The following is a 55,858-nucleotide window of genomic DNA, read 5'->3' on the forward strand; positions in this document are numbered from 1 at the left end:
TCGGATACCGGAGGAATCGCGAGCGAGCATTTCCGTAAAGGGCCGGTGAGCTGGATAAATAGGGCAATGCACACAAGATCCTATTAAGTCTGGCATGGTGGGTGTCCCGCGCCTCGCCTCCGGAGAGTGAGCTGGAGAGGAGATCCCCAATGGTGTTGCTCGGACTGCTCATGGCCGCGGCGGCCGTCACCGTGGCGGTGGGCGTCGTGGCGGCCAACGAAGGAACGGCCACCCTGACCGCCTTCGGCGAGACCGTCCCCTTCGTGAACAACCAATGGCAGGTCTTCCTCGCCGGCGCCGCCGTCGCGGTGGTCTTCATGGTCGGCGTGATGTTCCTCTTCATGGGCGTCGGCCGCAGCCTCCGCAACCGGCGCGACCTGCGTTACCTCCGCGAGGAGCACGAGGAGTCGCTGACCACCCTGGAGATGGAGAAGCGCCGCCTCCAGCGCGAGCTCGCCCGCGCCCGCGGCGGCGACCCCGGGTCGCCCTCGGCGCCCGGCGCTCCCGCGCCTTCCGGGCCTCCCGTGGACGGCCGTCCCGTCGCGGGCCCGGCCGCGCGGGCGGCCCACCGCGCCGGCGGGCCCATGGTGGGCTCCTCCGCCGCCTCGTCCTTCTTCGACAGGACGGACTGACGCGCCGGCGTCCGCCCGAGGACCGAGCCGGTGGTCCCCGGAGATGACCGGGACGGCGCCGAAAATCCCCGCGCGGGCTGATGGTTCCCGCGCCTTCTCCGGGCAGGATCGTTGACGTGCGGATACTCATCAAGGTAGTGATCACGGCCGTCGCGCTGTGGGTCGCGACCGTGCTGGTCGCCGGGGTGGACGTCGAGGGGGACACCCTCGGCCGCCGGGCGCTCACGCTGGTCGGGGTCGCGGTGATCTTCGGCCTGGTGAACGCGATCATCAAGCCCATCGTCAAGACCCTCGGCTGCGCCCTCTACGTGCTGACCCTCGGCCTGTTCGGGCTCGTGGTCAACGCGCTGCTGCTGCTCCTCACCGGCTACGTGGCGGGTGAGCTCGACCTGCCGTTCACCGTCGACGGCTTCTGGCCCGCGTTCCTCGGCGCGATCGTCGTCGGCGTGGTCGGCTGGCTGCTCGACCTGCTGGTCAAGGACGACTAGCGGCCGCGAACGGCGACCGCGCCAGCCGGTCCGCGCCCGCGTGCCCCTCGTACTCGGGGTGCGCGGGCGGTGCCTCGTCCGCGCCGCCGCCCAGCAGGACCCAGCGCCGGGCCCGGACGGCGCCGACCAGGAAGTCCGCCTCGTTCAACGCCCCGGCCCCCGCCACCACGAGCGTGTCGAACTCCGCGTCCGCCCTGGTGGCGCCCACGGTGAACGGCGTGCCGCAGACCAGCGCCGCCGTGCGCAGCAGGACGTCGCCGGTGTCGTCGCTCGGGACCTCACCGGTCGGGCCGGACACCGGGAAGCCGTCCTCGGCACGGTTCAGCTGGGACGTGAGCCGCTCGATCCGGGCCATGGCGGACCGCTGACGTGTCGCGAGCACCTCCGGGTCGACCGGTCCGCCGCCGCAGATCTCCTCCACGTTCGCCCGGGAGCGGGCCTCCGCCGCCGTGGCCGCCTCGAACTCGCTGGACCGGACCGACAGCTCCTCCTCGGCCTCGCCGCGGCGCCGCGCCAGCAGCGCCTCGGTCTCCGCGACCCTGGCCACGGCCGCCTCCGTCTCGGCCCTCGCATGATCGTGCGCGGCCCTCGCGGTCTCGTACTCGCGCCGGGCGACGGCCAGCCGTCCCTCGATCTCCTGGGCGATCCGCTGCGCGTTCGCGGCCAGCGCGCTCGCCTGCGTGGCCCGGTCGACGGCCTCGGCGGCGCGCTGTGCCTTCTCCTGGTGGTCGGCGGTCGCGGCCGTCCGCTCCTTGGCCAGCCGGGACAGTTCCGCGGCGAGCTGCCGCTGCGCCTCCTGCGCCGCCGTCAGCCGTGCGGCGCCCTCGTGCAGGAACGCCTCAAGCTGCGTGCGGTACGTCTGCGCGCGCTCGGCGGCGTCCTTCGCCTGCGCCGCCCGCTTCGCCGCCTCGTCCGCCTCCCGCGTCAGCGCCTTCACCTCCGCCCGCAGGTCCTTCAGCTCGGGCGGCGGCGGCGCGACGTGCAGCCGCTGGCTCAGCGACCGCTTGCGCCGACGCGCCGACAGCGCGGACTCGGCCGCGGCCAGCCGGTAGTAGCGGGTGTGCCCTTCGGCGTCCGCCGCCGCCGACTCGGCCGCCAGCCGCTCGGCCGACTCGATGGCACCCGGCAGGTCGTCGCGGGCCCGTGCCAGGTCCACGGTCAGCGTCTCTTCTTCCTGCTGCGCCGCCTGAAGCTCCGTCCGCGCCTGCGCGTTGCGCTCCTCCAGCGCGTTGCAGCGAGCCAAGGTGGCCTCGGCGGTACGGGTGAGCCTGCCGGCCTCCTCCGCCTTGGTGTCGGCCTCCATCTGGAGCCGCTGCGCCTCGGCGCGGGGCCCCTCCAGCTCGGCCACGACCTCGGCCTGCGCCGCCTCCAGCCGTTCGGCCTCGGCGGCGGTCCGCACCACCTCCTGCTCGGCCGCCTCGACCGCGGCGCGCATCTCCTCGATCCGCGCCGCCAACCCGGCCAGCTCCGCGTCCAATTCCTGGCGGCGCCGTTCCCTGGCGGCCTTGAGCGATTCCAGCAGCGCCTGATCGCGCGGCCACTGCTCCAGCCACATCAGCGCGCGTTGCAGCTTCCGCGCCTCGTCGGCCCAGGAGTTCGGCCACGCCTCCCCCAGCGGACGGGCCACCACCGAAAGGACACGTGCCTCCGGCGCCCGATCGTCCTTGATCTCGGCGGGCGCCGGTTGCGGGACCTCCTGTGGTCGTGTCACCTCCACCGGGGTCACGGGCCTGAACTCGACCGTGCGGTTGGCCCCGTCGTCCCTCAGCGGCGCTTCGGCCGGCCGCGCGGTGGCCTCCGGCGCGGGCGGCGGTTCCGGGACGGGCGGCGGCTCCTCCGCGGCCGTGGCCACCAGCACGGTGAGCACGCCGTCCCCGGCCGCCCGCGCGATCTCCTCGGCGCGCGCCTCGGTGGGCGCCAGCACCAGGGTCCGCTCGCCCTCGCGCAGGGCCTCCTGGACGGCCTCGCCGACCGGCAGGCCCCGGGTCACGTCCTGGGCTTCGGCGGCCACCAGCAGGCGGGCCAGCTCCTCCGCGTCTCCCGCGATCTGACCGTCCCGCATGGCGCGCAACGCGGCGAGCTGCCCGCTCCACCCGAGGACCTTCGTGTCCTTCTCCCTGAGGCGCCGCTCCAGCCCCTCGTAGACCTCGATCAGGGTCTCGCACGCCTCCGACGCCAGCTCTCGCACGGACGGCTCGTCGGCCTCCGGCTCGTCCGGCTTCTCCGGCGGGTCCGGCTCGTCGGGGGCGTCCGCCACCATCTCCTCGACCTCGGTGGTCACCTCATCGGGGAGCGGCACCGTCCCACCGCTGGGACCAGTGGTGGCGTCGTCGGGGACCGGAAGGGGCGAGGTCGCGTCGTCCGAGGCCGTGACCGACGCGGCGGCCGGCTCCTCGGTGGCCGAAGCCGGGACGCCGGGAACGGGCAGCGCCTCAGTGGGGGAGTCGGCGGTGGTCTCCTGGGACGACGGCTCGCCGGCGTCGTCCAGGAGATCGTGCTTCCGGCTGTCCGGTTCTGGTGGGTGCTCCACGCCTCATCCCGTTCCGTCGCTTCGGAGCCCTATTCTTCTCCGCTTCCGCCCCGCTTTAACGTCTCACACCCGATGACCGGCAACGACCGCGTGGGGGGACGATCAGGCGGTGCCCGGCGTGCCCGTCCACTTAGTGCGGGTTGGTGGCGAGCAGCTCGGCGAGCAGATCGTCGAGGGTCACGATGCCCGCCAGCGCGCCCTGGGCGTCGTTCACCACGGCGAGCTGCGCGCGGTCGCGCCGGAGCCCGGCGACCGCGTCGAGGACGGTGGTCCCCTCGGTGAGGACGGGCGCCGGGTGGGCGAGCTCGGCCGCGCGCCGTTCCCCGTCGGGTTCGGTGACGGCCGCGCGAACGTGCACGATCCCCGCGACGCCGCCGCCGGAGTCGCGGACCACGATCCGGCTGTGACCGCTCTCGGTGGCGATCCGCCGCACCTCGGCCGCGGTCGCGTCGGCGCCGATCGTGGTCACCGCGGTCACCGGGACGACCAGGTGGCCGACCGTCGCCTCCCGGGCGGCGATGGTGCGCCGCAGCAGCTCGTGGTCGTGCCGGCCGATCAGGCCGAGCCTGCGGGACTCGCCGAGCAGGTGGCGCAGCCGCTGCGGGTCGGTGTGGTCGTCCAGCTCGTCCTTGGGCGTGATCCGGATGAGCCGCAGCAGCCCGTTGGTGATGCCGTTGAGCGCGGCGAGCACCGGGCGCGACACCTTGGCGAACGCCCGGAACGGCAGGGCGAGGATCAGCGCGGACCGCTCCGGGTAGGCGATCGCCCACGACTTGGGCGCCATCTCCCCGATGACCATGTGCAGGAAGGTCACCACGGCGAGCGCGACGCCCAGCGCGACGGCCTTGGAGCCGGCCTCGGGCACGCCGAGCGCGTGCAGCGGCGGTTCCAGGACGTGCTCGAACGCGGGCTCGGTGACGATGGCCAGGCCCAGCGAGCACATGGTGATGCCGAACTGCGCCCCGGCGAGCATCAGCGACAGCTCGCGGGTGCCCGCCAGCGCCGCCGCGGCGGGACGGCTGCCCCGGGCCGCCGCGCGTTCGAGCTGCGGGCGGTTGGCGCCGACCAGCGCGAACTCGGCGGCCACGAAGAAGCCGTTGCCGATCAGCAGCAGCACCGTGACCAGCAGCGTGGTGATCAGGCGGGCTCACCTCCCGCGGCGGGGACGAGGTCGACCGTGCGCAGCCGCACCTCGTCGGGGACGCGGCGGCGCACGGTGACGACCTCCAGCACGACGCCCGTGCCGTCGTCCAGGCCGATCGAGAGCCGGTCGCCGGGTGAGGGCAGCCGCCGCAGCCGGGCCATGACCAGGCCGCCGAGGGTGTCGTAGGCGTCGCCCTCGGGCAGGTCCAGGCCGGTCAGCCGGCCCACCTCGTCGATGCGCATGCCGGCGTCCACGACCCAGGAGCCGTCGGCGGCGGCGGTCGGGGCCGCCTCGGCGGCGTCGGTCTCGTCGGTGATCTCGCCGACCAGCTCCTCGGCGATGTCCTCGAAGGTGAGGATGCCGGCGAGGCCGCCGTACTCGTCGACGACGCAGGCGAACTCCTCGCCGGTCTCGCGCATCTGCTCGATCACCCCGTACAGGGGCTGGCTGCCCGCCACCAGCAGGGGCTTGCGCGCGATGCGGCGGATCTGGGTACGCGAGGACAGCGTGTCGTCGGCCACCTCGCGGGCGCCCGCGACGCCGACGACGTCGTCCACGTCCTGCCCGTACACCGGGTAGCTGGTGTGGCCGGTCTCGGCGATCAGCTCGACCAGCTCGGCGACGGTGGCGTCGCCCGGCAGCGCGCGGACCTCGGGACGCGGCACCATCACCTCGTCCGCGGTCCGGTCGCCGAACGACAGGGCGCGCTCCAGCACGCCCGACAGGTCGGCGGGCAGCAGCCCGGCGCTGTAGGAGCGGCCGATGATCTCGCCCAGCTCCTCCAGGGTGGCGCCGCTGTGCGTGGTCTCCACCGGTTCGACGCCGACGGCGCGCAGCAGCCGTTCGGCGGCCCGGTCGAACAGCCGGATGATCGGGCCGAACACCGCCAGGTACACCAGCGTGGACGCGGACAGCGCGCGGGCGATCGACTCGGCGCGGGCCAGCGCCAGGTTCTTGGGGAACAGCTCGCCCAGCAGCATCTGGATCAGCGTGGCGAGCGCGAACCCGGTGCCCAGCGCGATCGCGCCGGTGGCGCCGGGCGGCGCGCCCGCGGCCCGCAGCAGCGGCTCGATCAGCTCGGCGAGCGCGGGTTTGGCGATGAAGCCGACCACCAGGGTGGTCATGGTGATGCCGAGCTGGGCGCCCGACAGCATGAACGAGAGCCGGCCGACGACCTTCAGGGCCCGCCGCGCGGCGGCGTCCCCCTGCTCGGCCCGCTGGGTGAGGCGCGCCCTGTCGGCGGCCACGAACGCGAATTCCTGGGCCACGAAGTAGCCGGTCGCCGCGGTCAGCACGATCACGGCGAGGATCCCGAGGACGGCGGTCAGCACGACCCACCGCCGGGTCTATGACTGGGGTCCGACACCGCGGACTCTCAACTCCTCTCACCTCGACAGTAGGAGCAACGTCACCTCATACCAGGTGGTTCCCGGTTGACAACCCGTCGCGGGGTGATGATCGCCTCATCCCGCGCCGGCGGCGGCCGGAACCGGTCTCGCGATCACCGGTACCCCGGTTCCGGGTGATCATGGGACCGCCGGTCACGCGGCCCGTCTCGGGCGGTTGTGCCGGATAGTGTCACCGATCACACTGAAGAGGGAGTGCGCGCCGGAAGCTGGGGTCGCGGGGCGCCGATGGAGGCGGGCCCCGGACCGGCGGGCCCGGCGTCGGGGATCGCAGTGAACGAGAGCGGGGCCGTCCGCGGAGCGGGCGGCGGACCGGCGGGATGGACGTGAGCGAGAGCGGGGCGGGCGCGACCGCGCCGATGAGCCGTGAGGGGATCGACCACGCGCTGCGCGCCCTGCGCGAGGAGAAGGAACGGATCTCCTCGGCGCTGCTGGACCTGGAGGACCACGAGGGCACCCGGCTGCTGAAGGGCGCCCGGCTGGCGGGCGAGACCTGGCGCAGGTGGGAGGACGCCAAGACGGAGATCGCCTACGTCTGGCGGCTGTACGACGCCTACCAGCGGACGCTGGGCGCGGCGGCGGAGCTGCGCGAACGGCATCCCAGGCCCGGCTCGGCGGTGCTGGTGGAGCTGACCGGGCTGCTGGCGGGCGCGTCGGTCGAGGTGCCGGACGGTGAGATCCCGCTCGCGCGCAGGACGCTGCTGGGCGAGACCCGGGAGCGGATCACGCTGGACGAGGCCGTGTCCCGGATGTCGGATGGGTACGCGCGCGCGGCCGAGGTGATCGGGGCCGCGGACGCGGCGTGGACGGCGCTGCTGGTCCCGCTGGAGGACATCGAGGGGACCTGGCGCGACACGGCGCGGCTGGCGCAGGGGCTGGACGGTTCGCGCCATCCCGAGCTGGACCGGCTCGGCCGCGAGCTGAGCGCGCTGGGGATCGTGGCCCGCACCGACCCGCTGTCGCTGGTGGGCGGCGACGGCCGTCCCGACACCTCCCGCCTCGACCGGATACGGGACTCGCTGGAGGCGTTGCGCGCGTCGCTGGCCGAGGCGGCGCGGCTGCGGGACGGGTACGAGCAGCGGCTGGCGGCCGTCCAGGCGTCCATCGACGACGTGGAGGCGGCGGAGCGGCGTGCCCGGGAGGCGCGCACCACGGCGGAGCTGAAGATCGTGTCGGCGGGGCTGCCGGAGCCGCCGTCGCAGGGCGGCGGGCTGCGGCACCGGCTGGCGGGCCTGGAGGAGCTGCGCCGCGGCGGGCGCTGGGCCGAGCTGGCGGCACGGGTGGCCGAGCTCGACCGCGCGACCGGCGCGGCGCTGGCACAGGCCGAGGACAACCTGAGGCTCAGCACCGGACTGCTGGACCGGCGCGGGGAGCTGCGCGGCCGTCTGGAGGCGTACAAGGCCAAGGCGGCGCGCCTGGGCCTCGCCGAGGACGAACGGCTCACCGAGCTGTACCAGCAGGCGCGCGACCTGCTGTGGACCGCTCCCTGCGACCTGCGCCGCGCCACGGCCGCCGTGGCCGCGTACCAGCGTGCCATCAGGGACCGCCGGGACGAGCCCCGCTCCGGCGGCTCCGGCGGGGAACGGGACGAGAGCGAGACGGGGGCGGGCCGGTGAGCGCGGCGGCGATGGTGGAGCCGTGCGGCCAGCCCGGCTGCTCGGGGAACGTTCAGGCGGACGGCTTCTGTGACGTGTGCGGCATGGCCCCGCCCGCCGCCGCTGCCGCCGCCCCTCCGGCCTCCGCCCCTCCGGCGGGTGGACCGGATCAGCCGCGGTTGCCCGGGTCGGCGCCGCCCGAGGCGGGGTCGGTGTCGCCGACGACCCCGTCCTCGATCCCGCCGTCCCCCGGGTCGGCGGGCTTTGGGTCGGCGGGCTCTGGGTCGCGCAGCTCGTCCGGGCGTACGGCCACGCGCGGGACGATGGGCGGCGGCACCGGGTCGAGCGCGTCGGCGCGGCGCGGCATGCTCGGCGCCGGCTGGGTCGAGGTGCCGCCCGTCCCGTACCGCGACCCCGCTTCGGCGATCATGGAGAAGCCGGAGGTGCCGGAGAAGCGGCGGTTCTGCAGCCGCTGCGGCGAACCCGTCGGGCGGTCGCGGGACGGGCGTCCCGGCCGGACCGAGGGCTTCTGCCGCGCCTGCGGCCACCCGTTCTCGTTCACCCCCAAGCTGCGGCCCGGCGAGCTGATCGGCGGCCAGTACGAGGTGCTGGGCTGCCTGGCGCACGGCGGCCTGGGCTGGATCTACCTGGCCCGCGACCACAACGTGAGCGGCCGCTGGGTGGTGCTCAAGGGGCTGCTGGACACCGGCGACGCCGACTCGCTGGCCGCCGCGACCGCCGAGCGCGCGTTCCTGGCCGAGGTCGAGCACCCCAACATCGTCAAGATCTACAACTTCGTCCGGCACGGCGACTCCGGCTACATCGTCATGGAGTACGTCGGCGGCCGGTCGCTCAAGGACATCCTGCTGGCCCGCCGCCGCGAGCTGGGCGAGCACGCCTCGCTGCCGCTCGGCCAGGTGATCGCCTACGGTCTTGAGGTGCTGCGCGCCCTCGGCTACCTGCACGGCGTGGGGCTGCTGTACTGCGACTTCAAGCCCGACAACGCGATCCAGTCGGAGGAGCAGCTCAAGCTGATCGACCTGGGCGGGGTACGGCGCGCGTTCGACGTCAACAGCCCGATCTTCGGGACGCCCGGCTACCAGGCGCCGGAGATCGCCGACGCCGGTCCCTCGGTGTCCTCCGACCTGTACACGGTGGGCCGGGCGCTGGCCGTGCTGAGCTTCCCGTTCCGCGGGTACACCGGCCGCCACCTGCGTAGCCTGCCGCCCCGGGACGAGGTGCCGCTGCTGGTGCGGCACGAGTCGTACTACCGGCTGCTGCGCCGCGCCACGCACATGGACCCGGCCCGCAGGTTCCAGAGCGCGGCGGAGATGGCCGAGCAGCTCACCGGCGTGCTGCGCGAGGTGCTGTCGGCCGACGACGGGCTGCCGAGGTCCGCGCCGTCCACGCTGTTCGGGCCGGAGCAGCACACCGCGGGCACGGAGATCACCAGCCTGCCGCAGATGCGGGGCACCCGTGGCGCCGGGGGCTCGCCGAACGGGGCGCAGGCCCCCGTGCTGGCGCCGCTCGCGCCCGTCGCCGCCGCGGCGGCGCTGCCCACCCCGCTGGTGGAGAGCGGTGATCCGGCGGCGGGCTTCCTCGCCGGGCTCACCGGCCGCGATCCGCACGAGCTGGCCGCCGCGCTCGCCGCCGCCCCCATGCCGTCCCTGGAGGTGTCCCTGGCGCTGGCCCGCGTGCGGATCGAGCTGGGCGCGCTGGACGAGGCGGGCCGTCTTCTGGACGACATCGCGGCGCGGCACCCCGACGACTGGCGCGCCGACTGGTACCGGGGCGCCGCCGCGCTGGCCGGGCGCCGCTTCGCCGACGCCATCGCGATCTTCGACGATCTGTACGATCTGATGCCGGGGGAGACGGCGCCGAAGCTGGCCCTGGCGTTCTGCCACGAGTGCGCGGGCGACACCGTGCAGGCCGCCCGCTACTACGAGACCGTCTGGCGGACCGATCCCACGTACGTGAGCGCCGCGTTCGGCTTGGCCCGGGTACGGCTGGCCGTGCGCGACCGCAAGGGCGCTCTGGAGGCGCTCGACTCCGTTCCCCGTATCTCAAGCAACTACATCAACGCGCAGCTCGCCTGCGTGGTCGCGACCGTGCGGGGACGCAGCCCCGGGGAGCTGACCGCCGCCGCCTTGACCGAGGCGGGCCGCCGCCTGGAGAACCTGCGCCTCGACACCGAGCGCTACAACTCCTTCGCCGCCGAAGTGCTGGAGGCGGGTCTGGCCTGGATCCGCGCGTCCAGCCGTCCGCTGGTGCCCGGCCCGCGGCACCCGGGGGAGGAGCTGCTGGGCACGCCCCTCACCGAACCGGCGCTGCGGCGCAGGCTGGAGGAGATCTACCGGCTGCTGGCCAAGCTCGCCGACGGCTACGACGCCCGCCACGACCTGGTGCGGCGGGCCAACGCGGTCCGGCCGAGGACGCTGTTCTGAGGATGGACGGGTGCTGACGATGGGCGGGTGCTGACGATGGACCGCGCGGGCACCGGTCCCGGCGGTGACGCCGAACCCGCCGGCGAGGGGATCGCCACGTCCTGCCCCGCCTGCGGCGAGCCCCTCGACCCGTCCGACCGGTTCTGCGAGGCGTGCGGGAGGTCGCGGGCGGGGCCGCGCGCCGTCATCGAGATCCCCGAGATCCGTCCCGAGGCGGTTCTGGAGACCTCGTCCCGCCGGGTGCGCCCCGCGCCGCCCGCCGAGTGCGCGGACTGCGGCGCCACCGGCATCGACCGGGACGGCTACTGCGAGCAATGCGGGCTGCGCCAGCCCACCGGCAACGAGCACGTCGAGATCGAGCTGGCGGGGCCCGCGCGGGACGGCCCGGTCCGCGCCGCCGGGGTGAGCGACCTGGGCCGTCGCCGCAGCCGCAACGAGGACGCCCTGGCCATGGCGGCGCTTCCCCGTACCGTGTGCGCGGTGGTGTGCGACGGCGTCGCGTCCGCCCCCGGATCGGACCAGGCCGCGCAGGTCGCCGCCGACACCGGCACGGTCGGGCTCGCCGACCTGCTGGTCGCCGGGTACGACGCCGTGGCGGCCACGCGCGGGGCGATCCAGCGCGCGGGCGGTGCCGTCGCCGAACTCTCCGACACCCGCCACAACCCGCCCGCCTGCACCTACGTGTCGGCCGTCGTGTCCCAGGAGTCCGTCACGGTCGGCTGGGTGGGCGACAGCCGCGCCTACTGGATCGGCGCGCCCGCCGGGAACAACGGGCACGGCGGGTCGGCGCTGCTGACCCGGGACGACTCGTGGGCCGACCTGATGATCGCGCGGCGGGCGATGTCCGAGGAGGCGGCGCGCTCCGATCCCCGGGCGCACCTGCTGACCGGCTGGCTGGGAGCGGACGCCGAGACGTCCGCCCCCCACACCGTGACGTTCCGTCCGCGCGGCCCCGGCATGGTGGTCATCTGCAGCGACGGGCTCTGGAACCACCTGCCCGAGCCGTCCGAGCTCGAATCCGCGCTGCGCGAGACGTGCCTCGCGGAGAACGGGCTGCTCGCCGCGGCGCGCGGGCTCGTCCAGGCGGCCCTGGACGCCGGCGGGCACGACAACGTGACGGTCGTGCTGATCCCGTTCCCGCCCCTCTCCCCCACGTCCGGCCCGGCCTCCGCTCTTCCCTCCGAACGGGCGTCACCCGCTCCCGCTCCCACCCCTGTCCCGTGTCCCCCATCTCCGGACCCGCCGTTCCCGCCCCCGCCGGGTCCGGACGGAGCCTCCAGGGAGCCCTCTCATGAGTAGCGACCTTCCTGAGTTCAGCATCCGTGTCGACCAGAACCCCTACCTCCCGGCGGGCGGCCGGGAGATGCACGCCATCATCGGCATCGAGGCCAGGGGCGCGCCGGGCCGCACGGCCGGGGAAGGGGCCGCCGCGCCCGAGGCGTCCACCGCCGAGGCCGCGGAGATCATCATCATCGACTCCTCCGGGTCGATGTCGTACTCGGGGAAGATGGCGGCGGCCAAGCGGGCCGCCAAGGCGGCGGTGAACGTGCTGCGGGACGGCGTCCACTTCGCGGTGGTCGCCGGCGCCAACCAGCCGCGCATGATCTACCCGCAGGGGCAGCGGCTGGTCCGGGTGGACGCCAGGACGCGGCGGGCGGCGCTGAGCGCGCTGTCCACGCTGGACGCGGCGGGCGGCACCGCCATCGGGTCGTGGCTGCGGCTCGCCGGGCGGCTGTTCGCCGACCACAGCGGCGCCGTGCGGCACGCGATCCTGCTCACCGACGGCAAGAACCAGCACGAGAGCGACGCCGAGCTGGACGCGGCGCTGGCGGCCTGCTCGGGGGTGTTCGTCTGCGACGCGCGGGGCGTCGGCACCGACTGGAACGTGGCCGAGCTGCGCAAGATCTCCTCGGCGCTGCTCGGCTCGTTCCTGGACGTCCCCGACCCGGCGGACCTGGAGGCCGACTTCCGGGAGATGACCGCGGCGGCGATGGGCAAGCGGGTGGCGGACGTCGTGCTGCGCGTGTGGACGCCGCGGGACGCGAAGCTGAGGTTCCTCAAGCAGATGGTGCCGACCGTCGAGGACCTGACCGGGAGGCGCTCCGGCACCGGCCAGATCGGGGACTACCCCGTCGGGGCCTGGGGCGACGAGGAGCGCGAGTACCACCTGTGCGTCGAGGTGCCCGCCGGGGACATCGGGCGGCAGATGCGGGCCGCCTGGGTCAAGGTGATCGCGCCCGGCTCCGCCGACACGGCGGAGCGGGAGCTGGCCATGGGCAACGTCCTGGCCGAATGGACCGACGACGAGGCCAAGTCCACCCGGATCAACACCAGGGTGGCGCACCACACGGGCCAGTCGGAGCTGGCCGAGGCGATCCAGGAGGGCCTGGAGGCGCGCCGCTCGGGCGACGAGGAACGGGCCACCGCCCGGCTCGGCCGCGCCGTCGCGCTGGCGGGGCAGGTCGGCAACGCGCAGATCGCCGAGCTGCTGGACCGGGTCGTGGAGTACGACCACGAGACCGGGACGCACCGGCTGAGGAAGGACGTGTCGAAGGCCGACGAGATGTCGCTGGACACGCGGTCCGTCCGTACCGTGCGGACGGCCCAGCGCGCCGGCACGGCGGCGGGCACGGGCGGCGCCACGGCGGACGAAGGGCATCCGGGGACCCGCGCCACGCGTCCCACCCAGCAACGGGAACCACGGGACCAGCAGGGTGAGGGGTGAGGGCATGCCGATCTGTCCGAGCGGGCATACGTCCTCGTCCGCGGACTTCTGCGACGTCTGCGGCGACCTGATCCCCGGTGCGCCCCGCCACACCTTCGAGGAGGAGCCCTCGGGCGGGCGTGCCGCGCAGGAGGAGACCTGCCCGCTGTGCGGGACACCGCGCTCCGGGCGGTTCTGCGAGGTGGACGCCTACGACTTCGAGACCCGCGCGGTCCGTAACGTCGCGATCTCCCAGATGACCGCCGAGATGTACCCGGAGCCGCCGTCCGTCCTGCCCGAGGAGCGGTCGGTGCCCGTTCCGCCGGAACGCGGGGACGTGAGCTGGTCGGTGGCGATCAACGCCGACCGCGCCTACTACGACTCGGTGATCGCGCTGGGCGGCCCGGACGCGGCGTCGATCGCGTTCCCCCCGTACTGCCCGGAACGGTGGATCGCGCTGGCGGGAGAGCAGGTCAGGATCGGGCGCCGGAGCAGGTCACGTGGCATCGACCCCGAGATCGACCTGAGCGAGCCGCCGGAGGACCCGGGCGTCTCGCACCTGCACGCCGTCCTCCTCGCCCAGCCGGACGGGACGTGGGCGCTGGTGGACCCCGGCTCCATGAACGGCACCACGCTGAACGGCGGCACCAAGCCGCTGGACGTCAACGTGCCCGTGCCGGTCGGCGACGGCGACCGCATCCACGTGGGCGCCTGGACGACCATCACGCTCCGCCTCCACCAGGGCGTACCGGAGGGTCGGCCGGGAGGTGCGGAATCATGAGCGGACCGCGGACCACGGTGACCCCTTCGCCGCCCGCCCCGGCTCCCGCGCCCGAGCCCGCGCCGCCGTCCCCGCCCGCGCCGGTGCCGGTTGGGGGCGCGCCCGCCCGGTCCGGTGGCCGCCTGGCGACGTTCGTCCGGGGCCGCTGGCTGAAGACCGTTCCGGGACGGATCAGGCTGTACGCGGCGGCGGCCCTCGCCGCGACGGCGCTGCTGCTGCTCGCCCTCACCATGACCATCGGGATGGCGCGCGACGGCGTGCAGACCATCGGGCACGACGCCGGTCCGCAGGTCGTGGCCACCGGCGAGCTGTTCTTCGCGCTCAGCGACATGGACGCGCAGGTCGCCGACGTGCTGCTGATCGGCCGCGAGAGCGACCTGGGCATCGGCAAGGACGAGTCGCTGCGGCTCTACGACCAGCGCCGCAGGGAGGCGGGCCAGGCGCTGGTGGACGCGTCCCAGCTCGCCGGCCAGGACGCCGACCGGCAGCGGACGGTGCGCGAGACCATGGAGGCGCTGGGCCGGTACGAGCGGATGGTGGGCCGCGCCCTGGTGCTGAGCGAGCAGGCCGCGTACGCCCCGGGCGAGCCGCCGTCCGGAGTCGTCGCCGCCTACCGGCAGGCCACCGACCTGATGCGGATGGAACTGCTGCCCAGGGCCTACAACCTGACCCTCGACAGCGGCGCCACCGTCCGGCAGGGGTACGAGGACCGGCGGCAGGCGGTCCTGTCGGGGCGCGTCTGGGTGCTGCTGGCCGGCGCGCTGCTGGCCGGCGTGCTGCTGGCCGCGCAGATCTCCCTGGCCCGCGGCTTCCGCCGTACCGTCAACCCGGCGCTGGCGCTGGCGACGCTGGTCACGCTGCTGCTGGCGGGGGCGGGCGTCGCGGTGCTGACGGCGCAGGCGGGCCATATCCGCACGGCCAAGGAGGACGGCTTCGACTCGATGCTGACCCTGTCCCGGGCCCGCGCGATCAGCCACAGCGCGTTCGCGGACGAGAGCCGCTACCTGCTCGACCCGCAGCGCGCCGACACCTACGAGCAGACCTACCTCGACAAGGCGCTCTCCGTCCTCTACATCGACCCCGGCGACCGCCCGCTCAACCTGGAGACCTACTACCGGCTGGTCGGCCAGAAGCTGGCGTCCTATGAGCCGGGCGGCGACAGGGTGGACTTCCTGGGGTTCTTCGGGGACGAGGCGAGGAAGGCCGGCACGCCGCAGGAAGGCCGCCCGCTCGGCCGCACGCTGCGCGCCTACGGGCAGGTGCTCAACAACGACCGGCTGATGCGGGAGCGGGCCGGGCGCGGCGACCGCGCGGGCGCGATCCGCCTGCGGATGGGACGTGGCCCCGACGGCTCGATCAACCTGTTCGAGGAGTACGACCGGGCGCTGGTGGCGCAGACCGGGGCGCACCGCGCCGAGTTCGACCGGTCCATCGCGTCCGCGGACGACGGGCTGCGCGGCTGGACGGCGCTGCCCCCGGCCGCGGCGCTGGTCATCGCCGTGCTGGTGCTGGCGGGGGTGCGGCCCCGGCTGGCGGAGTTCCGCTGACGGAGGAGGACGGAGGAGCACACGATGCGCATCCCCAGAGGACGCGTTCGCGCGGGCGCCGCCGTGTTCACCGCGGTGGCCGCCGTCGCCGCGGCGGCGGGTTGCGGGATCGGCGGAGGCGAGGCCGGGTCGGTCGCCGCCAAGCGGTCCCTGGTGATCGGGGTCAAGGCCGACCAGCCCGGTCTCGGGCTGCGCTCGGGCGGCACCTACACGGGGTTCGACGTGGACGTCGCGGTCTACATCGCCGGGCGGCTCGGCGTCCCCAGGAGCCGGATCACCTTCCGCGCCACGCCGTCGTCCATCCGCGAGAAGTCGCTGCGGGACGGCGATGTCGACATGATCGTCGCCACCTACTCCATCACCGCCAAGCGCAAGACGCAGGTGACCTTCGCCGGGCCGTACTACGTCCCGCACCAGGACACGCTGGTCCGGGCGGACGACACCACCATCCGCAACGTGCGCGACCTGGCGGGCAAGCGGCTGTGCGAGGTCACCGGGTCCAACTCCTGGCGCCGGGTGATCGAGGAACGGAAGATCGCGGCGACCCCGGTGCGGTCGCCCACCTACAGCCGGTGCATGGACATGCTGGCGGCCGGGCGGATCGACGCGGTGTCCACCGACGACCTGATCCTCGCCGGGTTCGCCGCCGACCGCCCCGTGAAGATCATCAACGCCCCGTTCACCGACGAGAAGTACGGGGTGGGCCTGCGCAAGGGCGACCTGGACGGCTGCGAGGCGGTCAACCGCGCCATCACGCAGATGTACCAGTCCGGCCATGCCGCCACGTTGCTGAACAAGTGGTTCCGGCGGTCCGGGCTCAAGCTGGCCACCAGCGTCCCCCAGTTCGAGGGCTGCTCCTGAGCCGCCTTCCGGCCGGGTGCGGGCCTCCCGATAGGGTGCGGGCTCGGGAGGGCCTTCTCAGGTGCGGTCCTCTCAGGGGGCGGTCTTGGAGGGGAGCGCGTTGATGGCCTCGCGCAGCGTGTCGTAGATGGGGATGAACTCGTCGACCGCGGTGATCCGGAAGACCCGGCGCACCCGGGGCGGGACCGCGACCAGCGCGATGGCGGTGCCCTGCTCGATCGCCCGCTTGTTGGCGTTCACCAGCGCGTTCAGCCCGGTGGAGTCGCAGAAGGATACCTCCCGCATGTCGATGACCACGGGACCGCCCGACTCCAGCGCCTCGTTCAGGGCCGCCTCGAAGCGCTCGCGGGACACCACGTCGATCTCGCCGCGCGCCCGGACCACCGCGCACCGGTCCTGGCGCAGCAGCGATGCGTCGAAGTCCATGGGCAACCTCCCGTCCCGAGCATGAGCACCCGCGACCCCGGCCCTGTGCCGCCCCAGGATCGCGCACTCCTGCCCGCAATCCAAGTCCGCGGGCGAAGGCGCGTGGCCGCCCTCCACCTCTCCGACGTTAACCGATCTTCGTGGCGGCGCGCGCACAGGACCCCCGGAATCCGGCCCGCAATGCTACCGACGGGAAACCTACTTTTGGGTAAGAAATGGCGTCCGATTGGATCGATGGTCCAATGTCGGTGTGTTGCGACCGGAGTGTTCCGATGCGGGTAGATCCCTCTGGATGGCCGTGCTGACCTGCGGAAACGCCATTCCGTTCGGGGGTTGCGCCGGGAAAGTGCGATGGTGGCGGCGTTGCGGTGGGACGCAAGGGTTACAGTGGCGTTGGCAAATTCTGGAGGCCGGGTGTTCTACACATTCATGCTACGGGTCGTCGCCCCGATCCTGCGGGCGCTATTCCGGCCGAGGGTCGAGGGCCTGGAGAACGTTCCCCGCTACGGGCCCCTGATCGTGGCCAGCAACCACCTGTCGTTCATCGACAGCTTCATCATCCCCCTGTCCCTCCCGCGCCCCGTCACCTACATCGCCAAGGCCGACTACTTCGAGGGCAAGGGCCTCAAGGGGTGGTTCGTCCGCTGGTTCCTCACCACCCTCGGCCACGTCCCCATCAAGCGCGGCGCGCAGCGGGCCGCGATGGGCGCGTTGCAGCAGGGCTTGGAGATCCTCGACAACAGCGGCGCCTTCGCCATCTACCCCGAGGGGACCCGGTCCCCCGACGGCCGCCTCTACCGGGGACGCACCGGCGTGGGCTGGCTGGTGCTGGCGTCCGGCGCCCGCGTGCTGCCGGTCGCCGTGGAGGGCACGGACAAGATCCAGCCGCTCGGCGCGTCCGTGCCGCGCGTGCTCGGCCCCCGTCCCACCGTGCGGATCGCCCCGCCGATGGACTTCGGCCACTACCGCGACCTGCCGCCCGCCAAGGCCCGCCGCGCCATCACCGACGAGATCATCGAGACGATCCAGAAGCTGTCCGGCCAGGAGTACGCGGGCACCTACAACGAGCGCGCCGACGCCGACACCCGCTCCGACGGGTGATCGGGGCGCGCGGCGTCCTGACCGCGCAGGTCAAAAGGTGTGTGAAAGTGTGTCGTCCGGCGTGTCGCCGAGGCCGCCCGCCGTAGGGTCACCTGCCATGGCGCACAGGCTCACATCCCACAGGCTCCGTTCCTGGACGTCGCTGGCGCTGGCGGTGGTGGCGGCGACGTCCACGGCGGCGGCGTGCGGCGGCGGCGGTGGCGAGGACGAGGGCGATGGCGGCGGCGCCGGGCAGCCCAAACCCGCCGGACGTGCCGCGCTCGCCGGCACCGCCTACACCTCCGACCAGCTCGAACAGGCGCTGCTCACCGAGGCCCCCGGCTACCGGCGCAACGGCGAGCCCGACTCGGGCGAGTACGGGGCGCTCAAGGCCGTCCAGAACTTCAACCAGCTCCAGCGCCAGGTCACCATCGACAAGCCCGCGTGCGGCAACTACGGCTCGACCCGTCCCGGCGGGCCGCCGGTGGACAAGACGTCGCCCGCGGCGATCATCTCGTTCACCAAGGGGAACGGGCAGAGCGTCACCGAGACCCTGATGTCGATGTCCGACGACGCCGCCGGCAAGCACGTCAACTCCCGCGTCCCGGACGGCTGCGAGACGTTCCGGACCAAGGTCGGCGGCCAGTGGGCCGACCACCGGGTGGTGCAGCCGCCACCGGGCCGGATCGGCGAGGGCTCCCGTACGGTCGGCATCACCACCTCCAGTGGGGGCTCCACCTTGAAGTCCTGGTACGTGGTGCTGCGCGGGCGCCGCTACGTCGCCACGATCAGCCTGATCGGCCCCAGGGCCACCCGTGCCGAGGCCGAGCAACTGGCCCGGCAGGCCGACGCTCAGGCGCGCCGCATCCTGCCCTGAGCGATCACCACTCGCGGGCGGTCGGGTGGACCGAGTAACGTTCCCCTACCGAATGACCGACCGTGAGCGAGCGGGGGAACCCTTGATCGGCAAGGAGGGCCGGGTGACCGGCAAGATCGGCCCAGGGCTGGTCGGGGAGGTCATGATCCCTGTCCGCGGCGGTGTGGAGGCGTTCTACGCCCATCCGGTGAACCCGCGCGAGGAGTTCAGCCCCGGCACCATCGTGGTGGTGGTCGAGTACCACCCGCCCCGTACCGTCTACGTGGCCCAGGCGCTGGGCTGACTACGGGCATCGGCCGGAACCGGCCGATGCCCGTATCGTTTGCTTCTGAACCAAGCGACCGTTTCTCGCGTCTCAGAGAGACCGATTCCCGCTTTTGGACGTGAGGGAGGGCTGCATGCCCGTTGTCATGGTCGTGGTCGCCGCCGTAGTCGGCCTGGTGGTGCTGATCATTCTGTTCAAGATGGTGTGGCGGGTGGCCGAGCCCAACGAGGCCCTGATCATCTCCGGTCTCGGCGCACGCTCCAAGCCGATCGACGGGGTCGACAGCCTCGGCTTCAAGATCGTCACCGGTAAGGGCACGCTCGTGCTGCCGGGCTTCCAGACCGCCCGCCGGCTGCGGCTGGACAGCCGCGCCGCCAACCTCGAAGTCAACTGCGTCACCCAGCAGGGGATCCCCGTCCACGTCCGGGGCGTGGTGATCTACAAGGTGGGCGACGACTTCCGTTCCATCGCCAACGCCGCCCGCCGCTTCCTGGAGCAGCAGAAGTCCATGGACGGCGCCATCCACGAGCTGTTCACCGGCCACCTGCGCTCCATCATCGGCAACCTCACCGTCGAGGACCTGATCCTCAACCGGGAGCGGCTGACCAGCGAGACCCGTGGCTCGGCCGCCGACGAGATGAGCAAGCTGGGCCTGATCGTCGACTCGCTGCAGATCCAGGGCATCGAGGACGACACCGGCTACATCAACAACCTGGGCCGCCCGCACGCCGCCCGGGTCGCCGCCGCCGCCCGTATCGCCGAGGCGGAGCGCGACCAGGAGGCCACGCAGCGCGAGCAGGAGACCGAGCGCCAGAAGGCCGAGGTCGTCCGCGACACCGAGATCAAGAAGGCCGAGTACGCCGGTCAGGTCAAGCAGGCCGAGCAGCAGGCCCGCCAGGAGGTCATCCTGCGCGAGACCCGCAACGCCGAGCTGGAGGCCGAGCGCACCGAGAAGCAGCTGGAGAGCCAGGTCCGCAAGCCCGCCGACGCCAAGGCGTACGAGCAGATCAAGCTGGCCGAGGCCGAGCGTGAGGAGCGCATCGCCTACGCCCAGGCCGCGGCCACCGAGGTGCAGCTCAAGGCGCAGCGCGAGTCCGAGGCCATCCGGCTGATCGGTGAGGCCGAGGCCGAGGCCACCCGCCGCAAGGGCCTGGCCGAGGCCGAGGCGATCAAGGCCCGCGCCCAGGCGCTGGCCGAGAACCAGGAGGCCGTCATCGCCCAGCAGCTCGCCGAGAACTGGCCGCAGATCGTCGAGGCCGGCGCCGGTGTCTTCGGCAACGTCGACAACATGGTCGTCCTCAACGGCGCCCAGGGCATGGAGGAGATGCTCGCCAAGGCCCTCACCCTGGGCGGCACGGGCCTTGGGCTGGCCCGCACCCTCCTCAACAACCTGAACGGCACCCAGGCCCAGGCCACCAACGGCGCCGTCCCCGCGGTCCCCGCCGCGACCCCTACCGCCACCCCCGACAACGACTGACCCCAACACCCGGATGCCCCGGGCCTGGCGGAAGCCGGGCCCGGGGCATTGCGATCTACGCGCCTCGGCACATCCCCATCACCTCCGAGGTCGGCCCGAAGTGGACGGTGCTCCCAATAGTCTGGAGACATGTCCGTGCCACGGCTCGCCGTCACCGTTGATCTCGTCGTGCTCACGGTGCGGGAGCAGCGGTTGTGCGCGCTGATGTGGCGGCGGGACCGCGCTCCGTACGACGGGTGCTGGTCGTTGCCCGGCGGGTTCATCCAGCTCGACGAGGATCTGCCCGCCGCCGCGGCGAGGCTCATGGCGGAACGGGCGGGGCTGGCGGACGTCCGGATCCACCTGGAGCAGCTCGCCACGTACGGGTATCCCGACCGCGATCCGCGCCAGCGGGTGGTGAGCGTGGCCTACCTGGGGCTGGCGCCCGATCTGCCGGCGTCCAGCCGCGCGCAGGTGCTGTGGACGGCGGTGGACGATCTGAAGTGGCGGGACCGGGCCGCCTTCGATCACCGCCGGATCCTGTGCGACGGCGTGGAACGGGCCAGGGCCAAGCTGGAGTACACCTCGCTGGCCGCCGCGTTCTGCCCGCCCGAGTTCACGGTGGCGGAGCTGCGGCGGGTGTACGAGATCGTGTGGGGCACCGGGCTGGATCCGCGGAATTTCCATCGGAAGGTCACGGGAGCGGACCGGTTCCTGATTCCGACGGGACGGACCACGACCCGGGACGGCGGGCGGCCCGCGCAGCTGTACAGGCGTGGCGACGCCGAGCAATTGCGCCCGCCGATGCTGCGGCCGCGTCCCTGACCTGGTCAGGCCAGGTGACATGGCATCGCGCCGGGATTGCTAGCGTGGGGCCTATGGATGGTGATTTGTCGGAGGAACTCGGCTTTCTGGTCCGCGATATCGGAGATGCCGGAATCGCGGAAATGGCCGGTTCTCCGGCGCTGGCCGCGGCGGTCGACCAGCATGCGGCGGCGGTCCGCGATCTGCTCGTCGGCCCAGGCGGATCCCATCCGGGTCCGGACGCCCTCATGAAGTACCTGCACGACTTCGCCGAGGCCGCGTTCCGGCGGGGCTGGTGGCCCGGTGACGCGCGCGACTGGGAGTTCGTGCGCATCGTCACCGTGTGCTGGATGATGCGCCACGGCGCCGCGCCGCCGTCCCAGAACGGGTCGTAGGCTGGGCGGACGCGCTTCATGCCCTGTGCCTGTAAGACCGAGGAGGACAACGGTGTCCGAGGCACCCACCCCCCGCTTCCGCTCCGTGCTCGACCGGTTCCAGCCCTACCGTCCCGGTAAGGCCGTGGTGTCGCCTGAGGGCAAGTCGTTCAAACTGTCCTCGAACGAGTCCCCGCACGGCCCGCTTCCGTCCGTCCTGTCGACCATCGCGGACGCGGCGCTGCGGGTGAACCGCTACCCGGACAACGGCTGCGTGGCGCTGGTGGAGGCGATCGCGGACCACCACAAGGTGCCCGCCGACCACATCGTGGTGGGGTGCGGCTCCGTCGGCGTGACGCAGATGCTGCTGGAGGCCGTGGGCGAGCCCGGTGCCGAGGTGCTGTACGCGTGGCGGTCGTTCGAGGCGTACCCGCTGCTGGTGGCGCTGTCCGGCGCGACGCCCGTGCAGATCCCGCTGACCGGCGAGACGCATGACCTGGCCGCGATGGCCGAGGCCATCACCGACCGGACGCGGCTGATCTTCGTCTGCAACCCCAACAACCCGACCGGCACGGTGGTGCGGCGGGCCGAGCTGGAGGCGTTCCTGGACCGGGTCCCCGCCGACTGCCTGGTGGTGCTGGACGAGGCGTACCGCGAGTACATCCGCGACGCCGAGGTCCCGGACGGCCTGGACCTCTACCCGGACCGCCCCAACCTGGCGATCCTGCGCACGTTCTCCAAGGCGTACGGGCTGGCGGGGCTGCGCACCGGCTTCATGGTCGCCCACCCACGGGTCGCCGAGGCCGTCCGCAAGACCTACCTGCCGTTCACCGTGAACGCGATCGCGCAGGCCGCGGCGATCGCGTCCCTGGCGGCCACGGACGAGCTGCTGGAACGGGTGGAGGGCACGGTGAAGGAGCGCGAGCGGGTCCGCGACGCGCTGCTCTCGGACGGCTGGACGGTGCCGCCGTCCGAGGCCAACTTCGTCTGGCTGCGCCTGGGCGAGCGGACCATGGAGTTCTCCGCCGCCTGCGACGCCCAGGGCGTCAGCGTCCGGCCGTTCGCCGGGGAGGGCGTCCGCGTCTCCATCGGCGCGCCCGAGGAGAACGCGGCGTTCCTGGCCGTGGCCAGGTCCTTCCCGCACCGGAACGGGCCGGAATAGAGATCGCGGCGGGGACCGTCCAGGGCCACCAGGAGAGGGCGGCCCGGGCCCTTCCCGCCGAGCGCGTCGAGGAGATGGCGGTATGGTGGCTGCGCCATGCCTCCGGGCCCTCCCGGCGGGGTCAGGTGCCCGTCTTGGGGCCCAGCTTCTCCACGATCAGCCGGTAGAGCTGGCGCGGACGGCCCGGCTGCGGGGTGCGGTTCGGCGGCAGCGGCCAGGCCAGGCCCTCCTCCACCAGGGTGCGCAGCAGCCGGCGCGCCGTACGCGGGGTGACGCCGAGCATCTTGCCCGCGTTCTCCGCGTCCACGATCAGCGGCTGCTCCTGGTCGCCCAGCTTGTCGGCCAGCCGGGCGAGGATCTCCAGCCCCTTCGGCTTGGCCTGCGGCTGTGTGCGCGGCGGCGTGCGCGGCGCCGGTACGAGGGCGCGGCCGTCGCGGTCGAGCGCGAAGCCCTGGGCGCGCTGGGAGCTCTGCGAACGGGCCAGCGCCGCGCGGGCGTGGGTCTCCGCCTCGTGCGCGGTCCGTCCCATCCCGATGCCGACCTCGATCGCCAGGCCCAGCTCCTCGCGCACCCGTTCCACGAACGGCGGCGTGCGGAAGCCCTCGGTGCTGGCGGTGACCGAGCCTCGGGTGGCGATGACCAGGTAGCTGTGATCGTCCAGTGGCCACACCGAGGCGTTCATCCGGTGCGCCTCCTGGAGCAGCACCCGGTGCAGCGCCAGCTTCAGCTCGTCCCGCCAGTAGCGGGGGGTGACCCGGCGCGGGGTCTCGCGCAGCGTGGGCACGTCCACCAGGACGACCACCAGCTGCGACTCCTCCAGCCTGTGGTGCGCGCCGAGCAGCGCGGCGGTCTGCAGCGAGCTGCGGATGGCGGCTCCGGTGGGCCGCACCCTGATGGTCGGCACCCCGGCCATCTCCATCCGCTCCGCGGTGGCGTGGACGCAGGTCATCGCGACCGTGGTGGCGCCGCGCCGCCACAGCCGCTCGTGGAAGGCCGCCAGCGTGCCCGGACCGGCCGCCTCCTCGCGCAGGTGGACCTGCTCGGTGCCGAGGCTGATCTCGGCGTAGGCCTCCTCGACCTCGGCGCGGCCGAGCACGTCGATGCTCACCCTGCCCGGGTCGTACCGGTCGTCGAGGGACGCCCGCAGCAGCGCGCCCTGGAGGGCGGCGCCGTTCAGCGGGACGTAGGTGGCCGGCATGGTCAGCACCCCGGCCTTGCGGGCGAAGTCGTAGGGGACCGGGCTGGCGAACAGGCACACGTCCACCCCCGAGCCCAGCCGCACGACCTTGTCGGCCGCCTCCTGCTCGTCCCGGTACGCGGCCGCCACCAGCCGGCTCGGCACCGGTGTGGGGCCGTGTCCCATCAGCATGACCCGTTCGACGAGGTCATGCGGGCCCACGACGCCGATGGTGAGATCAGGGGTCACCGACCCCGTCCTCGTCGCGGTCATCGGGGTTCGCTCACTTCCCGGCCAGCCTCGTGCCGGCGTGCCGGCTCCGGCCATGCGTTCGCGCACGCTCCGCCCAAAGGTTGACTCATGGCTTCTCGCCCCTGCCTTCTGACCCTGCACCGCAATCCCGCGATTCGCTCCCTAGTGGGCAGATCGGTCAGGGCGATGATGTGTGACGCCCAGACGCGAAGTCGAATCAAGAGTGCGGCGAAAAAGTAACCTACGCGACCCCCTAGTCAGTAATTTGTCCCCAATCGGTCAGTCTTGATCCAGCATCTTCGGTCGTCCGAAGTACAAAAACAAGACCCGAAATCACCATGGGTCCGGCTGCGGGGCACCGATCGACGCCATGGCGGGCGGTTTGGCGTCCGTTTTGTTGGTTGATGGGGTGAAACGCGGACGCTCGGCGCCGTGACCCTCCGGAAACACAAGGGATCCGGCCGTTTTCGGTCACGGCCCGTCCGCGACGGCGGCTTGTCCGGCGTTTTAACAGGTCATGGGCATGATCATGGCCGATGGCCGCGACTCGCCGTCCGAATGGCGTCGGCGGCCTCCGGGATCCGGGCGTCCACCATCGGCCACCGAAAAGGCCGGTGTCCCGTCCCGAACGGACGCGCACACCGGCCAGGGAGTCAGAGTCAGGTCATGCGATCCTGTCAGGCCGCCTTGTCGGTGCCGTTCCGCGAGCCGCCGCGGCGCCCGTCACAGTTCCTCGCGGGTGATCTCCGCACCGAGCTGGGACAGGCGTTCCGCGACATGCGCGTGGCCGCGGTCGAGGTAGTAGGCGGAGGTGATGGTGGTCTCGCCCTCGGCGGCCAGCCCGGCGAGCACCAGCGCGCTGCCACAGCGCAGGTCGTGCGCCTCCACCTCGGCGCCGTGCAGGGCGCGCGGGCCGTCCACCTTGGCCCGGTTCCCGTTCACCTCGATGTTCGCGCCCATCTTGGTGAGCTCGTCGGCCAGCTTGAACCGGCCGTCGAAAATCCGCTCGTAGATGTAGGACGGGCCGTCCGCCAGGCAGGACAGCGCCATGATCGGGGACTGGAGGTCGGTGGCGAAGCCGGGGTACTCGTCGGTGATCACGTTGATCGGGCGCAGCGGCCGGTCGCGCCGCACCTGGAGGACCGCGCCCTGCTGGTGGAACTCCAGCCCCATCTGCTCCAGCTTGTCGCCGGCCACGCCCAGGTGCTCCAGGTTCGCGCCGACCAGGTTGAGCTCGCCGCCGGTGATGCCGGCCGCCATCACGAACACACCGGCGTCGATCCGGTCGGGCATCACGGTGTGCTCGACCGCCGACAGCTCGTCCACGCCCTCGACGGTGATGAAGCCGGTGCCCCCGCCGCTGATCCGGGCGCCGGCGGCCTGGAGGAACGCGATGTTGTCCAGCACCTCGGGCTCCAGCGCCGCGTTCTTGATCAGCGTGGTGCCGCGGGCCAGCGCCGCCGCCATGATCAGGTTCTCGGTGCCGGTGTGCGACGGCGTGTCGCAGTACAGCGTGCCGCCGCGCAGGTCGCCCGCCTTGATGTGGATCTGCCCGGCGCCGCCCGCCCCCATCTGCTCCGTCACCGTGGCGCCGAGCCGTTTGAAGCCGTTGTAGTGGAAGTCCAGGTTGCGGCTGCCCAGGTTGCAGCCGCCGACGCCCTCGATCACGGCCTCGCCGAGCCGGTGCAGCAGCGCGGGGACGAACAGGAACGATCCACGGAACCTGGAGGCGATCTCGGCGGGGAGCACCGGGCTGGTCAGCGAGCGGGCGTCGATCACCAGGGTGCGCTCGGGCTCGTGCAGCTCGGCCTTGGCGCCCACGGCGCGGGCGAGCTCCACCGCCCTCCGTACGTCCTCGATGATCGGTACGTTGCGCAGGACCGTGCGGCCCTTGGACGCCATCAGCGAGGCACCGATCATCGGGAGAACGGCGTTCTTCGCCCCCTGGATGAAGACGGTGCCGTGCAGTTTCCTGCCTCCACGCACGCGGTAGCGAACCTCGTGGCCCATGCTCATGCCGTGTGACTCCTTATAGCCGCGGATACGGTCCTGCAAGATCAATGGGCTGTCTTCCCTGCCGCCCGCTCCCGGATCGGCCGGGCACGAGGGTCGAGCGCTGTAGAACGGTTCCCCCCGCGTTGCCCAAGCGTCAGTGCGCAACGGGCCCCAAGTAAACCACCGGAAAGGCGGCGAGGAGTCCGTGCTCGTGCCGTTGTCGCCAGTCTGTCTGTATGACCGAGGAAGATGCCGGTAAGTTCGCCGATTCCTGGCAAGTCGTGCCTAGTCGCAGAGTGTCCGGCTGAGGTCTTCGGTTGCGGAGCGGAACGCGTCACCTCCCGGGCCGTACCCCTGAGGTCGGGTTTGTCACTCTTCGGAGTTATTTAGTTCGGCTGCGGGACCTCCCGCCTCGGTGCCCCGGTCCGGCTCCGCCGCCTCCAGGACCTCCACGGGATCGCCCACGGCCAGCGGTCCCGTGACGCGCGGCACGGCGTTGTGGCCGAACCGGACGGCCCCGTCGTACCTGCGGTAACCGGCCAGCGTCCGCAGCGGCTCCCGGCCGCGCGCCCCGCTGTCCTGGTCCGTGGTCGTGACCGCGCAACGACCGCACGGCTTGATCATCTCGATCACGGTGCCGCCGATACGCAGCACCCGGACCCGGTCCTCCCCGTACGCGCCCAGCCCCTCGACCACCAGGTTGGGGCGGAACCGGTTCATCGGCAGCGGCCCCTCGCCCCCGTTCGCGGCGATCCGCGCGTTCAGGTCGGCCAGGGACTCCGCCGAGATCACCAGCAGCGGGTAGGAGTCGGCGAACGCGACCACCCCGTCGCCGCGCGACGTCCGCCGCTCCCCCGTGAAGCGCACCAGCCGGCACTCGGTGGCGAGCAGCGCGGAGAACCAGTCCGCCGCCTCGTCTCCCTGATCGACGCCCTGGCAGTCCGACCGGTGCACCCGCACGTCCAAAACCCGCCCGTCCTCCACCGGCTTGTGGACGAGCGGCGCGAACGCCAACGCCGGGTCGGCCACGTCCACCGTGAGGACCTCGCCGTCGTACACCGGGCGCAGCACCGCCATCCGCGCCAGGTCGCGCTGGGACAGGAACCGGCCGTCCGGCCTGACGAGCATGAACTCCCTGTCGTACCGGAGCCCCGAGGGAAGCAGGTCGGCCGCGCGCAGCGCCGTCCCCCCGCCGCTCTTGAGGGGGTAGACGTTCAGCCCGGTGAGCCTGGCCTCCATGGCGTCACGTGAGCGCGGCCAGGCGCTCGAACACGGGGCTCAGGCGCTCCACGAACCGTTCGGGGCGGCACACCTCGTCCAGGCGCGCCTCGTCCAGGCTCAGGCCCGCCTCGGCCGCGTGCTTGCGGAGCGTGTCACGGAACGGCTCACCGGTCTCCCAGGTCTCCATGGCCGCCTTCTGGACGAGCGGGTACGCCTCGTCGTCCCGGGACATGCCCGCCTCGACCAGTTCGAGCAGCACCGTCGAGGTGTAGATCAGCCCGCCGGTGGACTCCAGGTTGGCCCGCATCCGGTCCACGTCCACCACCAGCCCGGACATCAGCCTGTCGGTGAGGCTGAGCATGTAGTCCAGCGCGATCGACGCGTCCGGCAGGGTGATCCGCTCGGTGGACGAGTGCGAGATGTCCCGCTCGTGCCACAGCGGAATCCCCTCCATCACCGGGACGACCTGCGCCCGCACCACCCGCGCCATCCCCGCGAGCCGCTCGGAGATGATCGGGTTCTTCTTGTGCGGCATGGCCGAGGACCCCTTCTGGCCCTTGCCGAACGGCTCCCACAGCTCCCTGACCTCGGTGCGCTGCCCGTGCCGCACCTCCAGCGCGATCGCCTCGCACACCGTCGCCATGATCGCCAGCGCGGAGACCCACTCGCTGATCCCGTCCCTGATCACCACCTGGGTGGAGACGTCCGCCGGCTTCAGCCCCAGCTTCGCGGCGACATGCCGTTCGACGGCCGGGTCGATGTTGGAGTACGTGCCGACCGCGCCCGAGATCGCCATCACGCCCACCGCCTCGCGGGCCCGGCGCAGCCGGTCGCGGGAACGGGCCATCGCGAACGCGAAGTCGGCGACCCGGTGCCCCCACACGTCGGGCTCGCCATGGATGCCGTGCGTACGGCCCACGCGAAGGGTGTCCCGGTGCTCCAAGGCGTGGTCGCGCAGCGTCGCCACCAGCGCGTCGGCCTTGGCCAGCAGGAGGTCGGTGGCCTCGGTCAGTTGCAGCGCCAGCGCCGTGTCGAGCAGGTCGGAGGACGTCATCCCGAAGTGGACGTACCGGGCGGCCTCGCGGGGCTCGGTGTTGTCCGCCCACGCCGACAGGAACGCGATCACGTCGTGCTGGGTGACCGCCTCGATCGCGTGCACCGCCTCCGGAGTGGGCGGCGGCGCCTTGCGGATCGGCTCCACGACCTCGGCCGGGATCGTCCCGGCCTCGGCGTGCGCCTCCACCACCAGGGTCTCCACCTGGCACCACAGCTCGTACTTGTGCGCGTCGCTCCAGACGCGGCCCATCTCCGGGAGGGTGTACCGCTCGATCACCCCAACATTCTTCCAGGTGACGCGGTGCGCCCCGCCCTTGGGGCGCGGCGGCGCGCGGGTCAGGCCGGTGCCGCCGCCTCCAAGGCGATGTCCGAGCGGTGGTGCGAGCCGCGCAGCTCGATCCTCCCGACGGCCTCGTACGCGGCGGCGCGGGCGGCGGCCACGTCCGGGCCCGACCCCACCACGTTCAGCACCCGGCCCCCGGCGGACACCAGCCGCCCCTCGTCGTCGATCTTGGTGCCCGCGTGCAGGACGTAGGCCCCCGGCACCCGCTCGGCCTCCTCCACGCCACCGATCACGTCCCCCTTGACCGGGGACGCGGGATAGCCCTCGGCCGCGACCACGACCGTCACGGCGGCGCCCTCATGCCAGGACGGGCGGAACGCCGGCTCCAGGCCGCCGATCGCGCACGCCTGGAGCAGCGGGCCCAGCGGGGACGCCAGCCGGTCCAGGACGACCTGGGTCTCCGGGTCACCGAACCGGGCGTTGAACTCCACCACCCGCACGCCCTTGGCCGTCAGCGCCAGACCCGCGTACAGCACGCCCACGTACGGCGTCTCGCGGCGCCTCAGCTCGTCCACCGCGGGCCGGACGACCGTGGACATGACCTCGTCCACCAGACCCGGCGCCGCCCACGGCAGCGGGGTGTACGCGCCCATGCCGCCGGTGTTGGGGCCCTCGCCGCCGTCGTAGGCGCGCTTGAAGTCCTGCGCGGGCAGCAGCGGCACGGCCGAGTTCCCGTCGCACAGCGCGAACAGCGACACCTCGGGGCCGTCCAGGTACTCCTCGATGACCACCCGTCCGCAGGCGGCGGCGTGCGCCACGGCCGCCGCGCGGTCCTCGGTCACCACCACGCCCTTGCCCGCGGCGAGACCGTCGTCCTTCACCACGTACGGCGGGCCGAATTCCTCCAGCGCGGCGTGCACCTCCGCCTCGGACTCGCACACCCGTGCCGTGGCCGTCGGGACGTTCGCCGCCGCCATGACGTCCTTGGCGAACGCCTTCGAGCCCTCGATCCGCGCCGCCTCCGCATCGGGGCCGAAGCACGGGATCCCGGCACGACGCACCGTGTCGGCGACCCCCTCCATCAACGGCGCCTCCGGGCCCACCACGACCAGTTCCGCCCGCAGCCGCCCCGCCAGCTCCGCCACCGCGGTGGGGTCCACAGGGTCGATTGCGTGGTTCTCCGCGATCGCGGCCGTACCCGGGTTACCGGGCGCGCAGTGCAGGGCCGTGACCGAAGGGTCTCGATGCAGGGCGCGGGCGAGCGCATGCTCGCGGCCGCCGGATCCAAGGACGAGTACTCGCACGCCCGGAGCCTATCCGCCGGTGACCGCGCGGCGGGCCACCCGGGGTGACGACCGACACATGCGCCTTGAGTGAACCCCCGGTGCGCTACGGGCGTCCCACTTCCGTGGCCCGCACGCCGGAACGGCGGGCTGGTAAGCTTCTTTCGGCTTATGGTCCTGTTGCCGAACCGTGAAGGGAGGTGGTCGGGATGAGTCCTGGTGATCCTTGCAGTACACCGGAGACCCCTCACAGTCCGGAATCGACCGTTCTGAACCTCGTCCAACCGTCCGCCTCCATCAGGCGTCCGGCCAGGGCCTTCGCGCGCTCCCCTCGTCCATAGCCGACAGCAGGGTCGAGCGCGCCGAGGCGCGTGTCACATGTGCCCCTTCTGAGCGCATGCCCCAGGCCGGCGGGTAAGGAGCACACCTCATGGCCATGACACGAGTCCGTCCAGGACGTGCTACAAGGTCCCTGTTCAAGCCGCGCAACCGCACCCACGCCATGCGTGAGGCCGCCCGTCCCCGCGACACGGCCGTCATCGACTGGGCCGCCTACATCGACGGGCACCGCGTCTGTACCGACACCGTCGCCGACGCCGTACGCCTCATCCGCGACGGCGGCCTCACCACCACCGACGACGGCAGCGCCGGATTCGTCTGGGTCGGCCTGCACGAGCCATCCGCCCTCGAACTGTCCGAACTCGCCGAGGTCTTCGGACTGCACCCGCTCGCCGTCGAGGACGCCATCCACGCCCACCAGCGGCCCAAGCTCGAACGGTACGACGACGTCAACTTCTTCGTCATGAAGACCGTCGGGTACGTGCGCAAGGAACCCGGCGCCCCCGAAGCCGTCGAGACCGGCGAAATCATGATCTTCTGTGGGCCGGACTTCGTGGTGACCGTCCGGCACGGCACCCACGGCGAGCTCGGCTCCGTCCGCGAACGCCTCGAAAAGGACCCGGCCCGCCTCGCCCTCGGCCCCGCCGCCGTCCTCCACGCCATCACCGACCGCGTCGTGGACGGCTACGTCGGCGTCGCCGACGCCGTCCAGGAGGACATCGACGAAGTCGAAGAGGCCGTCTTCTCCCCCGAGCGCACCGACGAATCCCGGCACATCTACCGGCTCAAGCGCGAGGTCATCCAGCTCAAGCGCGCCGTCGGCCCCCTCGCCGGCCCACTCCGCTCCCTCGGCGGCCGCCGCTTCGTCCCCGCCGAGATCAAGGAGTACCTGCGGGACGTCGAGGACCACCTCACCCGCGTCCGCGAACAGGTCGAATCCTGCGACGAACTGCTCAACCCCATCCTCCAGGCCCACATGACGCAGGTCACCGTCGCCGACAACAAGGACATGCGCAAGATCTCCGCCTGGGGCGCGATCTTCATGGTCCCGACCGCCATCGCCGGCATCTACGGCATGAACTTCGACTTCATGCCCGAAACCCAATGGCGCTTCGGCTACCCGATGGTCCTCGGCATGATCGGCCTGGCCTGCCTCTCCCTCTACAGAGGCTTCCGCCGCAACGGCTGGCTGTGACATATGTGGGGGGCGACCCCCCACACCCCCCGGTGCGGGGCCAGCGGTCCCCGCCGCTCGCCTGGCGGCTCGCGGCGGTGACCACTGACCCCCGGGTAGGGGCTCCGCCCCTACGACCCCGGCAGGGAGCTCCGCCCCCTGCACCCCCGTTCAGCGGCGCAGGTCGACGTTGGACCCCCTCAAGCCTCATCGCCGAGGACCGCGGTGTTCTGGCACGCGGTCAGCCGCCACCGACCATCCTCCTTCGACATGACGAACAGCGGCGTGCCGACCTCCTGCCCGTCCGCTGTCCGGTACACCTGAAGCACCTTGACGGCGGCTACGTCGGGACGGATGAACAGCACGTGTTCCACCTCGAAGGTGACCGTCGAGTCCCGCATGGCGCCGGGGAGCACTTGATGGGTGAAAGCGGAGATCGCTTCACGGCCGAACAGGCGTTTGCCTCCCCCCGTCGTCCAGATGGCGTCGGCCCGGAACAGGCCGGCGAACTCGTCGGGTAACTCGTTGTTCTGGGAGTGCTCGACCGTGGCGACCACCTGCTTGATCGCTTCGATCTCGGCCACCTCGCGCACGGACGCGTCGATGTTCGTCGTACTCATGGGCCCACCCTGCAACCTCAAGCCAGGCTGAGGTCAACCGACCACGGTGTCTGCGGGACGCCTTCGCAGCCGCAGCGCCGGCACCACTGGTCGGGCTCGACGACCCGGCAGGCCGGCACTGCCCGATCTGGTTCGAGCCGTTGACCGGTGACGATGAGGCCGAACTCGTCCAGCCGGCGGAACGTGGTCAGGTTCGATCGCTTGGCTATTGCCTGCGATCGCGTCGGGCAGTGCCTGGTGTTCAGGCACCCATGCCTCACACGGCTGGAGCGCCTACCTCGCCGCCGGCGCGGTCTCCTGCGTGTCGAGAAACGCACTGTGATGATCCAAGGCCCAGGTGCGGAAGGGGCGAGCTGCGCGGCCGAGGACGCGGCTCGCCGACCAGGCGGCGTCCAGTGGTGTAGGTCAGGGTCTGACGCGACAACGGCAGCGAGGCACGGTAGAAAAGCATGCGGAGCCTCTGGTGTGACGGCCGATTGTGAGAGATCAACCGTCCTACCAGGGGCTTCGCCACGTTCAGGGCACGCCGCACCGCCCGCGATCATGCTGTGACAGCACACCTCAAACTGCCGCTGAAAAAGGCTCACTATATAGCCGGACATGGGAGCGACGTCGAAAAGCGGATGGCGGGCCTGGAGGTAGTCAATAGCGAACGCTCATAGAACCGATGAGCGTGCGCGGTCGCGCCAAGGGTCATGTGGCGCGTCCTGCATGAGTGTGGCGCCGTTTGCCCTGCGAGGTGCTGCTATGGGGTTGGGGCGCCGTTCGGGATGGGGAGGAGGTTGGGGCGGGGGATGGGTACGGGAAGGCCGTGGTCGGAGAGGACGGTGTGAAGGCGGTCGGGGTAGTCGGTGACGATCGCGTTCACGCCGTAGGAGAGGTAGCGGGTCATGTCGGACGGTTCATTCACCGTCCAGACCGAGACGGGGAGTGCCAGGGATTGGGCGTGCTCCACCAAGGCGGGTGTGGTCATGGCCATCTCGGGAGAGAGGCTGGTCGCGCCTACGTCCAGGGCGGCCGCCACTGGGTCCACCGTGTCCAAGCCGGCGGACCACGGGGTGCCTGGGACGGCTGTAACGCGCTCGATGAGGGCCACTCGGCCCGCGTCCGGGATGTACCGGCGGGCCTCGACCAGGACGCGCCAGTCGAAGGCCAGAAGGCGGCTTCGGGCCGACAGTCCGAAGGCTTGCAGGACTTCTGCGACCGCTGCGGTGAAGCGGGTCACCTCGGTGTCGGGCCAGCTTGGGTCGGTCTTGAGTTCGACCGCCAGACGTACGTCCGGGACGGTGCTCAGCAAGGCGCAGACCTCGGCCAGGGTGGGGATGCGCGTGCCCGGGACCGGTAGTTGGGTGAGGACGAACGGGTCGTCGTCCTGGGTCGGGTGGCGGGTTCCCGCGTCGACCTTGCGGACTTGGGCGAGCGTCAGCGCGCGGAGGGCCTTGCCTACGTAGGGGTAGTGCGGATCGCCTGGTGTGGCCGGTTCGGTGTCCCTGGCGGTGACCGCGGAGAGGGCCTGGTCGTGGTTGAGGACCACGACGCCGTCCTGGGTCAGCCCGACGTCGAACTCGATCGCGTGGACGCCCAGAGCCAGTGCGTGCCGGAACGCGGGCAGGGTGTTCTCCGGACGGAGACCCCGCGCTCCTCGGTGGCCGTGCAGCTCGACGGTCTCCCCGGTGAAGGTCACCCGTGCACGTTACAGCCCGTGACCGAACACTTTGTGTCCGACCGGTGAGAACGAGGGGAACCCGATCAGATCAGGGGGCGGAGGGAGAGGGTTTGGGTGCGCCCCGGGCCGACGCCGATGGCGGAGATCTGGGCCCCTGACATGTCCTCGATGGCCCTGACGTACGCCTGGGCGTTCTTGGGGAGGTCGTCGAAGGTCTTGGCGCCGCTGATGTCCTCCTGCCAGCCCTCCAGGTACTCCAGGACCGGCTTGGCGTGGTGGAAGGCCGTCTGGGTGGTGGGGAGCTCGTCCAGGCGCTCGCCGTCGACGTCATAGGCGACGCACACGGGGACGCGCTCCAGGCCGGACAGGACGTCGAGCTTGGTGAGGAAGTAGTCGGTGATGCCGTTGACGCGGGTGGCGTAGCGGGCGATGACCGCGTCGAACCAGCCGCAGCGGCGGTCACGGCCCGTGGTGACGCCGTATTCGCCGCCGGTCTTGCGGAGGTACTCGCCCTGCTCGTCCAGGAGCTCGGTGGGGAACGGGCCCGAGCCCACGCGGGTGGTGTACGCCTTGAGGATGCCGATGACCTTGGTGATGCGGGTGGGGCCGACGCCCGAGCCCGAGCAGGCCCCGCCCGAGGTCGGGCTGGACGAGGTGACGAACGGGTAGGTGCCGTGGTCGATGTCCAGGAGGGTCCCTTGGGCTCCTTCGAGGAGGACGGTCTTGCCGTCGTCCAGCGCCTTGTTGAGGACCAGGGTGGTGTCGGCGACGTACTGCCGTAGCCGCTCGCCGTAGGCCAGGTACTCCTGGACGATGGGGGCGGTCTCGATCCGGCGCCGGTTGTAGACCTTGGTGAGCACCTGGTTCTTCTCGCGCAGCGCCAGGTCGAGCTTCTGGGTGAGGATGTTGGCGTCGAACAGGTCCTGCACCCTGATGCCCATCCGGGTGATCTTGTCGGCGTAGGCGGGGCCGATGCCGCGGCCGGTGGTGCCGATCCTGGCCTTGCCCAGGTAGCGTTCGGTGACCTTGTCCAAGGCGCGGTGGTGGGGCATGATCAGGTTCGCGTTGGCGGAGATCAGCAGCCGTTCGCAGCCGATGCCGCGCTCCTTGAGGCCGTCGATCTCCTGGAGGAGGACGGCCGGGTCGATCACCACGCCGTTGCCGATCACCGGCACCACGTCGGGGGACAGGACGCCCGAGGGGAGCAGGTGCAGGGCGTAGCTCTCGTCGCCGATGACCACGGTGTGGCCGGCGTTATTGCCACCCTGGTAGCGGACGACGTAGTCGACCTCGCCGCCCAGCAGATCGGTGGCCTTGCCCTTGCCCTCGTCTCCCCACTGGGCTCCGACAAGAACGATGGCCGGCATGCGGTTACACCTTTCCCACGACTAAGGCCCCTCGCTGGGCCTGGGTCACTTCCAGGGAAAAACCGCAAGCGCGAAGGGGCCTCTTGCGAGCAAATCGTACCCGCAGGTGGACACCAGGAAAACCGGAGCGGTCTCCAGCTAACCGTTGTTGAGGATGTCGGCCGCCGTCTGGCTGCTGTCGCGCAGGAACGTACGGCAGCGTTCGGCCTCGTGGTCCTCGCCGATCGCGGCGGCGGCGCGTCCCAGGGCGTGCAGGCAGCGGAGGAACCCGCGGTTGGGCTCGTGCTCCCAGGGGATGGGGCCGTGGCCCTTCCAGCCGGCCCGGCGGAGCTGGTCCAGGCCCCGGTGGTAGCCGGTACGGGAGTAGGCGTAGGAGTCGATGACGCTGCCCTTGGCGAAGGCCCAGTCCGCCAACTCCGCCCAGGCGGCGGGGTAGTCCGGGTGGCGCGCGGCCACTTCGATCGCGTTGGTGCCGGACTCCAGGGCCTTGCGGGCCTCGGGGTTGTCCGGCAGTTCGGTCGGAGGCGGGCCGCCGAGCAGGTTCTGCGTCATGCGGGTCATGTTAGGTGGGGACGCGGGGTGCGCATCAACCCGGCACCGGTACCGGCATCGGCAGGGGCAGGGAGAAACGCGCCGCTCCGTCCACCAGGGCGGAGCCGACGTCCGGCCAGCCGACGAGGATGGACCGCATCGCTCTCTGGTTCTCCAGGATGACGTCGGCGTTGAACTCGGTGATGCCGCGACGCTCGGCCAGCGGCGCCAGGCAGGACACCAGCGTCAGTCCCAGGCCGCGGCGCTGCCACGGGTCGGCGACGAGGGCCGCCAGGTCGGCGCGGTGCGGCCGTGTCGCGTCCCGGACGTACTCGGCGATGCCGATCATGTCGTCGTCCAGGAGGGCGACCATGGCCTCCCGGTCCCAGTGGTCGAGCGCGTCCATGGCCCGGACGTAGTACTCGGGGATGTAGGGCGACCCGGACCAGAAGCGGGTGAAGAGGCTCTGCTTGGACACCCGGTCCGACATGCGGCGCAGGCGGTCGGCGTCGGTGACCCCGTATGGGCGGATGCGGACGTCCCGTAGATCCGTCCCGCCGTGCGGCATCGTCGCCGCGTCAAGTTTCTTCATGCAACTCATTGGACCGCAGCGAGTTGCATGAAGCAACTACCTGAGAGGTCAAGTCGCGAATGTGGTCGGAAGCACTCAGGCTCCGGGGCCCGGCCGCGACTCCACTTCGTTGGGGCGCAGGCGGACCCCGCAGGAATCGCAGGTGAGATCGTCGGTGAGGGCGCCACCACAGCCGACGTGGGTCACGAGCAGCGGCGGGCCGTCAGGGGCGTAGTGCCGGTCGCCCCACTTCATCAGCGTCATCATGACCGGCCACAGCTCCACGCCCTTGCGGGTCAGGCGGTACTCGTACCGGTCGGGGCGCTCCTGGTAGCGGACGCGGCGGAGCAGGCCCTCGTCGCAGAGCCGGGACAGCCGGTCGGTGAGCACGTTGCGGGCGACGCCCAGCCGGTCCTGGTAGTCGTCGAAGCGCCGGATGCCCTCGAACGCGGTGCGCAGGACGAGCATCGTCCATCGATCACCCACGACCTCCAGCGCGCGGGCGATCGAGCAGTTCTGGGTGTCGTACGTGCGCGGTAGTGCCACGCCCGAAGCCTACCCGAGTTGCCTGAAGCAACCCACCGTCCAGGAACGGGCGGGCCGCCGCGGGATCGTGCGGCGCGGACCATGATCCCGCGGCGGGGTACCGGTGCCGGCTTACTTGATCTTGGTTCCGGCGGAGCGGAGGTGGCGGCACGCCTCGACCACCCGCGCGGCCATGTTCGCCTCGGCCGCCTTGCCGTACGAGCGCGGGTCGTACTGCTTCTTGTTGCCGACGTCCCCGTCGACCTTCAGGACGCCGTCGAAGTTGCGGAACATGTGCTCGGCGATCGGCCGGGTGAACGCGTACTGGGTGTCGGTGTCCACGTTCATCTTGACCACGCCGTAGGACACCGCCTCCAGGATCTCCTCCTCGGTGGAGCCGGAGCCGCCGTGGAACACCAGGTCGAACGGCTTCTCCTTGCCGTACTTGGCGCCGACCGCCTCCTGGATGTCCTTGAGCACGCTGGGACGCAGCTTGACGTGGCCCGGCTTGTAGACGCCGTGCACGTTGCCGAACGTCGCCGCCAGGATGTAGCGGCCCTTCTCACCGATCCCCACGGCCTCGGCGGTGGCCAGGGCGTCGCCCGGGGTGGTGTACAGCTTCTCGTTCATCTCGCCGACGACGCCGTCCTCCTCGCCGCCGACGACGCCGATCTCCATCTCCATGATCACGCGGGCCTTCGCGCACTCCTCCAGCAGCTCGGCCGCGATCCGGAGGTTCTCCTCCAGCTCGACGGCCGACCCGTCCCACATGTGGGACTGGAACAGCGGCTCCTCGCCACGCGCGACCCGCTCCTGGGAGATCTTGACCAGCGGCCGCATGTAGCCGTCGAGCTTGTCCTTGGGGCAGTGGTCGGTGTGCAGGGCGACGTTCACCGGGTACTTGGCCGCCACGACGCGGGCGTACTCGGCCAGGGCGGTCGCGCCCACCACCATGTCCTTGATCGTGGTTCCGGAGAGGAACTCGGCGCCGCCGGTGGAGACCTGGACGATCCCGTCGCTCTCGGCCTCGGCGAAGCCGCGCAGCGCCGCGTTCAGCGTCTGGCTGGAGGTGACGTTGATGGCGGGGTAGGCGAAACCCTCCTGCTTGGCACGGTCGAGCATCTCCGCGTAGACCTCGGGCGTTGCGATGGGCATTTCGGCGTCCTTTCTTACGCAGCAGTGCCGTCGGGGCGGGGCGTACCGTCCACCGTCAGTATGTCGTCCGACCTCACCCGCCGTGGGGGGTGGGCTCCACAGCGCCAGTATCCCGGATGGGCCGCCGCCACGCCCGGCGCGCCCCTCCAAGAGGCCATGCCCCTCGCGGGACACCCACATGCCCCCTCCCGCGCGTTCCATGCGGCGCTACACGGCTTTTTACGGCCCGGTGAACCTCCGGGTCCCCAGGGCGCCCGGAAAGCCGTCCCGGGGCTCCTGAGACGGCCCGTGAACCCCGACGGCAAAGGAGATCGAGAGTATTACCCAGGACTCGACGTCTCACCGAAACGTGAGCCCCGCTCCGGGTACGCTCGCAACGTGGATCTCTCGCTCGTTTCCCTTGACATCACCGAGTGGCTGCACCCGACGGCATGGCTGCAACTGTTCGGGACGTTCGCGACCGTCGGCGTCATCGCCATCATCTTCGCGGAGACCGGGCTCCTGTTCGGCTGCATCCTGCCGGGTGACTCGCTGCTGTTCACGGCGGGGATCCTCACGGCCGTCTCCACGGTCAACGGCCAGGAGTTCCAGCCCCTGTCGCTGCCCTGGCTGCTGATCGGCGGCCCCATCGCGGCCATCCTCGGCGCCCAGCTCGGGCACTGGCTCGGCGCCAAATACGGCCGCAAGCTCTTCGAGCGGCCCGACTCCCGGATCTTCAAGCAGGAGTACGTGGTCAAGGCCGAGTACTACTTCAACCGCTTCGGCCCGGCCCGCGCGGTGGTGCTGGCCCGCTTCATCCCGATCGTCCGGACCTTCCTGAACCCGCTCGCCGGCATGCTCGGCATGAGCCGCCGCCGCTTCTTCATCTGGAACGTGATCGGCGGCGTCCTCTGGACGGACACGCTGTTCCTCCTCGGCCATTTCCTCGGCGCCGAGGTGCCCGACATCGAGCGCTACATCCTGCCGGGCGTGGCCGTGATCGTGCTGCTGTCGCTCATCCCGATCATCCGGGAGATGATGCGCGGACGGGGCGGCAAGGGCCGCCACGCCGGCAACGGTCCGAATAAGAATGCCCCGGAAGAGTCCCGTCCGTCGCTCAGCGGTGACAGTTATCGCTAATCTCCCCATGTGGGACGTCATCGGTCGGACCCTCGTGGTCTCGCGCGCATACTGATCGCGGCCATCGCCGTGGTGCTGGCCTTAGCGCTGTTGGTCATCGGCGGCCTGGCCCTGGTCAACGCGCTGACCTCCAGTTCGAGCGAACCCGGCTCGGCGAACCCGCCCGGTACCCAGGAAACCGGCGACGCGAGCGAGAGCGCGTCGCCCGCCCCCGAGCAGACCCGTGCCACCCGGACGGCCGCCGCCGCGGCCACCCCGCTGCTCATCCGCGTGATCGGCGCCCCCACCCAGGTCTTCGTCCGCGTCTCCGGAAGCGGCGAGGTACTGCAACAAGGCACCCTCAACACCGGCGAGGCCCGCCAGTACGAACAGGCCCCCCTGGACGTGGTCGCCCTCAACGGCGCCGCGGTGGAAGTGATCATCTACGGCAAGAAGCAGCCCCCCAAACCCTCCGGCACCCGCGGCGAATGGTTCGTCCCAGAACGCTAGACCCCACCCCCTGGAACCGCCCAGCCGATCAGCACCAGACCACCCCCCGCCGAACCCGCATCCGACCGTGGGCAAGATCAGCCCTCGTTGGCGACGGCGCCAGGCGAGGAGCGCAGCTCGCGCTTGCAATAAACACAGTCGCACTCCCCCAGCCCGTCATCCCAGCTCCGAACGGTCGCTTAGGCGTTGCGATCGCGTCCGAAGGCAGGTTCCGAGCGTGCGAGGAACCTGATCGCGTAGCGAGCCCCCTAGGGCGAGTCGAAGCGATGCAGCGATCGCCGCAGGCGCGACAAGCGACGAGCCGCCAGGCGAGGAGCGCAGCTCGCGCTTGCAATAAACACAGTCGCACTCACCCCAGCCCGTCATCCCGGCCCCGAACGGTCGCTCAGGCGTTGCGATCGCGTCCGAAGGCAGGTTCCGAGCTTGCGAGGACCTGATCGCGTAGCGAGCCCCCTAGGGCGAGTCGGAGCGATGCAGCGATCGCCGCAGGCGCGACAAGCGACGAGCCGCCAGGCGAGGAGCGCAGCTCGCGCCTGGCAATCAGAGCAGCTCGCTGAGCGTGTAGGGGTGGCGGTAGTCGAGGCCCTCGGCGGTGATGCGTTCGGCGGCGCCTCGTTCCACGATCGTGGCTACGGCGACGACCTGGGCGCCTTCTGCGCGTAGTGCCTCTACGGCTGTGAGTACTGAGTTTCCTGTGGTGGAGGTGTCCTCTACCGCGAGTACTCTGCGGCCCTTGACGTCCGGGCCTTCGATGCGGCGTTGGAGGCCGTGGGCTTTGTCGGTCTTGCGTACCACGAAGGCGTCCAGGTGGCGGCCGCGGGCGGCGGCGGCGTGGAGCATGGCGGTGGCGACGGGGTCGGCGCCGAGGGTGAGGCCGCCGACGGCGTCGTAGTCCAGGTCGGCGGTGAGGTCGAGCATGACGCGTCCGACGAGGGGGGCCGCTTTGCCGTCCAGGGTGACTCGGCGCAGGTCGACGTACCAGGACGCACGCCGGCCTGAGGACAGCACGAAGTCGCCCTTGACGACGGCCTTGGACTTGATCTCTTCGAGGAGGGCTTCGCGGTCGCTCACAGGGAGAACCCTAGGGGGACGGGTCGTGGCGGGGGAAACGGGGCGGCGGTCGGCGCGCTGTACCGTGGGCGCGGGAGGTGACGTGACCCCCGGAACGCTGGTGCTGTTGCACGCCCCGTACTCGCGCGCCGAGGCGTGGGGTGATCTGCCGGAGGCGTTGCGCCGGCATGGGCTGGACGTGGTGGTGCCGGATGTTCCGGACAGTTCGGGGCCGCGGTACGTGGCCAGGGCATCGCTGATCATTTCGGCGACGGGTCCGGCGTCGCCGCTGGTGCTGGTGGCTTCGGGTGGGGCGGGGCCGCTGGTTCCGGCGGTCGCGCTGGCGCAGCGGGCGGCGCACCGCAGGGTCGGCGGGTACGTGTTCGTGGACGCGGACCTGCCCAGGCCCTCGGCCGGGCGGCGTGACGAGCCGGTCGCGATGCCGCCCGACTGGCCGGAGGCGCCGTGCGGCTACCTGCGTACCGATCACTCGTCGGCGCGTACGGCCGATGAGGACCGGGCGTTGCGGGAGGCGCGGCTGCGCGGCTGGGTGGTCGCCGAGCAGGGGCCGGGCACGTCCAAGGCGCTCACCCTCAACGGGTTGATCGCGGCCCTGTGACGGGATGGCCTCAGGTGTCGTTCTTCAGCAGGTCGTCCAGGAGGGCGTCGTAGTCGTCCTCGGGACGGCCCAGGTCGACGCGTGCCCGATAGCGCAGCCGCAGCAGCGCCTCAAGGCTGTCTTCGGCGAGGGCGACGTCGTCGGGGCCGGGGGTGAACTCCTCCTCGGCGCCCCTGGTGGGGGAGGCGCCGGTGCCCGCCCCGATGCCGACGGCGCGGTCGCGGAGGGCGAGGACGACGTCGGCGCCGGCGGTGGCCCACTCGTGCGCCCCGGCCGCGTCGCCTTGGGCGTACAGCACTTCGGCGACCGCGCGGTAGACCTCCGGGTCGCTGGGTGCGTCGGCGCGGATCTGCTCGACCAGCTTGCGCGCCTCGTCGGCCTCTCCCAGCTCGAACAGCGCGTCGGCCAGGTAGGCGCGGGGGTCGCCGTAGGTCTCGCCGCCGTCCTCGATGGCGGTCCGGTACAGTTCGGCGGCTCGCGCGTGGTCGCCGGCGTGCTGCCACTGCTCGCCCGCGCGCAGCAGCACGTTCGCACGTGACACCCCGCCGGACACCGACTCGGCGAGCTCGGAGAGCCGCCGTGCCGCCGAGATGTGATCGCCCGTGCGCAGGGTGTCGAACTCCAGGTCGTCGAGATCGTCTTCCGTCACATGCGTCACGGTTCAACGCTACCCGTCGCTCGCCGAACGAAGCGGGTGAATCGTGGAGGATCGTGAACTACCTACGCGTTCCACGTCGCCCCGCTGGTCGTCGGCACAGGGTCACCTGCGGGAACGTTCGAGCGCGTCCCAGAAACCGCGGCGGAGGGCGTGCCGCACCTCGTCGTGCAGCAGGAAGTCGATCGGCAGCGAGGAGCCCTGGAGCAGCCGCGCCTCCAGGTCGGACGGCATCCGGGGCTTGCGCGCGAGCACGGCCTCCAGCCACAGGGCCGGGGCGTCCCGCGCGACGGACTCGCCGAAGTCCTGCCCTTCGCGGTGGGCGGCCTTGACGGCGTCGGCGAGGGTGGGCGCGGCCTGCTGGGCGGGGACGGGCGCGACCTGCTGGGGGCCGGTGTACGGGCCGTGCGACTGCGGCGCCGGGGGCTGTGAGGGAGGCGGTGGTGACAGGGCGGGGGGTGGCGGGGAGAGCGCGGGCGGCGGGGACGAGGAGGACGGCGGGAGGTACTGGGGTCCGGTGGTGGACGGGGCGGGGGTCGGTGTGGGCGCCGCGTGCAGCGGGGACGGGGGTCCCTGCGAGGGTGACGAGGGCAGGTCGTTCGGGCCCGTCCCGGCTCCCAGGGAGTTCATGGCGCTCATCGAGCCGTTCGCGGGTGGCAGGCGAGGCGCGGACCCGTTGCCGCCGATGCCCGTGTCGGAGGTGAAGCTTCCGATGCCGGTCGTCCCCTGGCCGCCATAGCCGGAGCCCGCGCCGCCGGAGTCGCCGGTCGTGGAGCTGTACGACCCGTACTTGCCGGAGTCATAGCCGGAGCCGGACGTGTCGGTGTCATAGCGGGGGCCGGTGTTGTAGCCGGATCCCGTGTCATGACTTGAGGCCGTGCCGTAGCTCGGGCCCGTGTCATAGCTGGAGCCGGTGTCGTAGCCCGAGCCCGTGTCGTACCCGGAACCGGTGTCGTAGCCGGAGGCGGACGGCCTGGCGAAGTCGGCGGTGGAGTTCTGGCCGGTCGAGGACGAGGCGGACGAGTCGTACGAGGGCGGCGGGCCGGTCAGCGGCGAGGACGGGGGCGGGCCGCTGTGCGGGCCGGTGGTCTGGAGCGGGGTGAGGGAGCCGGGCGTCCCGTGCCCGTTGGACAGCGGCCCGGACGCCGAGGACGGCGAGGCGGAGGACGAGGCGGGCGCGGGGCTGAGCGCCCCGGCGGTCGTGGAGGCGGGGGCCTCGATGCCGGCGAGCAGGTTGACGTACGGGCGGAGCTGCGCGGGGCCGACCTCGATGAGGTCGTCGCATTCCTGGCGGAGCGAGCGGGAGATCGTCCAGTTGCCGTCGACGGCCACGTGCACGACCGTGACGCGGACGCCGAAGTCCTGCGCGTCCACGATGACCTGGGCCAGCTCCTCGTCGCCGCTGACCAGCACCGCCTCGGCCAGCGCGCTGTTGCGGGCCAGCGTCATCAGATCGCGGTGGATCTCGGTGTCGACGCCCTCGCGCTTGCCCGGTCGCATCCGGCCGAGCCGGAGCTTGAGCCCGGGCAGGTCGGCCAGGGCCTCGTGTTCGAGCGAACGCCGTCCTTCGACGGTGGCCTCGTACCAGTAGCAGCGCAGCATCGGCAGGCCGGTGCGTTCGCAGGCGAGGTTGCCGAGCAGCTGGAGGAGGCCGCCGAAGTCCCAGGAGACGGTGTCGCGATGGCGGGTGCCGTGCACCGCCAAGGCGCCGTCCGCCAGCAGGTAGCCGGCGTCTACGAACAGCGCGCAGCGATCCATGCGACATCGCCCTTCCTCAACACGGGACCTCTCGGGAAGCCCACTCCTCGGTCAGGTCGGCGAGGGGAGCATCGGCGGGCGGTCTCCCCTCTCTGCTTCGGGGGTCGCGGGCCGGGGAGAGACCCGGCCCGCCTTAGCGTATAGAAAGCCGTCAGCCACGTAGGCCAATACGGCGATTCGCCACTCTTTCATGACACTTCGTGACTCGCCGCCGCGCCGTGTGGCTCAGCGCGGACGCTATCAGCCTTTCCGGTCTGTCCCCGATTCCGCCACATGATCTTTACATGAGGATTCGATGGCGTGGAGGCGCTCGGTGGCGGGACGGCCGCCGGGTCAGCAGATGGTGGCGGTGCCCATCCCGGTGAGCGAGGTCGCGTCGCGCGGCGTCTCCCAGCGGACGCGGCAGCGGCGCCCGTCGAGCTCGACGGTGGCGATGGCGTTGTCGAACCAGGGGCCGTCGGTGATCCGCCATTTCAGCGGGGGCGGCGCCACCTTCGACAGCCGGGCCAGCAACCGGAACGGTCCGGGCACCACCCGCGAGCACGCGATCTTGTTGGCCCAGCGGAACCTGCCGACCAGCGGGTTGCGCAGCGGCGAGCACACGACCTGCGTGATGGCGGTCCGCGTGCTCGGCTCGGTGACGCGCGCCAGGTAGGAGTAGTGGATGTCGCCGGACAGGAAGGAGATGCTGGCCGGCGCGTCGCCGCGCTCGCCGCGCGCCACCGCGACCACGTCCTCGGCCACGGCGCGGAACGAGGCGTCGAACGCGGCCCAGTGCTCCAGGTCGGCGCCCTGCCGCAGCTTCTCGCCGAGCCGCGCGGCCCGCCCGCCCCAGGCGCCGCCCGACATGGCCTCGTTCCACGCCTCGGCGTGATGGATGGCGCGGGGCAGCAGGTACGGCAGCGAGCTGGCGATCAGCAGGTGGTCCCTCCCGCCCTGGCACTGCTCGTCCAGCCACTGGAACTCGTCGTCGTCGAGCATGCCGCGGCGGTCGGCGGTGAGCAGGCGGGAGCAGCGGCTGTCCACGACGATCAGCCGGGTGCCGCCCCAGTCGTGGACGTAGCTCCAGCGTGTGGTGGCGGGCTCCTTGTCGGCCCGCTCGGCGAACTCGTCGATGATCTCGGCGGCGTCCACGCCGTCGGCGGCGGCCGCGAGCACCTTCGCGTACAGCGGCTCGGCCGCGCGCTGCTCCGGCGACAGGTTGCCGAGGTGCTGGTAGATCCAGTACGAGCCGATGCCGCCCGTGATCCGCGCCCGCCACCACGGCTTGGCCCACATCTGCCGCCGCCAGGTGTAGGAGGTGTTCCAGTCGTCCCGCACGTCGTGGTCGTCGAAGATCGTGTACGTGGGGACGGTGGACAGCAGCCACCGCACCGCGGGGTCGTCGCACCACGCCAGCTTGTAGAGCATGGTGTAGTCCTCGAAGTCGGCGACCTCGCCCTCGGGCTCGGTGCCTGGGGCGCGCCGCTCGGCCAGGTACGCCCGCATCTCCTCGCCCAGCTCGTCGGCGTAGATCTGGTCGCCGACCATCAGGAGCACGTCCGGCGAGGCGGAGTCCCCGGCGCCGGACGCGGCGAGGCGGTGGGCGAAGGCGGACAGGGCGTCCAGGCCGTGCAGCCCGGCGCGGTCGGGCGAGCGGCGGCAGGAGCCGAACGAGATGCGCACCGGTCCCGAGGGGTCGATCGTCCTGATCACCGGGGCGGGGAACGGGCCGCCGGGCTCCGGCCACACCCGCTCGCCGTCCAGCGCGACCGCGTAGGGAATGGTGGCGCCGGGTGCCAGATCCTCCAGGTCCACCAGCGCGTAGTGGTGGCCGTGCGCGGTGAACGTGGAGGCGGAGGCGTCCACGCCGTGCTCTTCGCTGAAGACCCGTACCTCGCAGGGACGATCGGTCTCGACCCAGATCGTGGCGGTGCGGTCGGCCACGTGCCGGAGCAGGGGCCCGAGTACCAAGGCGGTCATAACAGGCTTCTCTAGCGGACCCGCGGTGGCCGCGTCCAACGTTTCGGCGGTTCGGTCCCGTGACGTTCGGCGACGGTTCGGTGTCGTGGCGCCCGGCCGGATCCGGCCGGGCGCGTGACCGCCGGGCCGGGAGACAGTAGACGCTACCTAAAGATCGCCCGAAGGGATCCCGCCATGCCCCCCACTCCCCGCACCACCCTGTCCGTCCGTTACAACCCGGTCATCGCCTGGGTGGCCCTGGCCCTGGGCGCGCTCAACTTCGTCCTCGGCGCCCTGGTGCCGTCGCTGGTGAACATGGTGCTCGGCATCATGTTCATCGTGCTGGGCGCCCTGTACCTGAGCCGGGAGTACTTCACCTACACCACGCACACCCGCACCCTCGAAGTGATCGCCCCGATCGGCGCACGCCGCGCGTTCCGCGGGGAGGACGAGTCGTCGCTCGTCGTCGAGGGCAACCGGATCGTGCTGATGCGGGCGGACGGCCGCCGCAAGAAGCTCCCGGTGATGCGCTGGATGTCGCGTCCCGAGCAGTGGGACGCCGTGATCGCGGCGATCGGGGAGACCCGGAAGCCCGCCTGAGCCGTCAGGGGAGCAGCCCCGCGCGCCGCGCGTTCCGTACGGCCTCCGTACGGGTGTGACTGTCGAGCTTGCGCATGGCCGACTTCAGGTAGCTCTTCACCGTGGCGGGCAGCAGCCCGAGCTGGGTGGCGACCTGCGCGTTGGTGCAGCCGATCGCCACATAGGACAGGACGTCCAGCTCGCGCGGCGACAGCTCGGGACGGGGTTCGGGCTTCGCCGTCCCGGCCGTGGCGAGACGGTGGGACGCGTCCAGGAGCCTCGCGCGCACCTGCGGGTCGGTGATCTGGTCGGCGAGGCCGCGCAGCTCCGCGTGCACCGCCCGCACCTCCTCCCAGCGGGCGGACGCCTCCGCGGGGCTCGCCGCGGGGGTCCCGTCGGCGTGCAGGCGGGCCAGCGCCTGGTCGGCCTCGTCCCGTACGGCCAGGTCCTGCTCAAGGTCGCGGCCGGCCTGGACGGCCATCGCCACCACCCGGTCGGCGATCGACAGCGGCTCGCGCAACGCCCCGTACAGGACGCCGCGCACCCGGCGGCGCACCACGACGGGGACGGCCACGATCGACAGCAACCCCTCGTCGGCCACCGGGGCGTCGTAGTCGTGGCTGATGGTGGACGCGCGCGGGTAGTCACTGACCCAGACGGGGCGGCCCAACGCCATCGCCTTCCCGCCCAGCCCGGAGTTGCGGCGCACCACCAGCCCGTCCAGGGAGCCGGTGACGCCGCCGACCAGCTCGGTGATCCGCATCCGGTCGGGGCCGCACAACGCGCCGCCGAACACCATCGGCAGCCCGGTGGACCGCTGCAACGCCAGAACCGCCGTGCGCACCGCTCCCGCGTCGTCACCCATGCCCCGAGCATGCACGGCGGACGCTCCGTAGTGAAGTGTCCCGGGTGATCCGGATCACCCGGGACGCTCCTCAGGCGGTGGGGACGTCCTTGCCCGGGAGGCCCAGGATGCCGATGGCCTCCTCGCGCATCTGGACCTTGCGGACCTTCCCGGTGACGGTCATCGGGAACTCGTCCACCAGATGCACGTACCGGGGGATCTTGTAGTGGGCGAGCCGGCCCGCGCAGAACTCCCGCAGCGCCTCGGCGGTCAGCGGCCCGGCGCCGGGGCGCAGCCGGATCCAGGCCATCAGCTCCTCGCCGTACTTCTCGTCCGGGACGCCGATGACCTGCGCGTCCACGATGTCGGGGTGGGTGTAGAGGAACTCCTCCACCTCGCGCGGGTAGATGTTCTCGCCGCCCCTGATCACCATGTCCTTGATGCGGCCGGTGATGGTGACATAGCCCTCGGCGTCCATGACCGCCAGGTCGCCGGTGTGCATCCAGCGGGCGGAGTCGATGGCCTCGGCGGTCTTGTCCGGCTGCTCCCAGTAGCCCAGCATCACCGAGTAGCCGCGGGTGCACAGCTCGCCCGGCGTGCCGCGGGGGACGGTGACGCCGCTTCCCGGGTCGATGACCTTGATCTCCAGATGCGGGTGGACGGTGCCGACCGTGGCGACCCGGCGGTCCAGCGAGTCGTCCGCGCGGGTCTGCGTGGACACCGGCGAGGTCTCGGTCATGCCGTAGCAGATCGCCACCTCGGTCATCCCCATCCGCTCGATGACCTGCTTCATCACCTCCACCGGGCAGGGCGAGCCCGCCATGATCCCGGTGCGCAGGGACGACAGGTCGTGGCCGGTGAAGGAGGGGTCGTTCAGCTCGGCGATGAACATCGTCGGCACCCCGTACAGCGAGGTGCAGCGCTCGGCCGCGACCGCCGCCAGCGTGGCCGCCGGGTCGAACCCGGACGCGGGGATCACCACGCAGGCGCCGTGGCTGGTGGCCGCCAGGTTGCCCATCACCATGCCGAAGCAGTGGTAGAAGGGCACCGGGACGCAGACCCGGTCCTCCTGGTCGTAGCCGCACAGCTCACCGACGAAGAACCCGTTGTTGAGGATGTTGTGGTGGGACAGCGTGGCGCCCTTGGGGAACCCGGTCGTCCCGCTGGTGTACTGGATGTTGATCGGGTCGTCGGCGGTGAGGTCCCGGGCGGCCTCCGCCAGCCGCGCCCGGTCGCCGTTCCGGCCCGCGTCGTGCAGCGCGTCCCACGACTCCCGCCCGATCAGGACGACGTCGCGGAGCGCGGCGCACCGCGGCCGCACCTCCTCGATCATCGCCGCGTAGTCGGAGGTCTTGAACGTGGGCGCGGCCACCAGCGTGCGGATGCCCGCCTGGTCGAGCACGAACTCCAGCTCGTGCACCCGGTACGCGGGGTTGATGTTGACCAGGATCGCGCCGATCTTCGCGGTGGCGTACTGGACGAACACCCACTCGGCGCGGTTGGGCGACCAGATCCCGACGCGGTCGCCCTTGGTCACGCCCAGGTCCAGCAGGCCCAGCGCGATCGCGTCGATCTCGGCGGACAGCTCCGCGTACGTCCAGCGGCGGCCGGTCTCGAACTCGACCAGCGCGTCCCGCTCCGGAACGGCGGCGGCGGTGCGGTCGAAGTCAACGCCGATGGTGTCGCCCAGCAGGGGCTTGGCGGAGGTGCCGGAGGCGTAGGAGAGCTCGGTCATCGCAGATCCTCCTCCCGGAACTCGCCTTCGGGACGTGCGGACGGGTCGGGATGCTTGGCGGCCTCCTCGGCGCGCAGCTCGACCCGGCGGATCTTGCCGGAGATGGTCTTGGGCAGCGCCGCGAACTCCAGGAGGCGGACGCGCTTGAACGGGGACAGTTGCTCCCGGCAGTGCTCGAAGATCGCCTTGGCGGTGTCGGCGGTCGGCTCCCAGCCCGCGGCCAGCGTCACGTACGCCTTCGGCACCGCGAGCCGCACCGGGTCGGGGGACGGGACGACCGCGGCCTCCGCCACCGCCTCGTGCTCGATCAGCACGCTCTCCAGCTCGAACGGGGAGATCCTGTAGTCGGACGCCTTGAACACGTCGTCGGCGCGGCCCACGTAGGTGATGTAGCCGTCGGCGTCGCGGGAGCCGATGTCGCCGGTGTGGTACACGCCACCGGCCATCGCCTCGTCGGTGCGCTCCTCGTCCCCGTGGTACCCGGTCATCAGGCCGAGCGGGCGGTCCTCCAGGTCGACGCAGATCTCGCCCTCGTCGGACGGCTCCCCGGTCGCCGGGTCCACGAGGGTGATCGTGTAGCCGGGCACGGGCCGTCCCATCGAGCCGGGCTTGACCGGCTGGCCGGGCGTGTTGGCGATCTGGACGGTGGTCTCGGTCTGCCCGAAGCCGTCCCGGATCGTCACCCCCCACGCCTCGCGGACCCGCTCGATCACCTCGGGGTTCAGCGGCTCGCCGGCCGCGACCACCTCCCGGGGCGGGGTGGACAGCCGGGACAGATCGGACTGGATCAGCATCCGCCAGACGGTCGGGGGCGCGCAGAAGCTGGTGATGCCGCACCGGTCCATCTCGTTCAGCAGCCGGTCCGCGTCGAAACGCGTGTAGTTGAAGATGAACACGCAGGCTTCGGCGTTCCAGGGCGCGAAGACATTGCTCCAGGCGTGCTTGGCCCAGCCCGCCGAGGAGATGTTCAGGTGCACGTCCCCTGGGCGCAGCCCGATCCAGTACATGGTGGACAGGTGGCCCACGGGGTAGCTCGCGTGCGTGTGCTCGACCAGCTTGGGGCGGGCGGTCGTGCCGGACGTGAAGTACAGCAGGAGCGTGTCGCTGGAGAAGGTCGTGCCGTAGGCGTCGAACGCGGTCTCCGCCCCGTACGCCTCGCCGTACCGCAGCCAGCCCTCGACCTCGGGTCCCACCGCGATGCGCGTGTAGTCACCCGGGACGTCGGCGAATCTGTCGGTGGCGTCCGAGCGGACCACGACATGCTTGGCCTTGCCCCTGGTGATGCGGTCGCGCAGGTCGGCCGCCCCCATGAGCGGGGTGGTGGGGATCAGGACCACGCCCAGCTTCATCGCCGCCAGGATCGTCTCCCACAACTCGACCTGGTTGCCGAGCATGAGGATGACCCGGTCGCGCCGCCGCACCCCCGCCGCGCGCAACCGGTTGGCGACCTGGTTGGAACGGCGCGACAACTCCGCGAAGGAGTACTTGGCCTCCGAGCCGTCCTCCTCCACGATCCACAACGCCGGGCGGTCGTTGCCTTCGGCGATCGCGTCGAACCAGTCCAGCGCCCAGTTGAACCCGGTCAGCACCGGCCAGCGGAACTTCTCGTACGCCGTCGCGTAGTCCTCGCGATGGGCCAGCAGGAAGTCGCGGGCCGCGCGAAACTCGACTGCCGTCATGGCTCCTCCTCGTAGTAGCCGCACAGCGACCCCGATGACATGGATCGTTGGCCAAGCCTCCGGCGCGCACCACCCCCGAAAGGGGGTACTCGGCTGTCTACCCAGCCGCGTCCCGCACTCCTCGGTGAGCGTCCGGTGCGCACGTTATCCCCCGGGGACGCAGGGGAGGGCGGGAAAGCACGACCCGACCCGCGTCCGGGGGGTCGTTCGGGACGCTTATCCTCTGGCGTGCGAAGAGCGAAGGAGGCGTGATGCGCGTCGACCACACCAGCGTGCCGCGTCTCGCCGGTGCCGCGCCGCCCGCCGTGGACCCGTCCGGACGGTCCTACGCGGTGATCGCGGTGGGGGCCGCCGCGCGGCCCGTCGCCGGCCGCTGGCTGGCGGAGCTCGCTTCGCGCGCCGACCGGCCGCCCGTATGGTCGGCGCGGGTGGACCGGCTGGACGGGACGGTGCTCGCGGCGTTCGAGGAGCGGCTGCGGGCGGCGACCGTCGGATGGCGGCTGATGCTGGCCGGACCCGAGGCGGACGTCATGCGCCTGCGGGCCCGGGCCGTCCGGGCGGGGGCCGTGCCCGCGGAGATCCGGGAGCACGCCACCGAGGCGGACCGCCGCCGGATCCATTGCGCGCACTGCCGGGCGATCACCGAGGCCGAGGTCGGTGTGGGCGGGACGGTGGAGTGCCGGGGCTGCGGGCTGACGCTGCGGTGTCAGCGGCACTTCTCGCGACGGCTGGCCGCCTACCTAGGGGTCGAGGCGTCCTGATGGCGGCGTTCTCCCTTGTCGTTCGGTCCGTGGAGGCGGTCGGGGACGGCGTTCTGTCCTTCGCGCTGGCGCCTCCCGGAGGGAGAGGGCTGCCGCCGTTCGTGCCCGGGAGCCATCTGGTCGTCCATTGCGGCGAGCGGCGGCGGAACGCCTACTCGCTCACCGGATCGGGCGCGCCCTCGGCGGAGTACCGGATCTCGGTGCTCGGCGCATCGGCGGACGGGGGTTCGGCGTGGATGCATCGCCTGTCCGTTGGCGACGAGGTGAAGGCCGAAGGGCCGCGCAGCGCGTTCCCACCCGTCGCCACCGCCCGGCACCATTTGCTGATCGCAGGCGGGATCGGGGTGACGCCCCTGCTGTCCCACACCCGTGCGGCCGTCGAGTGGGGGCGGTCGTTCACTCTGTTCTACGCGCATCGAACCGGTGCCCACGCCGATGAGCTACGGGAACTGTGCGGTGAGCGGCTCCGGGAGTTCTCCGGGCGCGACGAGTTCACGGTCGCGCTCCGCGATGCCCTGCGATCCCAGCCGCTGGGTACGCACGCCTACGTGTGCGGGCCGTCCGGGCTGATCGACGCGGTGCGCGGGCTGGCCGCCGAGGCGGGCTGGCCGGACCAGCGGATCCATGTCGAACGGTTCTCGGCGGACGATCTGGAACCCGGACGACCCTTCACCGCCAGGCTCGCCAGGAGCGGGATCGAGGTGGAGGTGCCGTCCGGGGTGAGCCTTCTGGAAGCCCTGGAACGGGCGGGTGTCGAGGTGCCACACATGTGCCGCCAAGGCGTGTGCGGCGAATGCCGGGTAGGGGTGCTCTCCGGGCGTCCCGAGCACCGCGACCTGTTCCTCTCCGAGGGTGAGCGGGCGGCGGGCGACGCGATGATGTGCTGCGTCTCGCGTGCCCTGGACGGGAAGGTCGAGGTCGATCTATGAGATCCACGAAACCCGAGCGGTTCCCGTTCCCGTTCACCTCCGGCACGTTCAGGTACAGCACGAACGTGGAGCCCGCGCCGTGCCCGGTCACCACGGCGGCGGGGTCGTGGGGCGGCACGGTCGTCGACGTGGGCGACTCCTACCGCGACGAGCTCGACTTGCGCGGGCGCATCCTCCGGGCCGATCCCAGCCGTTGCACCGTCCTGCCCCACATGTGGCCGGCGTGCTGGGACGCCCTCCTCTACCTGCTGGGCGAGCTGGCCGCCGACCATCCCGAGGCGATGACGTTCGAGCGGGACGGGCGGAAGTGCCGGTGGCGCAACGACCTGCTGGGCGTCGAGAAGACCTTCACCATCGGCGACCGGAACTCGCTCCCGGGCGGGCCGCTCCGTTTCGCCGGGGAGCAGGTGCAGGAGGACCTCGTCCTTCTCGACCAGCGGGAGGACGAGTTGTGGGCCGACGCCGGGCTGGTGACCTTCGCGGCCGACTGGTCCCTCGCCTTCGACGTCGGGATGGCCTTCCAGGACGTGCACGGGCCCGTGCCGCCCCGCGTCCACGAGGAAGGCGTCTTCACGCGCGCGGAACGGTTCCTCATGCGGCTCCAGCCCGGCCAGGCGTACCGGCGGACGAACTGGAGCATGACCGCCGGGCACCGGCTCGACACCTCGACCGAGAACGCGCCGTCCTGGACGCCCGAACGCGAACGCATGATCGCGGAGGCGCCGGACGGGCTGCCGGAACGCCTGCACCTGCGGGTCGAGGTGCAGCATCTGGTCCGGCTGGCGCCGTCCGGGGCCGTCCTCTTCCTGATCCGCACGTACCTGCTGTCGCTCCGAGACCTGGCGCAAGTGCCGCAATGGCGGCGCGATCTCGCCTCCGTACTGGACGGCCTGCCGGACGACGTGGCCGACTACAAGGGCCTTACGCGTTACCGGCAGGCCGCCGTGGATTACCTACGCGCGACCTGCTGACGGCCGTTACACCGGGACCGGGTGCTCAGTCCTCGCTGGGACGGCGGGCCCAGGCGACGCCGCCCACGCCGAGGACGACGACCAGTCCCGCCAGCCCGATCCACAGCCACCCGGACGAGGAACCGTCCGAGCCGCCCTGCCCGGCCGCCGGGGCGGTCGCGGCACCGGCGGACGGGGCCGCGCCGGGCGCCTGGGCGGGGTCCGCCGCGGGCGCCCCGGACGGCCCGGACCCGCCCGAGCCCGGCGAGCCCGTCACCGTGAACGAGAAGGTGCCGGTCACCGGGTGCCCGTCGGTGGAGACGACCCGCCAGCCGACGCGGTAGGTGCCGTTCGGGAGCGTTCCGTTCACCGGCTGGGTGACGGTGTCGCCGGACGCCGTCGCCGCCCCGGCCTCGTGCCGGGCGCCGTCCGGCCCGGTGAGGATCACGCGCGGGAGGCGGACGGTCTCGGTGTAGGTCAGCGTGATCTCGGTGGGCGGCGCGACCTCCGCGCCCGCCTTCGGGTCGGACGACTTCAGCGCGGTGTGCGCCGAGGCGGGCGCCGCGCCCAGCCCCACCATGGCGGCCACCAGCAGGCCCGCCACCCCGATCCGCACCGTACCGACCCTCGTCACGACTGCCTCCTCGCACGTGCGAGCCCGAATCCGCCGACACCGACACCGGCCACGCCCACGGCGAGGCCGAGCCCGCCCAGGAGCCGGGCCGTCCCGTCCTCCGTCGCGTCCGTCCCGGCCGTCCGGGACGCGGTGATCGCGGAGGCGGGGCCGGACGCCGGTGCCGCGCCCTTGGGGGTCAGGGTGAGCGAGGGGGCCGGGCGTTCGGGCTCGTCCCGGCCGTCGCCGGGATCCTGGTCCCACTTGACGACCTCGTCGTTGGAGTAGGACTGCTCGGCCTTGAACAGTACCCGGTCGACCCCGGTGGGCAGCGGGCCCATCGACACCTCGAACTCCTCGAACTCGCCGGGGCCTATCCTCCCGCCCGACCAGGTGATGGTGGACACCGCCTCCGTCAGCTCGCCGCCCTCGATCTTCACGGGACGGGCCGGCCTCTCGGTCTTGACCTTGACCTTCCAGCCCGGGACGGGCCGTACCGACACGTGCGCGATCGGGTGCTCGGCGGGCATGCGGATCAGGACCTTGGTGGTGTCGGCGTTGTCGCGCTCGTTCGGCACGCGGAAGGACACCTTGGTGAAACCGCCCTGCTCGGCGGTCTTGGGGTTGGCGGTGACATGCGCCGAGGCGGCGGTGGCGAGGCCGGCCAGCGACACGGTGGTCAGGGCCGCCACGACGGCGGTCCTGCGGACGCGCGAGGACGCGTGCAAGATCATGGATCTCTCCAGGGACGTTCGAGACGTACGGGACGTCCGGAAGCGCCAAAGGGGCGTTCCGGGTGGCGTACGGCGCTCGGCGCGCCCGAGGCCCCGGGGCCGCCCAGATGCGAGCCTGGGCCGGCCCGGGTGCTCAGCCGTGCGCGAGCGCCCTCGAACGTGTGGGTGGTCCCCGTCGTACGACCAGGTGTCGCAGGATGAGGCCGACGGTGCTGGTCTCTCCCACCGCCGGTACCAGAACTGTACGGGCAGGAGGCGCCGGGGGTTCAACGTCGGAGAAAAGAGCGAGCAGCGCGCGGACGGGGCGATCCGCCAGATCCGCGACGCGCCGGGCCAGCGACCACGCGGCCCGTTCGCCGCGCCGCAGCCACCATGCCGAGATGACGGCGGCGGCGACGTGAGCCAACGTCATCGAAAGTCCGGATTCGTGCCCCGGAATCTCCGTGACCGCGTGATGCCCGGTCCCCGGGCCCGTCACCGGAAGGGCCGGCGAGGTCGCGGCCGTGTAGAGGCTGTGGAGGGCGAACTGGCCGCCCAGCAGCCCGCCCAGGATGGTCGCCAGCGACCGTTCGTGCCCGGCCAGCACCAGCGTCACCGCCAGCACCCCGGCGAAACCCGCGAGCATCGCCCAGAGCGGGATCTCGGCGGTCGAGGTCAGCTCGTGCCCGACGCTCGCCAGCGTCACGCAGACGGTGGCGAACGCCACCGCCCGTGAGCTCCGGAAGAGCGGTCTCTGCGGCTGCGGAGGGAGCGCGGACATGGCGCCGACCATCGTCCCACCAACCCCTCGCGATCTCTATACCACCCCGGGGAACCGGGGTCCCGCGGGCGGCGGCTCAGTCGTCGGCGGGGAGGGTGAAGAGGCGGATGTACTCCTCGCGGAACTCGGCCGGTTCCTCCTCGGGTTTGACACGACGCCCCGCACTATGGCTCTATTGTGCTAGTTAACTAGATGAATGGAGCTTCTGGTGATCGAGTTCCATCTGGACGGGAGGTCGGGGGTCTCGCCGTACCTGCAACTGGTCCGGCAGGTCCGGCAGGCGCTCCGGCTCGGGCTGCTCCGCGAGGGCGACCAGCTCCCCACGGTCAAGGAGGTGGTGGCGGGACTGGCGATCAACCCCAACACCGTCCTCAAGGCGTACCGGGAGCTCGAACGGGACGGGCTGGTCGCGGCGCGGCCCGGGGTCGGGACGTTCGTGACGGCGACGCTCGCCGACGCCTCCCTGGCCGCGCACGAGCCGCTGCGCCAAGAACTGCGTCGCTGGCTGGCCAAGGCGCGCCGGGCCGGCCTGGACGACGAGAGCATCGAGGCGGTCTTCATGACGACCTTTCGCGAGGCCGCCGAAGAGGAGGACATAGCGTGAGCGAACGTGTCGTTCTGGAGGCCCGGGGCCTGGGCAAGAGATACGGGCGGCGCTGGGCGCTGACCGACTGCGATCTGGAGATCCCCGGCGGGCACGTGGTGGGCCTCGTCGGGCCGAACGGGGCGGGCAAGACGACCCTGCTGAACCTGGCCGTCGGGCAGCTCGCACCGGACGCGGGAAGCGTCCGCGTGCTCGGTGGCGACCCGGCCGGCGGCCCGGAGCAGATGGCCAAGGTCGGGTTCGTCGCC

The 55,858-nt window shown here is 71.9% G+C and carries 53 protein-coding genes and 1 pseudogene (1 of these 54 running past the window's edge); 26 read left to right on the forward strand and 28 right to left on the reverse strand.

The window, feature by feature from the left end:
- Positions 1 to 149: 149 nt before the first annotated feature.
- Together ACGWYJ_RS08950 and ACGWYJ_RS08955 are read left to right on the forward strand one after the other, a co-directional pair.
- Entirely contained in the window at positions 150 to 632 is a 483-nt protein-coding gene (locus ACGWYJ_RS08950) for a hypothetical protein (RefSeq protein WP_395105211.1), read from the forward strand.
- Between the two features lie 116 nt (positions 633 to 748).
- Positions 749 to 1,120: a phage holin family protein gene (locus tag ACGWYJ_RS08955; protein WP_395105212.1), complete on the forward strand. Its 372-nt coding sequence runs from the start codon at positions 749 to 751 to the stop codon at positions 1,118 to 1,120.
- Here the strand turns inward: ACGWYJ_RS08955 and ACGWYJ_RS08960 are convergent.
- The 3 genes from ACGWYJ_RS08960 to ACGWYJ_RS08970 all read right to left on the reverse strand — a co-directional run bounded on the left by ACGWYJ_RS08960 (position 1,107) and on the right by ACGWYJ_RS08970 (position 6,125).
- Complete coding sequence (locus ACGWYJ_RS08960; RefSeq protein ID WP_395105213.1) at positions 1,107 to 3,650, reverse strand: hypothetical protein; 2,544 nt, start codon at positions 3,648 to 3,650, stop codon at positions 1,107 to 1,109. The genes ACGWYJ_RS08955 and ACGWYJ_RS08960 overlap by 14 nt on opposite strands.
- Positions 3,651 to 3,780: 130 nt before the next feature.
- Positions 3,781 to 4,767 (reverse strand): hemolysin family protein, encoded by a 987-nt coding sequence (locus tag ACGWYJ_RS08965; RefSeq protein WP_395105214.1) that lies wholly within the window; start codon positions 4,765 to 4,767, stop codon positions 3,781 to 3,783.
- Positions 4,768 to 4,787: 20 nt separating this feature from the next.
- The gene (locus tag ACGWYJ_RS08970) at positions 4,788 to 6,125 is read right to left on the reverse strand and encodes a hemolysin family protein (RefSeq protein WP_395105215.1); all 1,338 of its coding nucleotides are present in this window, start codon (positions 6,123 to 6,125) and stop codon (positions 4,788 to 4,790) included.
- Between the two features lie 401 nt (positions 6,126 to 6,526).
- On the opposite strand from ACGWYJ_RS08970, the gene ACGWYJ_RS08975 reads away from it, so the two are divergent.
- A complete protein-coding gene (locus tag ACGWYJ_RS08975; RefSeq protein ID WP_395105216.1) occupies positions 6,527 to 7,816 on the forward strand; it encodes a hypothetical protein in 1,290 nt (429 codons plus the stop codon).
- Positions 7,817 to 7,964: 148 nt separating this feature from the next.
- Here the strand turns inward: ACGWYJ_RS08975 and ACGWYJ_RS08980 are convergent, their stop codons facing one another.
- Positions 7,965 to 8,108 (reverse strand): hypothetical protein, encoded by a 144-nt coding sequence (locus ACGWYJ_RS08980; protein ID WP_395105217.1) that lies wholly within the window; start codon positions 8,106 to 8,108, stop codon positions 7,965 to 7,967.
- A gap of 10 nt (positions 8,109 to 8,118) precedes the next feature.
- Here ACGWYJ_RS08980 and ACGWYJ_RS08985 point away from each other — a divergent pair, with 10 nt between their 5' ends.
- The 6 genes from ACGWYJ_RS08985 to ACGWYJ_RS09010 are packed head-to-tail and all read left to right on the forward strand — an operon-like array spanning position 8,119 to position 16,132.
- Positions 8,119 to 10,239 (forward strand): tetratricopeptide repeat protein, encoded by a 2,121-nt coding sequence (locus ACGWYJ_RS08985; protein WP_395105218.1) that lies wholly within the window; start codon positions 8,119 to 8,121, stop codon positions 10,237 to 10,239.
- A 36-nt stretch (positions 10,240 to 10,275) separates the two neighbouring features.
- A complete protein-coding gene (locus ACGWYJ_RS08990; RefSeq protein ID WP_395105311.1) occupies positions 10,276 to 11,538 on the forward strand; it encodes a protein phosphatase 2C domain-containing protein in 1,263 nt (420 codons plus the stop codon).
- Positions 11,531 to 12,964 (forward strand): VWA domain-containing protein, encoded by a 1,434-nt coding sequence (locus tag ACGWYJ_RS08995; protein ID WP_395105219.1) that lies wholly within the window; start codon positions 11,531 to 11,533, stop codon positions 12,962 to 12,964. The genes ACGWYJ_RS08990 and ACGWYJ_RS08995 overlap by 8 nt, the downstream gene beginning before the upstream one ends.
- Positions 12,965 to 12,968: 4 nt before the next feature.
- Positions 12,969 to 13,724 carry an FHA domain-containing protein gene (locus ACGWYJ_RS09000; protein WP_395105220.1) on the forward strand — a complete coding sequence of 252 codons (756 nt, stop codon included), beginning with the start codon at positions 12,969 to 12,971 and terminating at the stop codon, positions 13,722 to 13,724.
- Positions 13,721 to 15,271, forward strand: coding sequence for a hypothetical protein (locus ACGWYJ_RS09005; protein WP_395105221.1), 1,551 nt, complete (start codon positions 13,721 to 13,723; stop codon positions 15,269 to 15,271). Before ACGWYJ_RS09000 ends, ACGWYJ_RS09005 begins: the two co-directional genes overlap by 4 nt.
- 24 nt (positions 15,272 to 15,295) lie before the next feature.
- Complete coding sequence (locus ACGWYJ_RS09010) at positions 15,296 to 16,132, forward strand: glutamate ABC transporter substrate-binding protein (protein ID WP_395105222.1); 837 nt, start codon at positions 15,296 to 15,298, stop codon at positions 16,130 to 16,132.
- Between the two features lie 72 nt (positions 16,133 to 16,204).
- On the opposite strand, the gene ACGWYJ_RS09015 is transcribed toward ACGWYJ_RS09010, so the two are convergent.
- A complete protein-coding gene (locus ACGWYJ_RS09015) occupies positions 16,205 to 16,558 on the reverse strand; it encodes an STAS domain-containing protein (RefSeq protein ID WP_395105223.1) in 354 nt (117 codons plus the stop codon).
- A 414-nt stretch (positions 16,559 to 16,972) separates the two neighbouring features.
- On the opposite strand from ACGWYJ_RS09015, the gene ACGWYJ_RS09020 reads away from it, so the two are divergent.
- From ACGWYJ_RS09020 to hisC, 7 genes are all read left to right on the forward strand, one after another.
- Positions 16,973 to 17,659 (forward strand): lysophospholipid acyltransferase family protein, encoded by a 687-nt coding sequence (locus tag ACGWYJ_RS09020; RefSeq protein ID WP_395105224.1) that lies wholly within the window; start codon positions 16,973 to 16,975, stop codon positions 17,657 to 17,659.
- A 97-nt stretch (positions 17,660 to 17,756) separates the two neighbouring features.
- A complete protein-coding gene (locus tag ACGWYJ_RS09025; RefSeq protein ID WP_395105225.1) occupies positions 17,757 to 18,515 on the forward strand; it encodes a hypothetical protein in 759 nt (252 codons plus the stop codon).
- Positions 18,516 to 18,618: 103 nt separating this feature from the next.
- Entirely contained in the window at positions 18,619 to 18,798 is a 180-nt protein-coding gene (locus ACGWYJ_RS09030; RefSeq protein ID WP_285699036.1) for a hypothetical protein, read from the forward strand.
- 115 nt (positions 18,799 to 18,913) lie between these two features.
- Positions 18,914 to 20,257, forward strand: a complete 1,344-nt coding sequence (locus ACGWYJ_RS09035) for a flotillin family protein (RefSeq protein WP_395105226.1) — start codon at positions 18,914 to 18,916, stop codon at positions 20,255 to 20,257.
- A gap of 129 nt (positions 20,258 to 20,386) precedes the next feature.
- Positions 20,387 to 21,061: an NUDIX domain-containing protein gene (locus ACGWYJ_RS09040; protein WP_285699038.1), complete on the forward strand. Its 675-nt coding sequence runs from the start codon at positions 20,387 to 20,389 to the stop codon at positions 21,059 to 21,061.
- A 122-nt stretch (positions 21,062 to 21,183) separates the two neighbouring features.
- Positions 21,184 to 21,435 carry a DUF6401 family natural product biosynthesis protein gene (locus ACGWYJ_RS09045; RefSeq protein ID WP_395105227.1) on the forward strand — a complete coding sequence of 84 codons (252 nt, stop codon included), beginning with the start codon at positions 21,184 to 21,186 and terminating at the stop codon, positions 21,433 to 21,435.
- A gap of 52 nt (positions 21,436 to 21,487) precedes the next feature.
- Entirely contained in the window at positions 21,488 to 22,576 is a 1,089-nt protein-coding gene (hisC, locus tag ACGWYJ_RS09050) for a histidinol-phosphate transaminase (protein ID WP_395105228.1), read from the forward strand.
- Positions 22,577 to 22,697: 121 nt separating this feature from the next.
- On the opposite strand, the gene ACGWYJ_RS09055 is transcribed toward hisC, so the two are convergent.
- From ACGWYJ_RS09055 to purD, 5 genes are all read right to left on the reverse strand, one after another.
- The gene (locus ACGWYJ_RS09055; protein ID WP_395105229.1) at positions 22,698 to 24,026 is read right to left on the reverse strand and encodes a transcriptional regulator; all 1,329 of its coding nucleotides are present in this window, start codon (positions 24,024 to 24,026) and stop codon (positions 22,698 to 22,700) included.
- A gap of 702 nt (positions 24,027 to 24,728) precedes the next feature.
- Positions 24,729 to 26,015, reverse strand: a complete 1,287-nt coding sequence (murA, locus tag ACGWYJ_RS09060; RefSeq protein WP_395105312.1) for a UDP-N-acetylglucosamine 1-carboxyvinyltransferase — start codon at positions 26,013 to 26,015, stop codon at positions 24,729 to 24,731.
- 354 nt (positions 26,016 to 26,369) lie between these two features.
- Positions 26,370 to 27,239, reverse strand: a complete 870-nt coding sequence (locus ACGWYJ_RS09065) for an MOSC domain-containing protein (protein ID WP_395105230.1) — start codon at positions 27,237 to 27,239, stop codon at positions 26,370 to 26,372.
- A 4-nt stretch (positions 27,240 to 27,243) separates the two neighbouring features.
- Complete coding sequence (purB, locus tag ACGWYJ_RS09070) at positions 27,244 to 28,554, reverse strand: adenylosuccinate lyase (protein WP_395105231.1); 1,311 nt, start codon at positions 28,552 to 28,554, stop codon at positions 27,244 to 27,246.
- A gap of 59 nt (positions 28,555 to 28,613) precedes the next feature.
- On the reverse strand, positions 28,614 to 29,864 hold the full coding sequence (gene purD, locus ACGWYJ_RS09075) for a phosphoribosylamine--glycine ligase (RefSeq protein WP_395105232.1): 1,251 nt from the start codon (positions 29,862 to 29,864) through the stop codon (positions 28,614 to 28,616).
- A 409-nt stretch (positions 29,865 to 30,273) separates the two neighbouring features.
- On the opposite strand from purD, the gene ACGWYJ_RS09080 reads away from it, so the two are divergent.
- Positions 30,274 to 31,377, forward strand: coding sequence for a magnesium and cobalt transport protein CorA (locus tag ACGWYJ_RS09080; RefSeq protein WP_395105233.1), 1,104 nt, complete (start codon positions 30,274 to 30,276; stop codon positions 31,375 to 31,377).
- Between the two features lie 179 nt (positions 31,378 to 31,556).
- Here the strand turns inward: ACGWYJ_RS09080 and ACGWYJ_RS09085 are convergent, their stop codons facing one another.
- From ACGWYJ_RS09085 to fbaA, 8 genes and pseudogenes are all read right to left on the reverse strand, one after another.
- Positions 31,557 to 31,949: an SgcJ/EcaC family oxidoreductase gene (locus ACGWYJ_RS09085; RefSeq protein ID WP_395105234.1), complete on the reverse strand. Its 393-nt coding sequence runs from the start codon at positions 31,947 to 31,949 to the stop codon at positions 31,557 to 31,559.
- Positions 31,950 to 32,026: 77 nt separating this feature from the next.
- Positions 32,027 to 32,185 (reverse strand): annotated as a pseudogene (locus tag ACGWYJ_RS09090) (ISL3 family transposase); the annotation flags it as partial.
- 536 nt (positions 32,186 to 32,721) lie between these two features.
- Entirely contained in the window at positions 32,722 to 33,660 is a 939-nt protein-coding gene (locus ACGWYJ_RS09095) for a glycerophosphodiester phosphodiesterase family protein (protein ID WP_395105235.1), read from the reverse strand.
- A 65-nt stretch (positions 33,661 to 33,725) separates the two neighbouring features.
- The gene (locus tag ACGWYJ_RS09100) at positions 33,726 to 35,009 is read right to left on the reverse strand and encodes an adenylosuccinate synthase (RefSeq protein ID WP_395105236.1); all 1,284 of its coding nucleotides are present in this window, start codon (positions 35,007 to 35,009) and stop codon (positions 33,726 to 33,728) included.
- A gap of 138 nt (positions 35,010 to 35,147) precedes the next feature.
- Positions 35,148 to 35,570: a DUF3151 domain-containing protein gene (locus ACGWYJ_RS09105; RefSeq protein ID WP_285701054.1), complete on the reverse strand. Its 423-nt coding sequence runs from the start codon at positions 35,568 to 35,570 to the stop codon at positions 35,148 to 35,150.
- A gap of 25 nt (positions 35,571 to 35,595) precedes the next feature.
- A complete protein-coding gene (locus tag ACGWYJ_RS09110; RefSeq protein WP_395105237.1) occupies positions 35,596 to 36,132 on the reverse strand; it encodes a GNAT family N-acetyltransferase in 537 nt (178 codons plus the stop codon).
- 75 nt (positions 36,133 to 36,207) lie between these two features.
- Positions 36,208 to 36,657 carry a winged helix-turn-helix transcriptional regulator gene (locus ACGWYJ_RS09115; RefSeq protein ID WP_395105238.1) on the reverse strand — a complete coding sequence of 150 codons (450 nt, stop codon included), beginning with the start codon at positions 36,655 to 36,657 and terminating at the stop codon, positions 36,208 to 36,210.
- Between the two features lie 111 nt (positions 36,658 to 36,768).
- Complete coding sequence (fbaA, locus tag ACGWYJ_RS09120; RefSeq protein ID WP_395105239.1) at positions 36,769 to 37,791, reverse strand: class II fructose-bisphosphate aldolase; 1,023 nt, start codon at positions 37,789 to 37,791, stop codon at positions 36,769 to 36,771.
- 378 nt (positions 37,792 to 38,169) lie between these two features.
- Between fbaA and ACGWYJ_RS09125 the strand changes: the two genes are divergently transcribed.
- Both ACGWYJ_RS09125 and ACGWYJ_RS09130 read left to right on the forward strand, forming a co-directional pair.
- Positions 38,170 to 38,910, forward strand: a complete 741-nt coding sequence (locus ACGWYJ_RS09125; protein ID WP_395105240.1) for a DedA family protein — start codon at positions 38,170 to 38,172, stop codon at positions 38,908 to 38,910.
- Between the two features lie 9 nt (positions 38,911 to 38,919).
- Positions 38,920 to 39,399 carry a RodZ domain-containing protein gene (locus ACGWYJ_RS09130; protein WP_395105241.1) on the forward strand — a complete coding sequence of 160 codons (480 nt, stop codon included), beginning with the start codon at positions 38,920 to 38,922 and terminating at the stop codon, positions 39,397 to 39,399.
- 540 nt (positions 39,400 to 39,939) lie between these two features.
- On the opposite strand, the gene pyrE is transcribed toward ACGWYJ_RS09130, so the two are convergent.
- The gene (gene pyrE / locus ACGWYJ_RS09135; protein WP_395105242.1) at positions 39,940 to 40,470 is read right to left on the reverse strand and encodes an orotate phosphoribosyltransferase; all 531 of its coding nucleotides are present in this window, start codon (positions 40,468 to 40,470) and stop codon (positions 39,940 to 39,942) included.
- 82 nt (positions 40,471 to 40,552) lie between these two features.
- On the opposite strand from pyrE, the gene ACGWYJ_RS09140 reads away from it, so the two are divergent.
- Positions 40,553 to 41,068 (forward strand): hypothetical protein, encoded by a 516-nt coding sequence (locus tag ACGWYJ_RS09140; protein WP_395105243.1) that lies wholly within the window; start codon positions 40,553 to 40,555, stop codon positions 41,066 to 41,068.
- Positions 41,069 to 41,078: 10 nt separating this feature from the next.
- On the opposite strand, the gene ACGWYJ_RS09145 is transcribed toward ACGWYJ_RS09140, so the two are convergent.
- From ACGWYJ_RS09145 to ACGWYJ_RS09155, 3 genes are all read right to left on the reverse strand, one after another.
- On the reverse strand, positions 41,079 to 41,726 hold the full coding sequence (locus ACGWYJ_RS09145; RefSeq protein WP_285701065.1) for a tol-pal system YbgF family protein: 648 nt from the start codon (positions 41,724 to 41,726) through the stop codon (positions 41,079 to 41,081).
- A gap of 102 nt (positions 41,727 to 41,828) precedes the next feature.
- Entirely contained in the window at positions 41,829 to 43,481 is a 1,653-nt protein-coding gene (locus ACGWYJ_RS09150; RefSeq protein ID WP_395105244.1) for an NYN domain-containing protein, read from the reverse strand.
- 333 nt (positions 43,482 to 43,814) lie between these two features.
- Positions 43,815 to 45,443 carry an alkaline phosphatase D family protein gene (locus tag ACGWYJ_RS09155; RefSeq protein WP_395105245.1) on the reverse strand — a complete coding sequence of 543 codons (1,629 nt, stop codon included), beginning with the start codon at positions 45,441 to 45,443 and terminating at the stop codon, positions 43,815 to 43,817.
- Between the two features lie 174 nt (positions 45,444 to 45,617).
- On the opposite strand from ACGWYJ_RS09155, the gene ACGWYJ_RS09160 reads away from it, so the two are divergent.
- Positions 45,618 to 46,022 carry a hypothetical protein gene (locus tag ACGWYJ_RS09160; RefSeq protein ID WP_395105246.1) on the forward strand — a complete coding sequence of 135 codons (405 nt, stop codon included), beginning with the start codon at positions 45,618 to 45,620 and terminating at the stop codon, positions 46,020 to 46,022.
- A 4-nt stretch (positions 46,023 to 46,026) separates the two neighbouring features.
- Here ACGWYJ_RS09160 and ACGWYJ_RS09165 read toward each other — a convergent pair whose 3' ends face one another.
- From ACGWYJ_RS09165 to ACGWYJ_RS09175, 3 genes are all read right to left on the reverse strand, one after another.
- Positions 46,027 to 46,866 (reverse strand): response regulator transcription factor, encoded by an 840-nt coding sequence (locus ACGWYJ_RS09165; protein ID WP_395105247.1) that lies wholly within the window; start codon positions 46,864 to 46,866, stop codon positions 46,027 to 46,029.
- A gap of 70 nt (positions 46,867 to 46,936) precedes the next feature.
- Positions 46,937 to 48,580, reverse strand: a complete 1,644-nt coding sequence (locus ACGWYJ_RS09170; RefSeq protein ID WP_395105248.1) for an AMP-binding protein — start codon at positions 48,578 to 48,580, stop codon at positions 46,937 to 46,939.
- Positions 48,577 to 50,259: an AMP-binding protein gene (locus ACGWYJ_RS09175; protein ID WP_395105249.1), complete on the reverse strand. Its 1,683-nt coding sequence runs from the start codon at positions 50,257 to 50,259 to the stop codon at positions 48,577 to 48,579. The genes ACGWYJ_RS09170 and ACGWYJ_RS09175 overlap by 4 nt, the downstream gene beginning before the upstream one ends.
- Before the next feature lie 251 nt (positions 50,260 to 50,510).
- Between ACGWYJ_RS09175 and ACGWYJ_RS09180 the strand changes: the two genes are divergently transcribed.
- From ACGWYJ_RS09180 to ACGWYJ_RS09190, 3 genes are read left to right on the forward strand one after another with little or no spacing between them, the layout of a single operon-like run.
- Positions 50,511 to 51,020: a dimethylamine monooxygenase subunit DmmA family protein gene (locus tag ACGWYJ_RS09180; RefSeq protein ID WP_395105250.1), complete on the forward strand. Its 510-nt coding sequence runs from the start codon at positions 50,511 to 50,513 to the stop codon at positions 51,018 to 51,020.
- Between the two features lie 29 nt (positions 51,021 to 51,049).
- On the forward strand, positions 51,050 to 51,949 hold the full coding sequence (locus ACGWYJ_RS09185) for a PDR/VanB family oxidoreductase (protein WP_395105251.1): 900 nt from the start codon (positions 51,050 to 51,052) through the stop codon (positions 51,947 to 51,949).
- Positions 51,946 to 52,920: a heme-dependent oxidative N-demethylase family protein gene (locus ACGWYJ_RS09190; protein WP_395105252.1), complete on the forward strand. Its 975-nt coding sequence runs from the start codon at positions 51,946 to 51,948 to the stop codon at positions 52,918 to 52,920. Before ACGWYJ_RS09185 ends, ACGWYJ_RS09190 begins: the two co-directional genes overlap by 4 nt.
- 25 nt (positions 52,921 to 52,945) lie before the next feature.
- On the opposite strand, the gene ACGWYJ_RS09195 is transcribed toward ACGWYJ_RS09190, so the two are convergent.
- The 3 genes from ACGWYJ_RS09195 to ACGWYJ_RS09205 all read right to left on the reverse strand — a co-directional run bounded on the left by ACGWYJ_RS09195 (position 52,946) and on the right by ACGWYJ_RS09205 (position 55,006).
- Complete coding sequence (locus tag ACGWYJ_RS09195; RefSeq protein ID WP_395105253.1) at positions 52,946 to 53,533, reverse strand: copper resistance protein CopC; 588 nt, start codon at positions 53,531 to 53,533, stop codon at positions 52,946 to 52,948.
- The gene (locus ACGWYJ_RS09200) at positions 53,530 to 54,246 is read right to left on the reverse strand and encodes a YcnI family protein (RefSeq protein WP_395105254.1); all 717 of its coding nucleotides are present in this window, start codon (positions 54,244 to 54,246) and stop codon (positions 53,530 to 53,532) included. The genes ACGWYJ_RS09195 and ACGWYJ_RS09200 overlap by 4 nt, the downstream gene beginning before the upstream one ends.
- Positions 54,247 to 54,379: 133 nt before the next feature.
- Positions 54,380 to 55,006 (reverse strand): MFS transporter, encoded by a 627-nt coding sequence (locus ACGWYJ_RS09205; protein ID WP_395105255.1) that lies wholly within the window; start codon positions 55,004 to 55,006, stop codon positions 54,380 to 54,382.
- Between the two features lie 196 nt (positions 55,007 to 55,202).
- On the opposite strand from ACGWYJ_RS09205, the gene ACGWYJ_RS09210 reads away from it, so the two are divergent.
- On the forward strand, positions 55,203 to 55,610 hold the full coding sequence (locus tag ACGWYJ_RS09210) for a GntR family transcriptional regulator (RefSeq protein WP_395105256.1): 408 nt from the start codon (positions 55,203 to 55,205) through the stop codon (positions 55,608 to 55,610).
- Positions 55,607 to 55,858, forward strand: the 5' end (the start) of a protein-coding gene (locus tag ACGWYJ_RS09215) for an ABC transporter ATP-binding protein (protein ID WP_395105257.1). It continues 642 nt past the right edge of the window; only the first 252 of its 894 coding nucleotides appear in the window; it begins with the start codon at positions 55,607 to 55,609; its stop codon lies off the right edge, out of view. Before ACGWYJ_RS09210 ends, ACGWYJ_RS09215 begins: the two co-directional genes overlap by 4 nt.

It is taken from the genome of Actinomadura sp. SCN-SB (assembly GCF_043906805.1).
In the GTDB taxonomy this organism is placed as follows: domain Bacteria; phylum Actinomycetota; class Actinomycetes; order Streptosporangiales; family Streptosporangiaceae; genus Spirillospora.

Excerpts from the sequence above, each read along its gene's own strand:
- ACGWYJ_RS09015 (WP_395105223.1), bottom strand. The coding sequence starts at position 16,558 with ATGGACTTCGACGCATCGCTGCTGCGCCAGGACCGGTGCGCGGTGGTC.
- ACGWYJ_RS08995 (WP_395105219.1), top strand. The coding sequence starts at position 11,531 with ATGAGTAGCGACCTTCCTGAGTTCAGCATCCGTGTCGACCAGAACCCC.
- ACGWYJ_RS09165 (WP_395105247.1), bottom strand. The coding sequence starts at position 46,866 with ATGGGTGACGACGCGGGAGCGGTGCGCACGGCGGTTCTGGCGTTGCAG.
- ACGWYJ_RS09170 (WP_395105248.1), bottom strand. The coding sequence starts at position 48,580 with ATGACCGAGCTCTCCTACGCCTCCGGCACCTCCGCCAAGCCCCTGCTG.
- ACGWYJ_RS09200 (WP_395105254.1), bottom strand. The coding sequence starts at position 54,246 with ATGATCTTGCACGCGTCCTCGCGCGTCCGCAGGACCGCCGTCGTGGCG.
- ACGWYJ_RS08950 (WP_395105211.1), top strand. The coding sequence starts at position 150 with ATGGTGTTGCTCGGACTGCTCATGGCCGCGGCGGCCGTCACCGTGGCG.
- ACGWYJ_RS09025 (WP_395105225.1), top strand. The coding sequence starts at position 17,757 with ATGGCGCACAGGCTCACATCCCACAGGCTCCGTTCCTGGACGTCGCTG.
- ACGWYJ_RS08990 (WP_395105311.1), top strand. The coding sequence starts at position 10,276 with ATGGACCGCGCGGGCACCGGTCCCGGCGGTGACGCCGAACCCGCCGGC.
- ACGWYJ_RS09210 (WP_395105256.1), top strand. The coding sequence starts at position 55,203 with ATGGAGCTTCTGGTGATCGAGTTCCATCTGGACGGGAGGTCGGGGGTC.
- ACGWYJ_RS09205 (WP_395105255.1), bottom strand. The coding sequence starts at position 55,006 with ATGTCCGCGCTCCCTCCGCAGCCGCAGAGACCGCTCTTCCGGAGCTCA.
- ACGWYJ_RS09035 (WP_395105226.1), top strand. The coding sequence starts at position 18,914 with ATGCCCGTTGTCATGGTCGTGGTCGCCGCCGTAGTCGGCCTGGTGGTG.
- ACGWYJ_RS09105 (WP_285701054.1), bottom strand. The coding sequence starts at position 35,570 with ATGACCCGCATGACGCAGAACCTGCTCGGCGGCCCGCCTCCGACCGAA.
- murA (WP_395105312.1), bottom strand. The coding sequence starts at position 26,015 with ATGGGCCACGAGGTTCGCTACCGCGTGCGTGGAGGCAGGAAACTGCAC.
- ACGWYJ_RS09000 (WP_395105220.1), top strand. The coding sequence starts at position 12,969 with ATGCCGATCTGTCCGAGCGGGCATACGTCCTCGTCCGCGGACTTCTGC.
- ACGWYJ_RS09150 (WP_395105244.1), bottom strand. The coding sequence starts at position 43,481 with ATGGATCGCTGCGCGCTGTTCGTAGACGCCGGCTACCTGCTGGCGGAC.
- ACGWYJ_RS09045 (WP_395105227.1), top strand. The coding sequence starts at position 21,184 with ATGGCCGGTTCTCCGGCGCTGGCCGCGGCGGTCGACCAGCATGCGGCG.
- ACGWYJ_RS09040 (WP_285699038.1), top strand. The coding sequence starts at position 20,387 with ATGTCCGTGCCACGGCTCGCCGTCACCGTTGATCTCGTCGTGCTCACG.
- ACGWYJ_RS09175 (WP_395105249.1), bottom strand. The coding sequence starts at position 50,259 with ATGACGGCAGTCGAGTTTCGCGCGGCCCGCGACTTCCTGCTGGCCCAT.
- ACGWYJ_RS09010 (WP_395105222.1), top strand. The coding sequence starts at position 15,296 with ATGCGCATCCCCAGAGGACGCGTTCGCGCGGGCGCCGCCGTGTTCACC.
- ACGWYJ_RS09080 (WP_395105233.1), top strand. The coding sequence starts at position 30,274 with ATGGCCATGACACGAGTCCGTCCAGGACGTGCTACAAGGTCCCTGTTC.
- ACGWYJ_RS09065 (WP_395105230.1), bottom strand. The coding sequence starts at position 27,239 with ATGGAGGCCAGGCTCACCGGGCTGAACGTCTACCCCCTCAAGAGCGGC.
- ACGWYJ_RS09100 (WP_395105236.1), bottom strand. The coding sequence starts at position 35,009 with ATGCCGGCCATCGTTCTTGTCGGAGCCCAGTGGGGAGACGAGGGCAAG.
- ACGWYJ_RS09005 (WP_395105221.1), top strand. The coding sequence starts at position 13,721 with ATGAGCGGACCGCGGACCACGGTGACCCCTTCGCCGCCCGCCCCGGCT.
- ACGWYJ_RS08985 (WP_395105218.1), top strand. The coding sequence starts at position 8,119 with ATGGGCGGCGGCACCGGGTCGAGCGCGTCGGCGCGGCGCGGCATGCTC.
- ACGWYJ_RS09160 (WP_395105246.1), top strand. The coding sequence starts at position 45,618 with ATGCCCCCCACTCCCCGCACCACCCTGTCCGTCCGTTACAACCCGGTC.
- ACGWYJ_RS09180 (WP_395105250.1), top strand. The coding sequence starts at position 50,511 with ATGCGCGTCGACCACACCAGCGTGCCGCGTCTCGCCGGTGCCGCGCCG.
- ACGWYJ_RS09190 (WP_395105252.1), top strand. The coding sequence starts at position 51,946 with ATGAGATCCACGAAACCCGAGCGGTTCCCGTTCCCGTTCACCTCCGGC.
- ACGWYJ_RS09110 (WP_395105237.1), bottom strand. The coding sequence starts at position 36,132 with ATGAAGAAACTTGACGCGGCGACGATGCCGCACGGCGGGACGGATCTA.
- ACGWYJ_RS09155 (WP_395105245.1), bottom strand. The coding sequence starts at position 45,443 with ATGACCGCCTTGGTACTCGGGCCCCTGCTCCGGCACGTGGCCGACCGC.
- fbaA (WP_395105239.1), bottom strand. The coding sequence starts at position 37,791 with ATGCCCATCGCAACGCCCGAGGTCTACGCGGAGATGCTCGACCGTGCC.
- ACGWYJ_RS09055 (WP_395105229.1), bottom strand. The coding sequence starts at position 24,026 with ATGACCGCGACGAGGACGGGGTCGGTGACCCCTGATCTCACCATCGGC.